The 55397-nt window shown below is 36.6% G+C and carries 67 protein-coding genes, 1 pseudogene, 1 riboswitch and 1 other annotated feature (2 of these 70 running past the window's edge); of the genes and pseudogenes, 45 read left to right on the forward strand and 23 right to left on the reverse strand.

Features of this window, described 5'->3' with window-relative positions:
- The 3 genes from MHH45_RS23010 to MHH45_RS23020 form a co-directional block, all read left to right on the forward strand.
- On the forward strand, positions 1 to 562 hold the 3' portion of the coding sequence (locus MHH45_RS23010; protein WP_016116233.1) for an aromatic acid exporter family protein. It extends 407 nt beyond the left edge of the window; the window shows 562 of its 969 coding nt (coding positions 408-969); its start codon lies beyond the left edge, outside the window; it ends in the stop codon at positions 560 to 562.
- Positions 563 to 768: 206 nt separating this feature from the next.
- Positions 769 to 1329 (forward strand): L,D-transpeptidase, encoded by a 561-nt coding sequence (locus MHH45_RS23015; RefSeq protein ID WP_006095921.1) that lies wholly within the window; start codon positions 769 to 771, stop codon positions 1327 to 1329.
- A gap of 63 nt (positions 1330 to 1392) precedes the next feature.
- Positions 1393 to 1632, forward strand: coding sequence for a DUF3894 domain-containing protein (locus MHH45_RS23020; RefSeq protein WP_016116232.1), 240 nt, complete (start codon positions 1393 to 1395; stop codon positions 1630 to 1632).
- A 112-nt stretch (positions 1633 to 1744) separates the two neighbouring features.
- Here the strand turns inward: MHH45_RS23020 and prli42 are convergent, their stop codons facing one another.
- Complete coding sequence (prli42, locus tag MHH45_RS23025; protein WP_016116231.1) at positions 1745 to 1837, reverse strand: stressosome-associated protein Prli42; 93 nt, start codon at positions 1835 to 1837, stop codon at positions 1745 to 1747.
- A 358-nt stretch (positions 1838 to 2195) separates the two neighbouring features.
- Between prli42 and MHH45_RS23030 the strand changes: the two genes are divergently transcribed.
- Together MHH45_RS23030 and MHH45_RS23035 are read left to right on the forward strand one after the other, a co-directional pair.
- Complete coding sequence (locus tag MHH45_RS23030; protein ID WP_016116230.1) at positions 2196 to 2738, forward strand: GNAT family N-acetyltransferase; 543 nt, start codon at positions 2196 to 2198, stop codon at positions 2736 to 2738.
- Between the two features lie 126 nt (positions 2739 to 2864).
- A complete protein-coding gene (locus tag MHH45_RS23035; protein WP_016116229.1) occupies positions 2865 to 3983 on the forward strand; it encodes a tripeptidase T in 1119 nt (372 codons plus the stop codon).
- A 48-nt stretch (positions 3984 to 4031) separates the two neighbouring features.
- Here the strand turns inward: MHH45_RS23035 and MHH45_RS23040 are convergent, their stop codons facing one another.
- A complete protein-coding gene (locus tag MHH45_RS23040; protein WP_077293880.1) occupies positions 4032 to 4232 on the reverse strand; it encodes a hypothetical protein in 201 nt (66 codons plus the stop codon).
- A gap of 160 nt (positions 4233 to 4392) precedes the next feature.
- On the opposite strand from MHH45_RS23040, the gene MHH45_RS23045 reads away from it, so the two are divergent.
- The gene (locus tag MHH45_RS23045) at positions 4393 to 5631 is read left to right on the forward strand and encodes a DNA polymerase IV (RefSeq protein WP_088093657.1); all 1239 of its coding nucleotides are present in this window, start codon (positions 4393 to 4395) and stop codon (positions 5629 to 5631) included.
- A gap of 43 nt (positions 5632 to 5674) precedes the next feature.
- Here MHH45_RS23045 and MHH45_RS23050 read toward each other — a convergent pair.
- From MHH45_RS23050 to MHH45_RS23060, 3 genes and pseudogenes are all read right to left on the reverse strand, one after another.
- A pseudogene (locus MHH45_RS23050) lies at positions 5675 to 5779 on the reverse strand (MgtC/SapB family protein); the annotation flags it as partial.
- Positions 5779 to 6303, reverse strand: a complete 525-nt coding sequence (locus MHH45_RS23055) for a YhcN/YlaJ family sporulation lipoprotein (protein WP_016116227.1) — start codon at positions 6301 to 6303, stop codon at positions 5779 to 5781. The pseudogene MHH45_RS23050 and the gene MHH45_RS23055, both read right to left, overlap by 1 nt.
- 289 nt (positions 6304 to 6592) lie before the next feature.
- Positions 6593 to 6844, reverse strand: a complete 252-nt coding sequence (locus MHH45_RS23060) for a DUF3932 family protein (protein ID WP_003200148.1) — start codon at positions 6842 to 6844, stop codon at positions 6593 to 6595.
- A 188-nt stretch (positions 6845 to 7032) separates the two neighbouring features.
- On the opposite strand from MHH45_RS23060, the gene rnz reads away from it, so the two are divergent.
- The 4 genes from rnz to sdaAA all read left to right on the forward strand — a co-directional run bounded on the left by rnz (position 7033) and on the right by sdaAA (position 10456).
- On the forward strand, positions 7033 to 7956 hold the full coding sequence (gene rnz / locus MHH45_RS23065; RefSeq protein WP_016116226.1) for a ribonuclease Z: 924 nt from the start codon (positions 7033 to 7035) through the stop codon (positions 7954 to 7956).
- A gap of 466 nt (positions 7957 to 8422) precedes the next feature.
- The gene (locus MHH45_RS23070; RefSeq protein WP_016116225.1) at positions 8423 to 8851 is read left to right on the forward strand and encodes a PTS sugar transporter subunit IIC; all 429 of its coding nucleotides are present in this window, start codon (positions 8423 to 8425) and stop codon (positions 8849 to 8851) included.
- A gap of 48 nt (positions 8852 to 8899) precedes the next feature.
- Positions 8900 to 9559, forward strand: a complete 660-nt coding sequence (sdaAB, locus tag MHH45_RS23075; protein WP_016116224.1) for an L-serine ammonia-lyase, iron-sulfur-dependent subunit beta — start codon at positions 8900 to 8902, stop codon at positions 9557 to 9559.
- Between the two features lie 18 nt (positions 9560 to 9577).
- Positions 9578 to 10456 carry an L-serine ammonia-lyase, iron-sulfur-dependent, subunit alpha gene (sdaAA, locus tag MHH45_RS23080; protein WP_016116223.1) on the forward strand — a complete coding sequence of 293 codons (879 nt, stop codon included), beginning with the start codon at positions 9578 to 9580 and terminating at the stop codon, positions 10454 to 10456.
- 57 nt (positions 10457 to 10513) lie between these two features.
- Here sdaAA and proI read toward each other — a convergent pair whose 3' ends face one another.
- Positions 10514 to 11353 (reverse strand): pyrroline-5-carboxylate reductase ProI, encoded by an 840-nt coding sequence (gene proI / locus MHH45_RS23085; RefSeq protein ID WP_016116222.1) that lies wholly within the window; start codon positions 11351 to 11353, stop codon positions 10514 to 10516.
- A gap of 166 nt (positions 11354 to 11519) precedes the next feature.
- Between proI and MHH45_RS23090 the strand changes: the two genes are divergently transcribed.
- Positions 11520 to 12473: an MBL fold metallo-hydrolase gene (locus MHH45_RS23090; RefSeq protein ID WP_016116221.1), complete on the forward strand. Its 954-nt coding sequence runs from the start codon at positions 11520 to 11522 to the stop codon at positions 12471 to 12473.
- 9 nt (positions 12474 to 12482) lie between these two features.
- Entirely contained in the window at positions 12483 to 13277 is a 795-nt protein-coding gene (locus MHH45_RS23095; RefSeq protein ID WP_016116220.1) for an SDR family NAD(P)-dependent oxidoreductase, read from the forward strand.
- A gap of 29 nt (positions 13278 to 13306) precedes the next feature.
- Here MHH45_RS23095 and MHH45_RS23100 read toward each other — a convergent pair whose 3' ends face one another.
- The gene (locus MHH45_RS23100) at positions 13307 to 13492 is read right to left on the reverse strand and encodes a YqzH family protein (protein WP_016116219.1); all 186 of its coding nucleotides are present in this window, start codon (positions 13490 to 13492) and stop codon (positions 13307 to 13309) included.
- Between the two features lie 225 nt (positions 13493 to 13717).
- On the opposite strand from MHH45_RS23100, the gene argC reads away from it, so the two are divergent.
- The 7 genes from argC to MHH45_RS23135 all read left to right on the forward strand — a co-directional run bounded on the left by argC (position 13718) and on the right by MHH45_RS23135 (position 19838).
- Positions 13718 to 14755, forward strand: a complete 1038-nt coding sequence (argC, locus tag MHH45_RS23105; protein WP_016116218.1) for an N-acetyl-gamma-glutamyl-phosphate reductase — start codon at positions 13718 to 13720, stop codon at positions 14753 to 14755.
- Between the two features lie 12 nt (positions 14756 to 14767).
- Positions 14768 to 15991: a bifunctional glutamate N-acetyltransferase/amino-acid acetyltransferase ArgJ gene (argJ, locus tag MHH45_RS23110; protein WP_016116217.1), complete on the forward strand. Its 1224-nt coding sequence runs from the start codon at positions 14768 to 14770 to the stop codon at positions 15989 to 15991.
- A gap of 11 nt (positions 15992 to 16002) precedes the next feature.
- Complete coding sequence (argB, locus tag MHH45_RS23115) at positions 16003 to 16770, forward strand: acetylglutamate kinase (protein ID WP_016116216.1); 768 nt, start codon at positions 16003 to 16005, stop codon at positions 16768 to 16770.
- Complete coding sequence (locus MHH45_RS23120; protein ID WP_033671447.1) at positions 16767 to 17927, forward strand: acetylornithine transaminase; 1161 nt, start codon at positions 16767 to 16769, stop codon at positions 17925 to 17927. The genes argB and MHH45_RS23120 overlap by 4 nt, the downstream gene beginning before the upstream one ends.
- A 12-nt stretch (positions 17928 to 17939) precedes the next feature.
- The gene (argF, locus tag MHH45_RS23125; RefSeq protein ID WP_003208404.1) at positions 17940 to 18890 is read left to right on the forward strand and encodes an ornithine carbamoyltransferase; all 951 of its coding nucleotides are present in this window, start codon (positions 17940 to 17942) and stop codon (positions 18888 to 18890) included.
- Between the two features lie 167 nt (positions 18891 to 19057).
- A complete protein-coding gene (locus MHH45_RS23130; protein WP_003200118.1) occupies positions 19058 to 19609 on the forward strand; it encodes a DUF2062 domain-containing protein in 552 nt (183 codons plus the stop codon).
- Positions 19610 to 19664: 55 nt separating this feature from the next.
- A complete protein-coding gene (locus MHH45_RS23135) occupies positions 19665 to 19838 on the forward strand; it encodes a hypothetical protein (protein ID WP_016116213.1) in 174 nt (57 codons plus the stop codon).
- 23 nt (positions 19839 to 19861) lie between these two features.
- Here MHH45_RS23135 and MHH45_RS23140 read toward each other — a convergent pair whose 3' ends face one another.
- Both MHH45_RS23140 and MHH45_RS23145 read right to left on the reverse strand, forming a co-directional pair.
- Complete coding sequence (locus MHH45_RS23140) at positions 19862 to 20308, reverse strand: MarR family winged helix-turn-helix transcriptional regulator (protein ID WP_016116212.1); 447 nt, start codon at positions 20306 to 20308, stop codon at positions 19862 to 19864.
- A 72-nt stretch (positions 20309 to 20380) separates the two neighbouring features.
- A complete protein-coding gene (locus MHH45_RS23145) occupies positions 20381 to 21151 on the reverse strand; it encodes a GDSL-type esterase/lipase family protein (protein ID WP_016116211.1) in 771 nt (256 codons plus the stop codon).
- Positions 21152 to 21447: 296 nt separating this feature from the next.
- On the opposite strand from MHH45_RS23145, the gene cpdB reads away from it, so the two are divergent.
- Entirely contained in the window at positions 21448 to 23736 is a 2289-nt protein-coding gene (cpdB, locus tag MHH45_RS23150; protein ID WP_088093656.1) for a bifunctional 2',3'-cyclic-nucleotide 2'-phosphodiesterase/3'-nucleotidase, read from the forward strand.
- A 71-nt stretch (positions 23737 to 23807) separates the two neighbouring features.
- Here the strand turns inward: cpdB and nhaC are convergent, their stop codons facing one another.
- Positions 23808 to 25181 carry a Na+/H+ antiporter NhaC gene (gene nhaC, locus MHH45_RS23155; protein ID WP_016116209.1) on the reverse strand — a complete coding sequence of 458 codons (1374 nt, stop codon included), beginning with the start codon at positions 25179 to 25181 and terminating at the stop codon, positions 23808 to 23810.
- A gap of 257 nt (positions 25182 to 25438) precedes the next feature.
- Positions 25439 to 25660: a binding site (T-box leader), on the reverse strand.
- Positions 25661 to 25804: 144 nt separating this feature from the next.
- Between nhaC and MHH45_RS23160 the strand changes: the two genes are divergently transcribed.
- The 8 genes from MHH45_RS23160 (at position 25805) to MHH45_RS23195 (ending at position 32686) form a co-directional block, all read left to right on the forward strand.
- Complete coding sequence (locus MHH45_RS23160) at positions 25805 to 26161, forward strand: hypothetical protein (RefSeq protein ID WP_016116208.1); 357 nt, start codon at positions 25805 to 25807, stop codon at positions 26159 to 26161.
- 113 nt (positions 26162 to 26274) lie between these two features.
- Positions 26275 to 27672, forward strand: a complete 1398-nt coding sequence (gene bioA, locus MHH45_RS23165; RefSeq protein ID WP_098116723.1) for an adenosylmethionine--8-amino-7-oxononanoate transaminase — start codon at positions 26275 to 26277, stop codon at positions 27670 to 27672.
- Positions 27672 to 28400 (forward strand): dethiobiotin synthase, encoded by a 729-nt coding sequence (gene bioD / locus MHH45_RS23170; RefSeq protein WP_088093655.1) that lies wholly within the window; start codon positions 27672 to 27674, stop codon positions 28398 to 28400. Before bioA ends, bioD begins: the two co-directional genes overlap by 1 nt.
- Positions 28366 to 29553, forward strand: a complete 1188-nt coding sequence (gene bioF / locus MHH45_RS23175; RefSeq protein WP_016116205.1) for an 8-amino-7-oxononanoate synthase — start codon at positions 28366 to 28368, stop codon at positions 29551 to 29553. Before bioD ends, bioF begins: the two co-directional genes overlap by 35 nt.
- A complete protein-coding gene (locus tag MHH45_RS23180; RefSeq protein WP_016116204.1) occupies positions 29550 to 30290 on the forward strand; it encodes an alpha/beta fold hydrolase in 741 nt (246 codons plus the stop codon). Before bioF ends, MHH45_RS23180 begins: the two co-directional genes overlap by 4 nt.
- Positions 30256 to 31116 (forward strand): malonyl-ACP O-methyltransferase BioC, encoded by an 861-nt coding sequence (gene bioC / locus MHH45_RS23185; protein ID WP_016116203.1) that lies wholly within the window; start codon positions 30256 to 30258, stop codon positions 31114 to 31116. Before MHH45_RS23180 ends, bioC begins: the two co-directional genes overlap by 35 nt.
- Complete coding sequence (gene bioB, locus MHH45_RS23190; RefSeq protein WP_016116202.1) at positions 31070 to 32068, forward strand: biotin synthase BioB; 999 nt, start codon at positions 31070 to 31072, stop codon at positions 32066 to 32068. Before bioC ends, bioB begins: the two co-directional genes overlap by 47 nt.
- 297 nt (positions 32069 to 32365) lie before the next feature.
- Positions 32366 to 32686 carry a hypothetical protein gene (locus tag MHH45_RS23195; RefSeq protein ID WP_016116201.1) on the forward strand — a complete coding sequence of 107 codons (321 nt, stop codon included), beginning with the start codon at positions 32366 to 32368 and terminating at the stop codon, positions 32684 to 32686.
- A gap of 32 nt (positions 32687 to 32718) precedes the next feature.
- Here the strand turns inward: MHH45_RS23195 and ribH are convergent, their stop codons facing one another.
- The 4 genes from ribH to ribD are packed head-to-tail and all read right to left on the reverse strand — an operon-like array spanning position 32719 to position 36157.
- Complete coding sequence (ribH, locus tag MHH45_RS23200; protein ID WP_016116200.1) at positions 32719 to 33180, reverse strand: 6,7-dimethyl-8-ribityllumazine synthase; 462 nt, start codon at positions 33178 to 33180, stop codon at positions 32719 to 32721.
- A gap of 32 nt (positions 33181 to 33212) precedes the next feature.
- Positions 33213 to 34406, reverse strand: a complete 1194-nt coding sequence (locus tag MHH45_RS23205; RefSeq protein WP_016116199.1) for a bifunctional 3,4-dihydroxy-2-butanone-4-phosphate synthase/GTP cyclohydrolase II — start codon at positions 34404 to 34406, stop codon at positions 33213 to 33215.
- 12 nt (positions 34407 to 34418) lie between these two features.
- Positions 34419 to 35063 carry a riboflavin synthase gene (ribE, locus tag MHH45_RS23210; RefSeq protein ID WP_016116198.1) on the reverse strand — a complete coding sequence of 215 codons (645 nt, stop codon included), beginning with the start codon at positions 35061 to 35063 and terminating at the stop codon, positions 34419 to 34421.
- Complete coding sequence (gene ribD / locus MHH45_RS23215) at positions 35045 to 36157, reverse strand: bifunctional diaminohydroxyphosphoribosylaminopyrimidine deaminase/5-amino-6-(5-phosphoribosylamino)uracil reductase RibD (RefSeq protein ID WP_016116197.1); 1113 nt, start codon at positions 36155 to 36157, stop codon at positions 35045 to 35047. Before ribD ends, ribE begins: the two co-directional genes overlap by 19 nt.
- A 308-nt stretch (positions 36158 to 36465) precedes the next feature.
- A riboswitch (FMN riboswitch) is annotated at positions 36466 to 36609 on the reverse strand.
- A 145-nt stretch (positions 36610 to 36754) separates the two neighbouring features.
- Here ribD and crcB (MHH45_RS23220) point away from each other — a divergent pair.
- Both crcB (MHH45_RS23220) and crcB (MHH45_RS23225) read left to right on the forward strand, forming a co-directional pair.
- The gene (gene crcB, locus MHH45_RS23220) at positions 36755 to 37153 is read left to right on the forward strand and encodes a fluoride efflux transporter CrcB (RefSeq protein ID WP_016116196.1); all 399 of its coding nucleotides are present in this window, start codon (positions 36755 to 36757) and stop codon (positions 37151 to 37153) included.
- A gap of 16 nt (positions 37154 to 37169) precedes the next feature.
- On the forward strand, positions 37170 to 37523 hold the full coding sequence (gene crcB, locus MHH45_RS23225; RefSeq protein WP_016116195.1) for a fluoride efflux transporter CrcB: 354 nt from the start codon (positions 37170 to 37172) through the stop codon (positions 37521 to 37523).
- Between the two features lie 38 nt (positions 37524 to 37561).
- Here crcB (MHH45_RS23225) and MHH45_RS23230 read toward each other — a convergent pair whose 3' ends face one another.
- Positions 37562 to 37768: a CDGSH iron-sulfur domain-containing protein gene (locus MHH45_RS23230; RefSeq protein ID WP_016116194.1), complete on the reverse strand. Its 207-nt coding sequence runs from the start codon at positions 37766 to 37768 to the stop codon at positions 37562 to 37564.
- A gap of 141 nt (positions 37769 to 37909) precedes the next feature.
- On the opposite strand from MHH45_RS23230, the gene MHH45_RS23235 reads away from it, so the two are divergent.
- Positions 37910 to 38155 (forward strand): DUF2552 family protein, encoded by a 246-nt coding sequence (locus MHH45_RS23235; protein ID WP_016116193.1) that lies wholly within the window; start codon positions 37910 to 37912, stop codon positions 38153 to 38155.
- Positions 38156 to 38170: 15 nt separating this feature from the next.
- Here the strand turns inward: MHH45_RS23235 and MHH45_RS23240 are convergent, their stop codons facing one another.
- Positions 38171 to 39094 carry an alpha/beta hydrolase gene (locus MHH45_RS23240; RefSeq protein ID WP_018780820.1) on the reverse strand — a complete coding sequence of 308 codons (924 nt, stop codon included), beginning with the start codon at positions 39092 to 39094 and terminating at the stop codon, positions 38171 to 38173.
- Between the two features lie 83 nt (positions 39095 to 39177).
- Between MHH45_RS23240 and MHH45_RS23245 the strand changes: the two genes are divergently transcribed.
- Entirely contained in the window at positions 39178 to 39657 is a 480-nt protein-coding gene (locus MHH45_RS23245; protein ID WP_016116191.1) for a GNAT family N-acetyltransferase, read from the forward strand.
- 147 nt (positions 39658 to 39804) lie between these two features.
- A complete protein-coding gene (locus MHH45_RS23250) occupies positions 39805 to 40743 on the forward strand; it encodes a LacI family DNA-binding transcriptional regulator (RefSeq protein ID WP_088093654.1) in 939 nt (312 codons plus the stop codon).
- Between the two features lie 27 nt (positions 40744 to 40770).
- Here the strand turns inward: MHH45_RS23250 and MHH45_RS23255 are convergent, their stop codons facing one another.
- On the reverse strand, positions 40771 to 42090 hold the full coding sequence (locus MHH45_RS23255) for a Na+/H+ antiporter family protein (RefSeq protein WP_016116189.1): 1320 nt from the start codon (positions 42088 to 42090) through the stop codon (positions 40771 to 40773).
- A 132-nt stretch (positions 42091 to 42222) separates the two neighbouring features.
- Positions 42223 to 43221 (reverse strand): alpha/beta fold hydrolase, encoded by a 999-nt coding sequence (locus MHH45_RS23260; RefSeq protein ID WP_088093653.1) that lies wholly within the window; start codon positions 43219 to 43221, stop codon positions 42223 to 42225.
- Positions 43222 to 43354: 133 nt separating this feature from the next.
- Here MHH45_RS23260 and MHH45_RS23265 point away from each other — a divergent pair, with 133 nt between their 5' ends.
- Positions 43355 to 43831, forward strand: a complete 477-nt coding sequence (locus MHH45_RS23265; RefSeq protein ID WP_016116187.1) for a ribbon-helix-helix domain-containing protein — start codon at positions 43355 to 43357, stop codon at positions 43829 to 43831.
- A gap of 154 nt (positions 43832 to 43985) precedes the next feature.
- On the opposite strand, the gene MHH45_RS23270 is transcribed toward MHH45_RS23265, so the two are convergent.
- A complete protein-coding gene (locus MHH45_RS23270; protein ID WP_016116186.1) occupies positions 43986 to 44429 on the reverse strand; it encodes a ferritin-like domain-containing protein in 444 nt (147 codons plus the stop codon).
- 242 nt (positions 44430 to 44671) lie between these two features.
- Positions 44672 to 46261, reverse strand: a complete 1590-nt coding sequence (locus MHH45_RS23275) for a bifunctional metallophosphatase/5'-nucleotidase (protein ID WP_088093652.1) — start codon at positions 46259 to 46261, stop codon at positions 44672 to 44674.
- A gap of 231 nt (positions 46262 to 46492) precedes the next feature.
- On the opposite strand from MHH45_RS23275, the gene MHH45_RS23280 reads away from it, so the two are divergent.
- The 4 genes from MHH45_RS23280 (at position 46493) to MHH45_RS23295 (ending at position 48869) form a co-directional block, all read left to right on the forward strand.
- A complete protein-coding gene (locus tag MHH45_RS23280) occupies positions 46493 to 46759 on the forward strand; it encodes a YqkE family protein (protein WP_016116184.1) in 267 nt (88 codons plus the stop codon).
- A 68-nt stretch (positions 46760 to 46827) separates the two neighbouring features.
- Positions 46828 to 47352 (forward strand): GrpB family protein, encoded by a 525-nt coding sequence (locus tag MHH45_RS23285; RefSeq protein ID WP_016116183.1) that lies wholly within the window; start codon positions 46828 to 46830, stop codon positions 47350 to 47352.
- A gap of 33 nt (positions 47353 to 47385) precedes the next feature.
- Positions 47386 to 47889: a DNA topology modulation protein gene (locus MHH45_RS23290; RefSeq protein WP_016116182.1), complete on the forward strand. Its 504-nt coding sequence runs from the start codon at positions 47386 to 47388 to the stop codon at positions 47887 to 47889.
- A gap of 152 nt (positions 47890 to 48041) precedes the next feature.
- A complete protein-coding gene (locus tag MHH45_RS23295) occupies positions 48042 to 48869 on the forward strand; it encodes an aldo/keto reductase (protein WP_016116181.1) in 828 nt (275 codons plus the stop codon).
- Positions 48870 to 48898: 29 nt separating this feature from the next.
- Here the strand turns inward: MHH45_RS23295 and MHH45_RS23300 are convergent, their stop codons facing one another.
- Together MHH45_RS23300 and mciZ are read right to left on the reverse strand one after the other, a co-directional pair.
- A complete protein-coding gene (locus MHH45_RS23300) occupies positions 48899 to 49813 on the reverse strand; it encodes an aldo/keto reductase (protein WP_088093651.1) in 915 nt (304 codons plus the stop codon).
- Between the two features lie 53 nt (positions 49814 to 49866).
- Positions 49867 to 49995, reverse strand: a complete 129-nt coding sequence (gene mciZ, locus MHH45_RS23305) for a Z-ring formation inhibitor MciZ (protein WP_003200060.1) — start codon at positions 49993 to 49995, stop codon at positions 49867 to 49869.
- Between the two features lie 74 nt (positions 49996 to 50069).
- Here mciZ and MHH45_RS23310 point away from each other — a divergent pair, with 74 nt between their 5' ends.
- Complete coding sequence (locus MHH45_RS23310; protein WP_016131947.1) at positions 50070 to 50609, forward strand: NUDIX hydrolase; 540 nt, start codon at positions 50070 to 50072, stop codon at positions 50607 to 50609.
- Between the two features lie 22 nt (positions 50610 to 50631).
- Here MHH45_RS23310 and MHH45_RS23315 read toward each other — a convergent pair whose 3' ends face one another.
- Positions 50632 to 51183 carry a GNAT family N-acetyltransferase gene (locus MHH45_RS23315; RefSeq protein WP_088093650.1) on the reverse strand — a complete coding sequence of 184 codons (552 nt, stop codon included), beginning with the start codon at positions 51181 to 51183 and terminating at the stop codon, positions 50632 to 50634.
- Between the two features lie 124 nt (positions 51184 to 51307).
- Between MHH45_RS23315 and spoIIM the strand changes: the two genes are divergently transcribed.
- From spoIIM to deoB, 6 genes are all read left to right on the forward strand, one after another.
- On the forward strand, positions 51308 to 51955 hold the full coding sequence (gene spoIIM, locus MHH45_RS23320; protein ID WP_088093649.1) for a stage II sporulation protein M: 648 nt from the start codon (positions 51308 to 51310) through the stop codon (positions 51953 to 51955).
- A gap of 107 nt (positions 51956 to 52062) precedes the next feature.
- The gene (fur, locus tag MHH45_RS23325) at positions 52063 to 52518 is read left to right on the forward strand and encodes a ferric iron uptake transcriptional regulator (RefSeq protein ID WP_000392653.1); all 456 of its coding nucleotides are present in this window, start codon (positions 52063 to 52065) and stop codon (positions 52516 to 52518) included.
- 105 nt (positions 52519 to 52623) lie between these two features.
- Positions 52624 to 52854 (forward strand): YqzK family protein, encoded by a 231-nt coding sequence (locus tag MHH45_RS23330; protein WP_016116176.1) that lies wholly within the window; start codon positions 52624 to 52626, stop codon positions 52852 to 52854.
- 6 nt (positions 52855 to 52860) lie between these two features.
- Positions 52861 to 53751 carry a site-specific tyrosine recombinase XerD gene (xerD, locus tag MHH45_RS23335; RefSeq protein WP_003208345.1) on the forward strand — a complete coding sequence of 297 codons (891 nt, stop codon included), beginning with the start codon at positions 52861 to 52863 and terminating at the stop codon, positions 53749 to 53751.
- 228 nt (positions 53752 to 53979) lie between these two features.
- The gene (locus MHH45_RS23340; protein ID WP_016116175.1) at positions 53980 to 54720 is read left to right on the forward strand and encodes a FixH family protein; all 741 of its coding nucleotides are present in this window, start codon (positions 53980 to 53982) and stop codon (positions 54718 to 54720) included.
- A gap of 365 nt (positions 54721 to 55085) precedes the next feature.
- A protein-coding gene (gene deoB / locus MHH45_RS23345; RefSeq protein WP_016116174.1) for a phosphopentomutase crosses the window boundary here: on the forward strand, positions 55086 to 55397 show its 5' end (the start). Its footprint extends 873 nt past the window's final position; only the first 312 of its 1185 coding nucleotides appear in the window; its start codon is at positions 55086 to 55088; its stop codon lies off the right edge, out of view.

The raw sequence follows: 55397 nt of genomic DNA on the forward strand, positions 1-55397 counted from the left end.
ATTGGTAAATATGTATATGCCAAGTGCGGAAAAGAAATTAAAAGGGTATCAAGAAAAAATAGAATGGAATTTTAAAACGATTTTATTTGAGATGGCTGTGTATTTACGAAATCGGGATAGTACATGGTCTGGAAAAGAATTAATTGAAACAGAAGAAATATTGAAACAAGCGAAAGATCTATCTTTTAAAAAACTTGAAAATCAATTTATGCGAGAAGATGATTATTATTATCGATATTTTGATATGCGCATGCAACAATTTGAAATTTTAGAGCGGATTATGCCGCTTGCAGCTTCCTTATCGTGGTCATATGAGCAATCAGATATGATTGCGGACGTAATTGAAAACGTTGGGAATTCTATTCGTCCTGAAAGTACGGGTCTTATTTCACTTAGACAATTACAAGAAATGCGAGAGATTTTTAGAGAAATGCCACTTCCTAAGACACGCGAAGAATTTGAAATGCGTGCGAAGCTTGTTCAACTTGTTTATGAAATGGAGCAATATTTACTTATTAAAAGTAGGTTTAAAGGGAAGGATAATGTGAAAGAACTTATATAAATCCAAATTAAAAACCAACACCAAACCATTCTTTTTAGGTAGGCAAGAGCATCCGGCCATGCATAGAAGCGGTCAGTGCCTTTTTTCAACCCATGCCGTGTGAAAATAAAAGAGGAAATAAGTGGAGATTAGTTTTTGTTTTCATAGCCGCAGCTAATATGTCGAAAAATCAAAATGGATTTATATATATAGGGAAGGAATGAATCATGTCGTATTTTCTGTCCTTACTATTATGTTTTTCTCTTTCACCGATATGGCCTCTTGGAGATAATCCGCGTGCTGGAGATCCATTTATTATTGTAAATAAGCAGACGAACAAGCTTGCTTATATTGATGATGGTAAAATACAAAAGGTCTTTCCTGTAGCGACGGGAAAAACAAACGAGTTAACGCCAGAGGGAAGTTTTGATATTGTAATGAAGGCAAAAAATCCTTATTATATTGCGAAGGATATCCCTGGTGGTTCACCAAAAAATCCACTTGGCTCTAGGTGGATGGGGTTTAATGCACGAGATACTGACGGGAGTAAATATGGTATTCACGGTACAAATCAGCCAAGCTCAATTGGAAAATATATTTCACAAGGATGCATTAGAATGAAAAAAAATGATGTGGAATATTTATTTGATCGCATTCCAATTGGAACAAAGGTATGGATTGTAAAATCGAAAAGAACATTTCAGCAGCTTGCAAAAGAAAAAGGAGCTCTGGTTTACGAAAAGGTCAACCGAACAAGTTGGCTTTTTCTTTCCACGAACTTGTCTTGACATGTGTACATATCCATGTATTAATGAGGATATACGAAGATTATTGGAAAAGGAGTTGCTCGTATGTATTTGAATCCAAGGCTTTCTTATATGCAGTTTTTTATTGGCTTTCTATTCATTGTGACTTTCATATTGGCAACTTTTAATGTATGTTCTTTTCTGGTGTCAATTGTATTCATGGCACTTTTAAATGTAACTTTTGTTATAGGAGCGTTTCAGCAAAAACATTATACGAGCTTTGTTATGGCCCTTGTGATGGCTTTTTCATTTAGTATTGTAGCGCTTGTACTAATAATAAAATAAAATATAAATCATTCATTAAAATGATTGTGATTGAACAGGCTGTTTATTTTCTATCCAGGAGAATAAACAGCCTATTTGTGCTAAAAAAGGACGACATTATATATCGTCCTCCTTACCAAAACATACTTGCTCCAGCGAGTAATGTTGTTACAAGCATTGAAATTAGCATAACGTATATCATAACTTTTTGTGCTTTCTTATTCATGTTAAACCTCCTTACAATCATTCCAACTTTCCCCCGCTATTTGCGGACAGTAACACTCCCACTTTAAAATTCAGCAAAAGCAAAGAAGTTAGGTGGGAGATGAACTGTCCGTAAAAGCCCGATTGGTGAGGGTTAATAATTATTGGGGGAATCGAGATCCCCCCAATAATTAAAGTTTCACTTTATTGTATCGAGAAATGGAAACATGGACAAGGGTATAGAGAAGACAAAATTCGAGAAGTGTATCTAAAATATAACAGGAAAACTTGAAATAAACAGAGAATATAAAAAGCATAGGACACAGTTTTTTCGGTGCCTTTTAAAAAAGTTTTGCAAGCTGAAGAATGGAGATACGATAATGAAAGTATATGAAACAGAACGTTTGCAATTAAGAGAAATCGATGAGTCGTATGCAGAGCAAGTTCTTCAATATTACGACAAAAATCGTGAGTTTTTAAAGGCGTGGGAAGAATATCGACCAGATGATTTTTTTACATTGGATTATCAAAGAAAACGGTTGCAAAAAGATGGGAAAGAATTTGTAGAAGGGAAAATTATTCGATTATGGATTTTTAAAAAAGGTGATGATACGAATATTATCGGTTGTATTTCTTTCAATTTAATTGTGCGTGGAATTTATCAGTCCTGTGTTCTTAGTTATAAACTAGATAAAGATGAATTAAATAAAGGTTATACGACAGAAGCGCTTAGAAAAGCAATTGAAGTGGCTTTTCAAGAATTCCAATTACATCGTATAGAAGCCCCGATTATGCCCCGTAACTTAGCATCTATTCAAGTTGTAACGAAGATTGGCTTTCAATATGAAGGGGTGTCCCGGAAGATGTTAATGGTAAATGGGATTTGGGAAGATCATATGCGGTGGGTCCTTTTAAATGAGTAGAAGAAAGCAGGTGGTTATCTAGATGTGTGAACCATCTGTTTTTTAGCTTGTCTTTCGAAACTTTTGCGAAATTCTGTTATAATTAACGATGTTACATACTTAATGCAATGCAGGAGGCGCATTCTCATGATTAATCAAGAACGTTTAGTAAATGAATTTATGGAACTTGTGCAAGTAGATTCTGAAACAAAATATGAAGCAGAAATTTGCAAAGTGTTAACAGAGAAATTTACTGCTTTAGGTATTGAAGTATTTGAAGATGACACGATGGGTGTAACTGGGCATGGTGCAGGTAACTTAATTTGTACTTTGCCAGCGACGAAAGAAGGAGTAGATACAATTTACTTCACTTCTCATATGGATACAGTAGTTCCTGGTAAAGGAATTAAGCCTTCTATTAAAGATGGTTATATTGTATCAGATGGTACTACAATTTTAGGGTCAGACGATAAAGCTGGATTAGCATCCATGTTTGAAGCAATCCGCGTTTTAAAAGAAGAAAATATTCCTCATGGAAAAATCGAGTTTATTATTACAGTTGGTGAAGAATCAGGTCTTGTTGGTGCGAAAGCATTAGATCGTGAACGTATTACAGCAAAATATGGCTATGCATTAGATAGCGATGGAAAAGTGGGCGAAATCGTAGTTGCAGCGCCAACGCAAGCAAAAGTAAATGCGATTATTCGCGGGAAAACAGCTCATGCTGGTGTAGCACCTGAAAAAGGTGTATCTGCAATTACAATCGCAGCAAAAGCAATTGCAAAAATGCCACTTGGTCGTATTGATTCTGAAACAACTGCAAATATCGGTCGTTTCGAAGGTGGCACACAAACAAACATCGTTTGTGACCATGTGCAAATTTTCGCAGAAGCTCGCTCTTTAGTAGATGAAAAAATGCAAGAGCAAGTTGCAAAAATGAAAGAAGCATTTGAAACAACTGCAAAAGAAATGGGCGGTCAAGCAGATGTTGAAGTAAAAGTTATGTACCCAGGATTTAAATTTGCTGATGGCGATCATGTTGTAGAAGTTGCAAAACGTGCTGCTGAAAAGATTGGTCGTACACCTTCTCTTCACCAAAGTGGTGGCGGAAGTGACGCAAACGTAATTGCAGGGCATGGTATCCCAACAGTAAACTTAGCAGTTGGTTATGAAGAGATTCATACAACAAACGAGAAAATTCCTGTTGAAGAATTAGCAAAAACAGCTGAATTAGTTGTGGCAATTATTGAAGAGGTAGCGAAATAATTGTTAGCAAAAAAGAACGTGTAGACCATAATAGGTTCACACGTTTTTTTATTTGGATTCAATTGCTTTTACAAGGCGAATGAGCCAATATAAAAAAATCCAGGGGAGTATATACGTTGTTGCGATGTGCACTACACGAGGGAGAAACGCGAAGGTATTAATATTGAAAATGGGAAGTAACAAGTAGCTAATTGCAATGACTAAAATAATAACGAGAAATATGTAATTGAGCTTATTATGATTGTTCATAACGATCACCTATTTTACAAAAATATCCATATTCAATGTAAGTATATCAAAAATATGATAGGAAAGAACGTGATTTTTGTCATTGAAAGGCTCCACTGTTTTCGTTGAATTTGATATAATGAAAACTAGGAACGAACGTTCTCTTTGAGGGGTGAGAAGTATGAGAGAAATGTATCCGAAAAATGGTCGTGTTATTTTGCACGTTGATATGAATTGTTTTTTCGCGTCAGTTGAAATTGCCCATGATCCATCATTAAAAGGAAAACCATTAGCGGTTGCAGGGAATGAAAAAGAACGAAAAGGAGTTATTGTAACATGTAGTTATGAAGCAAGGGAATACGGAGTACGTACAACAATGCTCCTTTGGGAAGCGAAGCGGTTATGTCCAGAGTTAGTTGTGAAGCACCCGAATTTTAAATTATATCGCGAGGCGTCGTTTGAGATGTTTCAAATTCTTTCACGCTTTACTGAAAAGATTCAGCCAGTTTCTATAGATGAAGGTTACTTAGATATAACAGATTGTTATGGATTAGGTTCACCTCTTGAGATTGCTAAGATGATTCAACAAACATTATTAACAGAATTACAGTTGCCATGCAGCATTGGAATAGCTCCAAATCTTTTTCTAGCGAAGACTGCGTCAGATATGAAAAAGCCGCTTGGTATTACTGTGTTTCGGAGACGAGATATTCAGGAATTACTTTGGCCACGTCCTGTTGAAGCAATGCATGGAATTGGTGAGAAAACAGCAGAAAGGCTAAAAGAAATCCATATACATACAATTGAACAGTTGGCAAAGGGAGAAGCGCATGTGATTCATGCGAAAATAGGAAAGCACGGCGTTGATTTACAAAAACGGGCAAAAGGTATGGATGATAGAGAAGTCGATCCAAATCAAATGGGACAACATAAAAGTATCGGAAATTCAACAACATTTTCGAAGGATATGGATGAAGAGAAGGAATTGCTTGATATGTTAGAGCGCTTATCGAAATCAGTTAGCAAAAGGCTACAAAAACGGACTCTTGTCAGCTATAACATTCAAATTATGATGAAATACTATGATCGGCGTACAGTAACGCGGAGTAAACAATTAAAAAATGCAATTTGGGAAGAACGTGATATTTTTCAAGCTGCTTCACGTTTATGGAAGCAACATTGGGATGGCGATCCGATTCGATTGCTTGGTGTCACAGCTACGGAATTAGAATGGAAAACAGAATCAATTAAACAACTGGATTTATTTTCATTTGAAGAAGATGCGAAAGAAGAGCCACTATTAGCTGTAATTGACCAGATTAATGATAAATATGGAACTCCTGTTTTACAAAGAGGGAGTCAGTTATTTCGAAAGCAGGAGAAATCTTTTCGGCAGAAATTGGAAAATAAATTTATGTAAAAAAAGTGTCATGGCAATTTAGTACTCATGACACTTTTTATATTTAACTCGCTTCTAAATCTAATGAAGTTTTCCAACCTGCAGTCGTTACTCCAGATTCCAAAAGCATTCGACTTACTACTTTCTCGATTAAGGCTGTTTGATTTGTTACCGAGAATTAGGAAATACTCTTCGAACGGTTTCGGTAAATTCTTCAAATAACCCTGTTACTGGTTTACCTTGGTTAATTTTGTCCGCATAGTCTCTCATTCGATCTACAAAATCAGGATTTGAAGATACAAATACATGACGAATATCTGGGTCGGTAGCTCTAACTTGATCTGCAACTTTCTTTTCTAATTGCTTTGTGATTTGTCCTTTTACATTTTCACGTAAAACAACTGCAACATAGGCATTTCTATTTGTGACGATTACATTTGCCTTGTCTATTTCTTCTAGTTCAATGATTCGATCTGCCGCTTTATTTGCTATGTGCAGTCGTGTTTCATTGTTCGTGACACCGTTCGTATTATTTTTTACTCTTTGAAGGTTAGTGTTGTTTCCTTCGTATGTAACATTTCGTACGCCATTGTTTTCGCGATTATCCAATGCTTTCTCCTTTTGCTTTCCTGCACATCCAAGCAATGAAATAATTGCCAAAAAAATGATTGAAAACATCTTTAATTTTTTCAATGATATCTCTCCTTTACAATACTATGTTTTTAAAATGACCAGTTGGCCATTTATTATTCATAGTAAAAAGGGGATGATATTTTGTATATTTTATAAAAACAAAAAAAGCATCGATTTTCGATGCTTTTTTATTTTTATCCCGTTATTTGCAGGCAGTAAGACCCCCATCTCAAATTTCAGTGAAAGCAAAAAAGCTAGATTGGGATCAACTGTCCGTAAAAGCCCGGTTGGTGAGGGCTAATAATCAGTGGGGGATGAAGCCACACTGATTAAAGTTTCACTTTATAGATTATGAGATGGAAGGATTTTCATAAATCACAATCTCTGAATTGTTTGTTGTTGAAATACGTTGTGCATAATATGTGATAGATGAAGAAATGTATTCCGGTAACGTTCGATTTGTATGCGATGTGGTGTATTCATGAATTAACTCTTTTAAAGTCGTCCATTCTAGTGGTGCTGGGTGATCAGACACGAAAGAACTTACCCAGCGATCAAATGAAGATGAAAAATCAGTTTGTAAACGAAATACTTCTTTCATAGTTAAACGCTCCCTTTATTTGTAATACAATTATTTTACTATAAAACACGAACGATTGCTATTTTTTGATCGTTAACGTTCGTTTAATATAGTTGTCTAGATGAATAGTTCATAGAAATTCATTTGCCATTTGAAATAACATTCCGTAAGATGAAAGATAGATTCTATAAAGAGCTGGAGGAAAGAAAGTGGAATTTGTATTTTTAGGAACTGGTGCAGGCGTCCCTTCAAAAGGAAGAAATGTTTCGGCAATCGCTTTGCAGTTGTTAGAAGAACGAGGTGAAACGTGGTTATTTGACTGTGGTGAAGCAACACAACATCAAATTTTACATACATCAGTGCGTCCACGTCGCATTGAAAAAATATTTATTACACATTTGCATGGAGATCATATTTTTGGGTTACCTGGTTTATTAGGAAGTCGTTCCTTTCAAGGAGGAACAACTCCATTAACAGTATACGGACCAAAAGGGATTAAGCAATTCATTGAAGTCGCATTATCGGTGAGTACAACACATGTTAAATATCCACTTAAAATTGTAGAAATTACTGAGGAGGGTATTGTTTTTGAAGACAAGCAATTTCATGTAGAAACGAAGAGGTTGTCACATGGAGTTGAATGTTTTGGATACCGAATCGTTGAGAAAGACATACAAGGGCATCTCCTTGTTGAGAAGCTGCTAGAAGCTGGCGTAAAACCAGGGCCAATCTTTAAACGTTTAAAAGACGGTGAAGTAGTTGAATTAGAGGATGGAAGGGTTTTACACGGAAAAGACTTTATTGGTCCACCTCAAAAAGGAAGAATCATTACGATTTTAGGAGATACACGTTATTGTGAAGCAAGTAGAATCCTTGCGCAAGATGCAGATATACTTGTACATGAGGCAACATTTGCAGCAGCAGATGAAATCCAGGCACATGATTATTTTCACTCAACAACAGAACAGGCAGCAAGTATTGCATTGCAAGCGAATGTGAAACGGTTAATATTGACTCACATTAGTTCGCGTTATCAAGCAGATACATATAAGGAATTGTTACAAGAAGCTCAGTTGTTGTTTGCAAATACAGAAATAGCTATGGATTTGAAATGTTTTCCAGTAGAACGATAACATTTTACAAACAATGGCAACATAAGTTTGCCATTGTTTTATTTTTTATAAAATTTTTTTCTCTACAAGATAGTTGGAACTGTTATCATTTGATATCTATATGAACTAATACAGGGATTTTAAGATTTTCAGATGGATATGAGAAAAACACAAAACATCGGTCATTTTGAAAAACTGTTATATAGGTAGTTTGTCTTATTGTTAATACAAGAGAAGTAAAAAATAATCAATTCAGAAATTTTAAAATTCAACAAAAGTAAGCGTTTCATAAAAAACAAGCTATAATGAAGGCAAATTACAATTCGTCGTGAGTTACAGCGTGCATTTTAGCCATTTTTCGTAACGAAACGAAATTGACTAAAAGAGAGAGGGCATCCTAGAGATTATTAAGGGAACCGTATTATTATTATTTGTACTCAGTCTTTTTTCACTCTTTAGTTTCAAAGCACCGAATGGTATAAAGGCAATGGGAGCTCTAGCAAATGCTGCAGTTGCAAGTTTCTTAGTTGAAGCATTTCAGCTATATGTTGGTGGGGATTTAATTGGAATACCGTTTTTAAAAGAAGTTGGAGAATCAGCAGGTAGTCTAGGCAGAGTAGCTGGTGCAACTCTTGTTGCGTTAGCAATGGGGGTATCACCTGTTTATGCTATGCTTGTAGGGGCTTCTGTGTTAAAATTTGGATTGCTACCAGGATTTATTGCTGGTGCGATTGCCGGACTTATGGTTATGTATGGTTTTAATGATCCGATGAAAGTAACGCTATGTTTCTTATGTATTATGGTGTCTGGTATTATTGCAGGATATATTGGCTCACTTCTATTCAAAAACTATCCAATTCGTACAGCGGAGCAAATTCGTGGTACGGGAGGAAAGGCAACAGAATCGGCAGCTTAATAGAATAGTAGTAAGCAATTTTTTATAAAAGATTTAGGGGGAATCATGATGAAATATCGCTCAGTATTTGATATTATCGGTCCAGTTATGATTGGGCCGTCCAGTTCACATACAGCAGGTGCAGCAAGAATGGGGCAAGTTGCTCGTCAACTTTTCCGTCATGAACCAAAAAGAGTTACGATTTCGTTATATGGCTCGTTTGCAAAAACATATCGTGGTCATGGAACAGATGTAGCATTGATTGGTGGTATACTAGGATTTGAAACAGATGATACACGTATCCCAAGTGCGCTAGAAATTGCAAAAGAGCGTGGGATTGAAGTGGACTTTATTGAAGAAGAAGCGAATGCACCACATCCGAATACAGCGAGAATTCGTTTGTATAAAGGAGAAGAGGAGATTGAAGTGGTCGCTTGTTCAATTGGTGGTGGAAAGATTGAAGTGGTGGAATTAAATGGGTTTGATTTACAACTATCAGGAACAAGTCCGGCACTTCTTATTGTAAATAATGATCGCTTTGGAGCGATTGCATCTGTAGCTTCTATACTTGCCAAACATGAAATTAATATTAGTACGATGAGTGTTTCACGTAAGGAAAAAGGAAGAAGAGCGCTTATGGTCATTGAAACAGATGAATTGTTGGCAGATGAAGTTATCGAAGAAATTAAAGGACAATCTAATATTTGTCAAGTAACTATTATGGATTAATTGCAGGGGGGACACACCATGTTTCGGAACGCAGCGGAACTAGTGGCGCAAGCTAAAGAACAGAATGTAAAAATTGCAGAAATAATGATTCAATGTGAAATGAAGACAAGAAGTATCTCTCGTGAAGAAGTACTTGCAGGCATGGAGAAAAACTTAGTCGTGATGGAACAAGCGGTAGAGCGTGGTATTAAAGGTGTGAAATCACCGACTGGTTTAACTGGCGGAGATGCGGTGAAAGTACAAGAGTATATGAAGAGCGGAAAAGGTTTATCTGGGCATACGATGTTGGATGCAGTGAGCAAAGCGGTTGCAACAAACGAAGTAAATGCAGCAATGGGAATCATTTGTGCAACACCAACAGCTGGATCAGCTGGGACTGTACCAGGCGTACTATTTGCGCTCAAAGAAAAATTACAGCCAACACGTGAAGAAATGATTGAATTTTTATTTACAGCAGGAGCATTTGGGATGGTTGTTGCCAATAATGCTTGCATTTCAGGTGCAGCTGGAGGTTGTCAAGCTGAGGTTGGTTCAGCAAGTGGAATGGCAGCAGCGGCAGCTGTTGAAATGGCTGGAGGAACACAAGAGCAAGCAGCTACAGCGATGGCGATTGCTTTAAAAAATATGCTAGGGTTAGTATGTGATCCAGTTGCTGGACTTGTAGAAGTACCTTGTGTAAAACGTAATGCAGCAGGTGCTTCAAATGCTATGATTGCAGCGGATTTATCACTAGCTGGTGTAACAAGCACAATTCCATGCGATGAAGTTATTGAAGCGATGTTTAGAATTGGGCAAACAATGCCAGTTGCACTTCGTGAGACAGCTGAAGGTGGACTAGCAGCAACACCAACAGGGCGTCGCCTTCAAGAAGAGATTTTTGGAAAGAGTAGCAAATAAGAGAAGACAATCGTGATAAAAGAACGGAGCTCAGATCTATTTTCTGAGCTCCGTTTATTATTTTTCGTTTGTTAATTGTTCTAATGTTTTTCCAAGTTCATGTGATCGTTTTGTAGCTTGTGTAATACATGCGACGAGTGCTTGTTGAAAATTAAAACTTTGAAGAACCTCGATCCCAGCTTCTGTCGTTCCACCAGGAGAGGTGATTTCTTTTCGTAAGATAGAAGGGTGCTTAGTATTAGCCTTAAGCATTTCAGCGGCACCAATCATTGTTTGCAAAATAAGTGATTTAGCCACAGACTCTTCTAAGCCGATCTGTTTTGCGGCTTCTTCCATTGCTTCAACTACGTAATACACGTACGCAGGGCCACTCCCAGATAGTGCAGTAACAGCATGCATATGTTCTTCTTCCACCACTGAAACAAGGCCAATTGTTTCAAATAAAGATTTAGCAATGTAAATGTGCTGCTCTGTTGCATGCAAGGATGGAGAAATAGCTGTGGCTGATTTTAAAATAGCGGCTGATGTATTTGGCATTGCTCGGATAATCGGAACATTTTTTTGAAGCAGGCTTGTAATAGAACTTGTAGAAACACCTGCTAATAATGAAATAACGAGTTGATTATTCGTTATATATTTTTTTATAGGTTGAAGTGCTTCTGCGACGTCTTTTGGCTTCATTGCAAGGAAAATAATATCTGCATGAGCAAGTAGTTCTTCTTTGTTATGTGTTCCTTTGACACCGTATTTTGTATGTAATTCCTGTAATCTTGTTTCATTTGAGCGGTTACTTACTGTAATTTGTTTACCCGTTACAACCTTCGCATCTAATAAACCGGCGATGATTGCTTCAGCTATAGATCCGGCACCTAGAAAGGAAATATTTTGAATAGACATGATGAAGCCTCCTTAATTTTTGTAAGAAAAACTTATAAATTTACATACATTCGTTTTATTATAGAAAACACCTTCTTTTTATCTGAAAATAATGACAAATTTTTAAAGAAGTTGTAAACTGAAGAGGGATTCATTTTTGAACCGGAGAGAGACGGGGGGCATAAACATGGTAACAATTCATCGAATGGAGATTCCTGTTCCATTTGCAGTTGAGACAGTTAATGTTTTTTTAGTAAAGGGAGAATCATTAACATTAATTGATACAGGGACAAATACAAAAGAGGCCAGGGCAGCATTAGAAAAACAATTAAGGACTTTAGGATATAGGATAGAAGACATTGAAACAGTAGTGATTACACATCATCATGCTGATCATTGTGGGCTTTTAAATACATTTTCTGAGAAGACAAATATTGTAGGCCATCCTTGGAATGAGCCGTGGATTACGCAGGATTCTCAATTTTTGAAACGTTATCAACAATTTTTTAAAGAAGCCGCATTACAGTTCGGAGTTCCAGAAGCATTTTTGAAGGATGAAGCATTACTTACGACGAAAACACTTAAATATTCTTGTAATAGATCGTTAACACATACTGTACGAGAGGGAGACAGTATTGAAGCGTTACCTGAGTTTACAGTTATTGAAACACCAGGGCATGCTTCGACTCATATTTCGTTATACAGGGAGCGTGATGGACTATTAATTGGTGGGGATGCTTTAATCAGTCATATTTCCTCCAATCCGATACTAGAACCGCCATATGAAGGACAGACAGAGCGAGCGCGACCTTTACTACAATATAATCAAACATTAAAACGTTTAAGTAACATGAAGATTTCACGCATTTTATCAGGTCATGGAGAAGACATTGTGAATGTGAAAGAGCTGATAGAGGGAAGGTTGCAAAAACAAGAAACACGTGCTTTCAAAGTGTTAGAATTATTAAAAGAAAAACCGATGACAGCCTTCGAAGTATGTGTGAAATTATTCCCTGTATTATATAAAGAGCAATTGCCACTTACGATTTCGGAAACAGTTGGACAATTGGACTTTTTAGCATATAATCAACAAGTGATGATTGATGAATCGTCGCCACAATTGATTTATTATGCAAAGTAGGTGACAGCGATGACGGGACGTTTACAAGAAAAAGTAATCGTCATTACAGGAGCTTCTAGTGGAATTGGAGAACAAGTTGCGATGCAAGTTGCAGCAGAGGGCGCGATTCCTGTATTAATAGCGCGGACAGAAGAAAAACTACGAGTATTAGCTGGAAAGATTAAAGCGACTTACAATACGCCTTGCTATTATTACGTATTAGATGTAAGTGAAGAAGTAGAGATTGATACTGTTTTTGCAAGAATATTAAAGGATGCAGGGCAGATTGATATATTGGTAAACAATGCTGGTTTTGGTATTTTCAAAACGTTTGAAGAAGCGTCCATGACTGAAGTGAAAGATATGTTTCAGGTCAATGTATTTGGATTAGTAGCTTGTACGAAAGCGGTATTACCTCATATGTTAGAGAGAAATAGTGGACAAATCATTAATATTGCTTCGTTAGCAGGGAAAATTGCAACGCCAAAATCTAGTGCGTATGCAGCAAGCAAACATGCAGTATTAGGATTTACGAATAGCTTACGCATGGAGCTCTCAAATACAAATATTCATGTAACAGCGATTAATCCAGGGCCAATTGACACAAACTTTTTTGATATTGCTGATCAATCAGGTACATATGTAAAAAATATGGGACGTTACATGTTAAAGCCAACATACGTAGCAGAGCAAATTGTAAAAGCGATGCAAACGAAAAAGCGTGAAGTGAATTTGCCAAAATGGATGAGTGTTGGACCAAAATTTTTTGCGTTATTTCCAGGTTTTTTTGAACGTATAGCAGGTAAATCATTAAGTAAAAAATAGGAGATTTCCATTTGGAAATCTCCTGTTTTTTATTTTCCCGTAATATATTCATAAACAATATCCTCAATTGCTTCATATACATCGATATCAGGTTCCGAACCAATGGTTGTTTGGACACTTTGAATTAAAGTTTCCTGATCCTCTTTTGAAATAGGTTTACATTGATATTGCCGAAAACTTTTTATCAACATCTTTTCAATTAATTTTTCATTCATGTTTTTCCTCGCTTGCATGTATAAATGTATTGTTTTTATTGTACTTGAAGTATAGAAAAAATACTAGCACACATCAAAGGTGTATAAAAATTCATTTATAATTATTGTTTTTCTAGAAAAATTACGTTTTTAAAAGTTTTAAAATTAATAAATATTTAATTGACTCTATAAATATACAATATTATAATCATATTTAATTTAAAGAATCGATATAAGGAGGAGCATATGAAAGTCGCGATTATTGGAGCAACTGGATATGGAGGAATTGAGTTAATAAGGTTGTTACATCATCATCCATATTTTTCGATTACATCTGTCCATTCTTTTTCACAAGTAGGGGAACGAATAACAAATGTATATCCGCACTTACAAAATTTTATTGTCCATACGTTACAAGAAATCGACGTGGATGTAATAGCGAAGGAGGCTAGTATTGTATTTTTAGCGACACCGGCAGGGGTTTCGGCACATATAACGCCACGCTTGCTAGCGTCTGGTTTAAAAGTTATTGATTTATCAGGTGATTTTCGTATGTTGAATCCTTGTACATATGAAACATGGTATAAAAGGCCCGCTGCAAAGGAAGAAATTCTTCAAAAGGCAGTGTATGGATTAAGTGAATGGAAAAAGTTGGCTATTAAGGAAACGGAATTGGTTGCAAATCCAGGATGTTTTGCAACAGCGGCACTACTAGCAGCTGCGCCATTAATGCGGGGCGGGATGATAGAGGAAGACTCACTTATTATCGATGCGAAATCAGGGGTGTCAGGAGCGGGAAAAACACCGACAACAATGACTCATTTTCCAGAGCTGTATGATAATTTCCATATTTATAAAGTGAATGAGCACCAGCATGTTCCAGAGATTGAACAAATGCTTGGTGAGTGGAATAAACAGGCGAAACCAATTACATTTAGTACACATTTAATTCCGATATCGAGAGGGATTATGGTTACTCTCTATGCAAAAGCAAAACGAGATATCCATGCACAGATATTAGAGAAGTTATATGAAGAAACGTATTGTCATGCTCCTTTTGTTCGTATCCGTTCTAAAGGAGAGTTTCCAAGTCCAAAAGAAGTAAGGGGTTCAAATTATTGTGACATTGGAGCGGCTTATGATGAACGAACAGGACGTATTACAGTTGTTTCCGTTATCGACAATATGATGAAAGGAGCAGCTGGGCAAGCAATTCAAAATGCAAACTTATTAGCAGGTCTGGAGGAAACGGCGGGATTACAATATATGCCGCTCTATCCATAAGGGGGAAGAATGATGATTGGAACAGATTCTATTATAAAAGTTGCAAGTGGATCAATTGTAACGCCACAAGGTTTTGCAGCGATTGGTACCCAGGTTGGGTTGAAAAAAGGGAAAAAAGATATGGGAGCAATTGTTTGTGATGTTCCTGCTAATTGCGGAGCTGTTTATACAACAAATCAATTTCAAGCTGCGCCAGTACAAGTTACAAAAGAAAGTATAGCTGTGGAAGGAAAGCTACAAGCAATTGTTGTAAATAGCGGAAATGCAAATGCATGTACAGGTGTACAGGGGTTACAAGATGCGTATGAAATGAAAACGTTGGCTGCGAAACAATTCCAGGTAAAAGAAAATCATGTGGCAGTTGCTTCAACAGGTGTCATTGGAGTTTCTTTACCAATGGAAGCAATTCGTACTGGTATTTCCTATCTCGTACCATCGAAAGAAAAAGAGAAGGCAGCTTCCTTTTATGAAGCGATATTAACAACGGATCTTGTTATAAAGCAATCATGCTATCAGTTTATGATTGAAGGAAAAGAAGTGATGATTGCAGGGGCAGCAAAAGGTTCTGGTATGATTCATCCGAATATGGCAACGATGCTTAGCTTTATTACAACAGATGTAAATATAGAACAAGAAGCACTCCAGCTAGCATTATCACAAGTTACGAATCATACATTTAATCAAATTACTGTGGACGGTGATACATCTACAAATGATATGGTCGTTGTAATGGCAAGTGGGTTATCAGGAACAACTGCTATTCATACGAATCATACGGAGTGGGAGAAGTTTATGTTTGCTTTGCAAAAGGTATGTGAGGACTTAGCGAAGCAAATTGCTAAAGATGGTGAAGGTGCTACTAAGTTAGTTGAAGTAAATGTATACGGAGCACGAACAGTAGAAGAAGGGAATAAGATTGCGAAACAAATTGTTGGCTCAAGTCTTGTGAAAACTGCAATGTATGGTGAAGATGCAAATTGGGGCCGCATTATTAGTGCGATTGGTCAAAGTGGAGTTGTTATTGATCCTATCGCTGTTGATATTGCTGTTCAGTCTATTTCTGTTTTACAAAGCAGCGAGCTACAAGCTTTTTCTCAAGAGGAAATGAAACAAAAATTAAAGGAATCTGAAATTGTTATTGATGCTCATTTGCACCTTGGAGGGGAGAAAGGAAGAGCTTGGGGCTGCGACTTAAGCTATGACTATGTGAAAATAAATGCTTGTTATCGTACGTAAGGAGAGAGAAGATGAGCGAGTATATCGTAGTAAAATGCGGTGGGAGTATGCTAGAACGTTTAGACCATGTGTTTTTTGAATGTATAGAGCAGCTGAAGAAAAAATATCAAGTTATTGTTGTTCATGGCGGTGGACCAGAAATTGATGCAAAGCTAAAGCGATTTAATATTCCAATTGAAAAGAAGAATGGGTTACGTGTGACAACAAAAGAAGTGATGAATGTTGTTCAAATGGTTTTATGCGGAAGCACGAATAAAAAAATGGTGATGAATTTTCAAAAGCATGGCTTGCATGCAATCGGAATCTCTGGTTGTGATGGGAAATTACTTCAAGTTCAGCCTCTTGATGAGGATATTGGATATGTTGGTGAAGTTAGTGGTGTAGAGGCTTCACTATTAAAAGGGTTACTAGATTTGAATTATATTCCGGTTATTGCTCCAATTGGGGTAAGAGGAAACCAGGTTTATAACATAAATGCAGATACAGCCGCAGCTGGAATTGCAGCTACGCTGGGGGCGAAAGAACTTATTTTTATTACGGATGTAGATGGGATATTGTTCGAAGGGAAGTTGTTAACGAAAGCGGATGAAGCTGAGATCCTACGTCTGATAGAAAAAGAAGTTATTACAGGGGGGATGATTCCGAAAGTACAGGCTGCTCTCACCTCAATACAGATGGGAGTCGAGCATGTCAGCATTGTAAATGGTACAAAACATTTTGTAGGAACATCAGGGGAGTGGGTTGGAACGACGGTAACAAAAGGGGTGAATATCGTATGAGTAGTCATATATTTCCGACATATGGGAGACGCAGTGTTGAAATTGTTCAAGGAACCGGAACAAAAGTGATAGATGAAAGTGGGGAAAAGTATTTAGATTTTACTTCTGGAATTGCTGTATGTAATTTAGGACATTGTCATCCTGTACTTGTAGAAGCAGTAAAAAAGCAATTACAGGAAATTTGGCATATATCAAATCTTTTTTCGCACAAGGTACAAGAAAAGGTAGCTGAATTGCTAACAGAGGGGCGTGAGTTAGATTACGTGTTTTTTTGTAATAGCGGGGCAGAAGCCAATGAAGCAGCGCTTAAATTAGCGCGGAAGCATACGGGGAAATCTCTTGTTTTAACATTCCAGCAATCTTTCCATGGAAGAACATTTGGAACGATGAGCGCAACGGGGCAAGAGAAAGTAAAAAAGGGATTTGGTCCACTTCTTCCATCTTTTTCACATATTCTCTTTAATGATATAGCCGCGCTCAGGGAGACAATGAATGAAGAAGTAGCTGCAGTTATGGTGGAAGTTGTTCAAGGTGAGGGTGGCGTCTTACCTGCTGATATTTCCTTTTTGCAAGAGATTGAGAAGTTATGTAGACAATATGGTGCTCTTTATATAATCGACGAGGTGCAAACAGGTATGGGAAGAACGGGAACGTTGTTTGCTTATGAACAGACCGGAACATCCCCAGATATCGTTACAGCGGCAAAGGCGCTTGGAAATGGGATCCCGGTTGGGGCAATGCTTGGAAAGAAAGAGCTTATGACTGCTTTTTCAGCGGGGACTCATGGTTCAACATTTGGCGGAAATTACATTGCAATGACAGCAGCAAAAGAAGTACTACAAATTATAAAACAACCTTCATTTTTACAAGAAGTAAAAGAAAAGGGAGAATACTTCCTGCAAAAATTAAAGAAAGAATTACTTGATGTTCAATGGATTACTGATATTCGAGGGAGAGGACTTATGATTGGAGTCGTTTGTAAGTGTGACGTCACATTCATTATAGAACAGTTAGAAAAAGAGGGGCTTCTTGTATTGCAAGCTGGAACGAATGTTTTGCGACTTTTACCACCACTCATTGTAACGAATGAAGAAATAGACGAAGCAGTAAATATGATAAAAAGAGTGATTTGTACACAAAAATCACCAATATTATAAGGGGGAAATTCTATGTCAACTATACAAGTACCGAAATTACAAACGAAAGATCTTTTAACATTAGAAGAACTGACGCAAGAGGAGATAATTGCGCTAATTGAATTTGCAATGTATTTAAAAAAAGAGAAGCATGAACCTTTATTAGAAGGGAAAATATTAGGGTTAATTTTTGATAAACATTCAACTCGTACGCGTGTTTCTTTCGAAGCAGGAATGGTACAACTCGGTGGACATGGAATGTTTCTAAGTGGAAAAGAAATGCAACTTGGCAGAGGAGAAAGTGTTTCAGACACAGCAAAAGTATTATCTCATTATATTGATGGAATTATGATTCGTACATTCTCGCACGCAGATGTAGAGGAGCTTGCGAAAGAAGCAAGTATTCCTGTTATTAATGGATTGACAGATGATCATCATCCGTGTCAGGCATTAGCTGATTTGATGACAATTTATGAAGAAGTTCATACATTTAAAGGGATTAAACTTGCTTACCTAGGGGATGGAAATAATGTATGTCACTCTTTACTGCTAGCAAGTGCAAAAGTCGGTATGCATATGACAGTGGCGACTCCCCCAGGGTATGAACCGAATGAACAAATTGTAAAGCGTGCGCTAGAAATTGCAAATGAGACGGGAGCAAATATTGAAGTTTTGAATGATCCGGAGTTGGCAGTGAAAGGTGCTGACTTTATCTATACCGATGTTTGGATGAGCATGGGGCAAGAAGATACGGAAGGGAAATACCAATTATTTCAACCGTTTCAAGTGAACGAAAAACTTGTTCAGCATGCGAAAGCAACGTATCGCTTCTTACATTGTTTACCCGCTCATCGTGAAGAGGAAGTAACAGGAGAAATTATAGATGGATCGCATTCTGTTGTCTTTGAGCAAGCAGGGAATCGATTGCACGCTCAAAAAGCATTATTGGTAAGTCTGCTTCAAAACATCAAAAAACCTTCCTAATCGGGAAGGTTTTTTTGTTACGAAATGTCTGATGTATATTTGGTGAATGTTCTTTGTATCATTTATAATAAGATGAAGTTAGTATAAGTGAAGTTAAATAGGGTTGTTTGTGTCGTAGTATTAAGTTCATACTACGAAGAGAAAAAACTATTAAAGAGATGATAATTGTGCAAACAGGTAAAAAAACATATTCATTTTTTCAACGTATTTGGAGAGTGCTGAAATTTCATTATTATAAGTTGCTCCGTTCGCCAGAAGGAGCGAAGAAAGTGTCACGTGGATTTGCGATTGGATTTGCTTTAGAAATGTTGGTGATTTATACAGCGTCACTTGTTTATCTTATTTTTTATCCAATTGTACGCTTAGCAAAGGGATCCTTTCCAGCAGCGGTTATTGGTAATATTATCGGAAAAATATCATTTCTTCCGGTAATTTTGTTTCCGTTTGCATATGCATTAGGGAAAACTTTATATCCATTTGAAATAAAGGTAATTCAGCATAAACCATATACAATATCTGATCTTTTCTCGAGTAATATTTTTATTATGTTAAAGAGCTTATTACAGAGTGAAGTATATGTATTAATTGGGATGACAATTTTCGGGGTTGTATTTGGAGTAATATCTTATTTTGTTGTGCATTATTTATATGAAAAGAACCGTAAGTTACGTTTGAAAAAAAGAAAAAAACGCGCGAGAGAACCACTTGTACAAATATAAAGAATGTCACATTCATTTTCCGCCTTGAATATGCTTAAAAAAGGAGGGAGAATGAATGTATTATTACTATGTACCTCAAGCATACTCATATGTGCATTATTATCCTGTTCCTTATACAAGGCAACAGTTTGAAGCATATCAGCAAGCGCAGCCTTCTCCGGAGCAAAAACCATACTTAACAACATGGCCGTATTCAAATGTATATTATGGAAACTATTATGAATCATAAAGCTGCTTCCTTTGGAAGCAGCTTTATACGTTTGTTTTCAAAATTAAATTTTGAATCGTTTGAAGCGAGTGAATGAGTTGTTCACGATCGCTTTCCGATAATGTTTGAAAGTTTTCTTTTAGTTTGTCTAAAATGAATTGTTGATATTGATTTACTAACGATTTCCCTTCTAGTGTTAGAGAAATTAAAATGACTCGTCGATCTTTTTCGCTGTAATGACGCTCTATAAGTTCTTCTTGAATCAATTTATTTAATAGAGGTGTCATGTTGGGCCTTGAAATCGCTAATCGCTTTCCGATTTCTGACACTGCTAATGTGCCACGTTCATGCAATAGCAGTAACACCTGTGTATGTGACGGTGGCATGTGCCTTTGTGAAGAAAACTCTCCAGGAAGCATAAATTTGCGATAAAAAAGAGGCACTAACGAAAGAAGATGATCAACAATACGTTCCCATTCGCGTGATTCCATATAAAGGCCCCCTTCCATTATCATTGTAACAAAAAAAGGTACCGTATAAAAATAGAATTGTTCGTTTTTGTTTTAATATTTGTAGGATAGAACTTGTTTAGTAAACGCGTTGGCAATAATTTCATAACCTTTATCATTTGGATGTACTTGATCGTACAGTAATTCTTTTTTATCATTTGGTATTAATTTTCGAATTGGTAAAACAATGGACGGTTGATTCGCTTTTGAAATTGAGTAAACCGCATCATTCCAGCCATCTAAAAACATATCTGCATAAGAAGCAATTGAATCATCGAGTTGTAGAGGGTTATAGAGCTCAGATAGAATGAGTAAAGCATTTGGGTTGAGAGTCCGAACTGTCTTTACAATGTTTTTTACGTCTTCTTCAAAATGAGTTTTTTCTTTATTTAACATTTTAATACCATCTATAACACCTACATCACGATTTAAACGGAATAAATTATTTCCTCCAATATTAATGGTAATTATATTTGCTTCTTTAATTTTTTGCTGCACTTCTTCTGCCTGAATTTTTTGAACGAGACGATCTGTTGTAAGTCCGTTCACTCCAAGGTTTTCTACTCTAATCGGTTTGTGAATTTGTTCCTCTATTTGCTTGGAAGCTAATTCGGCAAACCCTCCTTGTGTCGAGCCATATCCCTTTGCAAGCGAATCTCCTAACACAAGATGATAAAAAGAGTCATTTGTTTGTTTATCAATCCAATGAGAAGTAGATGATACTGATTTTTCTTTTTGTTTTGTTGTCTCATCGTTCTTTTCAAAATGCGAATAAGAAATGATTAGAAGGAGGAGACAAACAATAATTAAGATGACTTTTTTCATAAATTCATCCTCCTTGTAATTGGTAATTGTATCATATTCAACGGTATAAGCAATGGAAGGGCTTATTATATCTTTATGGAAATTTTACAATAGCTTTACAGAAAATTTGTAGAAGTATGTCAAAAAATATTGACGATATGAAAGTAAGTTAGATATGATAATGTCAGATAAATGAATATACGTCACTCTAATATGAGGAAAGAAGAGAATAAAGGTAGAGAGAATACCTTATTAGAGTTTGATGAAAAACTCATTTTATTGTTTTTTTAGGGACAATTTAATAAGGGGGATTTTTTGTGAAGAAATCAAAGAAAGCGCTAGCAGGAGCGACGCTTGCATTAGGTGTTATCGCACCACAAGTAATGCCAACTATTGCTCATGCAGAGGAACAAGCAGGAGAAAGCACAGTTAATTTACGAATATTGGAAACTTCGGATATTCATGTTAACTTAATGAACTACGACTATTATCAAACGAAAACAGATAATAAAGTTGGTTTAGTTCAAACTGCGACTCTTGTAAATGAGGAACGTGCAAAAGCGAAAAACTCTGTACTATTTGATGATGGGGATGCTCTACAAGGGACGCCGCTTGGGGATTATGTGGCGCAAAAAGGATTGGATGGAAACTATGTCCACCCGTTATATCGTTTAATGAATTTAATGAAGTATGACGTCATTTCTCTTGGAAACCATGAGTTTAACTATGGCTTGGATTACTTAAAGAAGGCGACTAGTAAAACGCAGTTCCCAGTTATTAACTCAAATGTGTATATAGACGATCATGATGATAATCCAGAGAACGATAAACACGCTTTTAAACCATATCATGTTTTTGAAAAAGAAGTAACAGATGAATCTGGCAAAACACAAACAGTGAAAATTGGTGTAATGGGCTTTGTACCACCACAAGTTATGGGCTGGGATAAAGCGAATTTAGAAGGAAAAGTAAAAGCAGAAGACATTGTACAAACAGCGAAAAAAATGGTACCGCAGATGAAAGCAGAAGGTGCAGATATTATTGTTGCATTAGCTCACTCTGGTGTCGATAAAAGTGATTATAAACCTGGTATGAAGAATGAGAATGCATCCTATTATTTAGCAACAGAAGTTCCTGGTGTCGATGCAGTGTTAATGGGACACTCACATACGGTAATAACGGACAATTTTAATGGTGTTCCAGTTGTGATGCCAGGTGTTTTCGGAAGTAATCTCGGTATTATTGATATGGAACTGAAAAAGGTAAATGGCAAGTGGGAAGTACAAAAAGATAAATCGGTTCCAAGTGTTCGTCCGATTTCTGATAGTAAAGGAAATGCATTAGTAGAATCTGATAAAAGACTAGTTGATGAAATAAAAGGTGATCATGAAGCAACGATAAAATACGTAAATACACCTGTAGGGGAAACAACAGCACCAATTAATAGTTATTTTTCACTTGTACAAGATGATCCATCTGTACAGCTTGTTACGAATGCCCAAAAATGGTATGTAGAAAAGCTATTTGCAGAAAATGGACAGTACAAGAAATATAAAGGAATCCCAGTCTTATCAGCAGGTGCACCTTTTAAAGCAGGCGGCCGAAATGGTGCAACTTATTATACTGATATTCCAGCAGGGACTTTAGCGATTAAAAACGTTGCTGATTTATATGTATATCCAAATACTCTATATGCTGTAAAAGTAAATGGTGCACAAGTAAAAGAATGGCTTGAAATGTCTGCAGGTCAGTTCAATCAAATTGATCCAGCTAAAGCAGAAGAACAGTCGTTAGTAAATGTAAACTACCCTACATATAACTTTGATATTTTAGATGGCGTAAAATACGAAATTGATGTGACACAACCAGCAAAATATGATAAAGATGGAAAAGTAGTAAATCCAAATGCGAATCGTATTGTGAACGTATCATATGATGGGAAACCGATAGCTGATAATCAAGAGTTTATTGTTGCTACAAATAACTATCGTGGCAGCAGTCAAACATTCCCTGGTGTAAGTAAAGGTGAAGTTGTATATCAATCTCAAGATGAAACGCGTCAAATCATTACGAAATATATGAAAGAAACACCAGTTATTAACCCGGCAGCAGATCAAAACTGGACATTTAAGTCAATTGTTGCTGAAAAATTAAATACTACATTTGACTCTTCACCAAATGCGCAAAAGTACATTACAAAGGATGGGAAAATCTCTTATGTTGGTCCATCTGAAAATGAGTTTGCGAAATATGCAATTGATTTAACGAAAAAGAACGATGGAGACAAACCAACCACGCCACCAACGACAGGTGAAGGGAATGATGGAGACAAACCAACCACACCGCCAACACCAGGTGAGGAGAACAACGGTGGTAACCCAACAACACCAGGCGGAGAAAACAATGGAGATCCCCAAACAAATCCTGACAATGGAAATAAAGATACGAAAGAACCTACAAATGTAAGTGAAGATAAAGAAACAAACGAAGTAGATCGTGATTTACCAAAAACGGGAGCGAGTGCCTTCTCTACAATTGGAGCGGGACTTGCGTTTGTTGGAGCAGGCGTGTTTATGTTATTTAGACGAAAAAAAGTAAACAGGTAATATCACAAATAGAGGAATAAAGAAAAAAGGGGGTTACTGATAGCGGTAACCCCTTTTTCTTTATACTTCATTTAAGAAACTGTAACAGGCTTTTCTTTCTGCCAGGAAAGACCAAATCCTGTAAATCCAACGATGATTGTAACAATCGGACAAGCTAAGCAGAAGATTGAGTATGGAACGTAATCAAATGTTGGAACACTTAGTACATTTGCTAAGAAGACACCACTTACACCCCACGGAACAAGAGGGTTAATAACTGTGCCCGCATCCTCTAATACTCGTGATAAGTTACGACGCTTTAAACCGACTTCATCGTATTTTTTAGCAAATGCTTGTCCTGTTAAAACGATAGATAAGTATTGCTCACCAAGCAAGAAGTTAACGCCAATTGCTGTTGAAGCAGTAGAAATAATTAAACGTGTACTTGTCTTAACAAAATTAGCAATAATGTTCATAAGCTGAGTAATAATGCCCATTCCTTGTAGTAACCCACCCATAGAAAGAGCAAGAAAAATAAGTGCAATTGACATAAGCATACTTTGTAATCCGCCGCGTGATAATAAGCTATCAATATCTTTTATACCCGTCTTAGCAACATAGCCATCTTGCATAATTTTCATTAAATCAGTAAGTGATGTACTTGGCTTGAAAATAAAGAGGATGATAATTCCAGCTACAATTCCAGCAAGTAAAGTTGGAACAGCTGGTACTTTTTTAAATGCGCATAAGAATAGTAATAGAATTGGAATAAGTGTGACAATTGAAATGATTGTATTCTTTTCTAATGCATTTGTAAAAGTAGAGAAATCAACATCTCCTGAAGACCCGCTTCCTAAAATGAAGAAAGCAATAAAGGCAATAATGAAAGCAGGAATTGTTGTCCAAAGCATGTTACGAATATGTTCAAATAGATCCACCCCTGTTACAGCAGGAGCTAAGTTTGTTGTATCAGATAAAGGAGACATCTTATCTCCAAAGAAAGCTCCAGAAACAATTGCACCGGCAATAAGTGCTGGATCGTATCCAAGAGCAGTTCCCATTCCCATAAAGGCAAGCCCTACTGTTGCTGCTGTTGTAAAGGCGCTGCCGATACTTGTTCCGACAATTGCACAAACAACAAAGACTGTCGGGATGAAAATCTTTGGTGATACAAGCCCGAATCCGTATACCATTAATGTTGGAATTGTCCCAGCAGCGATCCAAACGCTAATTAATACACCGACAAGTAAGAAAATGAAAATGGATGGAATACCAGCTGAAATACTACTTATCATTCCTTTTTCCATAGTAGACCAAGAGATTTTTTTAATAAAGCCAAATGCTAATAATACAATAATGCCAAATAAAATTGGAATGTGTGGTGATGTTCCTAATTGAATAACGCTAAAGCCAATACAGAAAAAGATGAAAAATGTTAAAAGAATAGATTCGATTTTTGAAACCATTGTTTGCCCCTCCTAATAATCTAAAATAGTTCTTTTTTATATAAAATTCGCCAATATTGTATATTCCCTTCTAAAATTTAGAATTTTGCGACAAATTACCGGTAATTGTTTAGCATCATAAAAAAACGTCCCTGCATATAAATATGCAGGGACGAAAAGAATCGCGGTACCACCCTAGCTTGTGAAATGAACGTAGCACAAAATAAAGGGTCGTATAATATGCACCAACAGAAAATAAAAAACGCCCCTGCAGTATATGCAGGGACGAAAAAAATCGCGGTACCACCCTAAATTGTGAAACAGTTTCATTTCACCACTCTGTAGAAATAACGGTCCATAACCGTCTTTCACTACTCCAAACGTTTCGTAAAAGAAGCTCCAGGGGGTAATTCATAATTCGCTCTGTACTGGTTCGCACCGACCACCAGCTCTCTGAAATCAGGAAACGAAATACTACTAAATCCTATCATCGCCGATTCATATGATGTTAGTTAAATTTTTATCATATATTTATCTAATATGTCAATACATATATTTATTATTTTTTTCAAGAAAATAACGAGAGAATGTTTTTTTAAGTTCTTATTTGTGCGTTATAATGAAAATAGAAAGGAGGGGAATGAATGAAGAAAAAATTATTTCTTTTGACAACCTTACTTGTTCTTGGTGGAGGTGCTGGAATTTATACAGTATTTGCGGCATCACCAGATCAACCGAAATTAAAGGTTGAGCAAAAAGTAGAAACAAAGGAATTAGAGAAAGTCAAAGAAGAAAAGAATAGAGAGAAAACAGCTGCTAAATTAGGTGTTTCTCTTGAAGGAAAAACAGAAAAAGAAATTCAAAAAGAGTTAAATACAGCAAGGTTTGAAAAGCGTCATGAGCTGCTTATAGAACATGCAAAACAACTTGGAATTGATACTGATGGGAAAAAAGACGAAGAGATTATTTTGGAAATCGGAAAGATTCAGCATGGAAAATAAAACGACTTATCTTATGATAAGTCGTTCTTTTTTAAGAACATTTACCTTTTAAAATAATTGACAGTATTTTAATTTTAATGTTAACTATATTTATATAAAAGTTAACATTAGGGGTGACAATTGTGACTGTTAGTAGCAATACAAGTAAAAGAACAACCTATACATATGAAGAGTTGGCTGAGAAAAATAAAGCATACGTATGGCATCCATTTACGCAAATGAAGGACTATTTAGCGGAAGATCCAGTTATTATTGAGCGAGGAGAAGGCCGTAAATTATATGACGTAAATGGAAATGGTTATTGGGATGGCGTTTCATCCATTTGGCTTAATGTTCATGGGCATCATGTTCCTGAATTAGATAATGCAATTCGTGAACAATTAAATAAAGTCGCGCATTCTACTATGCTAGGACTTGCCAATGTGCCATCGATTTTACTTGCAGAAAAGATCATTGAAGTTGTTCCGGAAGGTTTGAAAAAAGTATTCTATTCAGATTCTGGTTCTACAGCTGTTGAAATTGCAATTAAGATGGCTTTTCAATATTGGCAGCATAAAGGAAAATCTAAAAAACAAAAGTTTATTACATTAAAAGAAGCGTATCACGGAGATACAATTGGAGCTGTTTCAGTAGGAGCAATTGACTTGTTTCACCAAGTGTACAGTTCGCTCTTATTTGACGCGATAAAAATGCCATATCCATATACATATCGTTCTCCTTATGGGGATGACAAAGAACAAATTGTTCAAAAACATTTGGAAGAAATGGAAGAGTTGTTAAAAGAAAAACATGATGAGGTTGCAGCGATTATTGTAGAGCCGTTAATGCAAGGTGCAGGCGGTATGATTACAATGCCGAAAGGATATTTAAAAGGTCTTCGAGATCTTTGTACAACATATAATGTTTTATTTATTACAGATGAGGTGGCGACGGGGTTTGGTCGTACTGGAAAAATGTTTGCTTGTGAACATGAAAATGTTACACCGGATATTTTAACAGCTGGAAAAGGCTTAACCGGTGGGTATTTACCGTTGGCTATTACTGTGACAACAGATGAAATTTATGATGCTTTTTTAGGTAGCTATGAAGAGCAGAAAACATTTTTCCATGGTCATAGTTATACCGGCAATCCATTAGGTTGCGCAGTTGCAATTGCTAATTTAGAACTTTATGAAAAAACAAATCTAGTAAAAGATGTTGCATACAAAGCAGAATATGTAGGGAAACAATTGGAAGCACTTTATGAATACAAACGTGTTGGAGATATTCGTCAGTGTGGATTGATGGTAGGAATTGAACTTGTAAAAAATAAAGAAACGAAAGAGCCGTTTGAGTGGACGGAGCGAGTAGGCGTGGAAGTGTGTAAGCGATCAAGAGAACTAGGAATGATTTTACGCCCACTTGGTAACACTATTGTATTTATGCCACCGTTAGCATCTCAGATAGATGAGATTGATGAAATGCTGAACATCTTATATCAAGCAATTGCAGATGTTACGGAGGGAGAATAATGAGCGGCTTTTTTATAACTGCAACGGATACGGAAGTTGGAAAAACAGTTGTTACAGGTGCATTAGCAGGAGTGCTTAGAAATCGTGGATATAACATAGGGGTATATAAACCATTGCAAAGTGGTCATATCGATTCGAACCCAGAAGGTGATGCAGCTAGATTGAAAGTTGCATCAGGAGTAATAACAGAGACGAATAGAATTTGTCCTTATTCTATTGAAGAACCTCTTGCGCCAAGACTGGCAATGCAGCGGGCAGGAAGAAATGTGACACTAGCACAAATTACCGCTCATTATAATGAGTTAATGACAGAGTTTGATAGTTTGTTTGTAGAAGGTGCAGGTGGTCTTGCTGTTCCGTATACGGAAGATGCGTTAGTGGTTGATTTTGCAAAGGAATTAAAACTACCACTTATTATTGTCGCGCGTCCGGCGTTAGGTACTGTGAATCATACCGTTTTAACGATTTCGTATGCGAAAGCCCATGGTTTAACAGTTGCGGGTGTTATTTTATCCGGCTGTAAGGATTGTGAGAAGGAACGTGTGCAAGAGAATAAAGAAATGATTGAGGAGTTAAGTGGTATTCCGGTTTTGGGTTTACTACCAGAGCTTCAAGAAGGGTTTACGCGTGAAGAATTATTGAGAGCAGCAGAAGAGAATATTACGATTTCAAATTTAGAGGAGTTCGTCAAACATGGATCAAACGTGGAATCTACACTTTCACTCTAGTTTAAATCGTTTGAAAGAGAAATCACAATATCGACATGTAGTTATGACTGAGCAAGCTGAAGAACCATGGCTTATTAGGAATGGAAAACGTATGTTGAATTTAGCTTCGAATAACTATCTAGGCTTGGCGGGAGATAGACGATTAAAAGAAGCGTCTATTGTAGCGACAAAGGAATATGGAGTAGGAGCGACAGCATCACGACTTGTTGTAGGAAATTATGCACTATATGAAGAGGTCGAACAGAGTGTTTGTGATTGGAAAGAAACTGAAAAAGCAATCATTGTGAACAGTGGATATTCAGCAAATGTCGGGGCAATCTCTTCTTTAGTTGGGCGTCACGACATTGTTTTTAGCGATAAGTTAAATCATGCCAGCATTGTTGATGGGATTATGCTTAGCGGTGCAGAACATAAAAGATATCGACATAATAATTTGGAACATCTGGAAAAATTATTACAAATGACACCTGTCGCAAAGCGAAAGTTAATCGTAACAGACACGGTTTTCAGCATGGATGGAGATGTTGCTCATCTAAAAGAGTTGATTATGCTGAAAGAAAAATACGGAGCGTTATTGATGGTGGATGAAGCACATGCAGGTGGAATATATGGAAGGCATGGTGCTGGTTTAGCGCATGTAGAGCAGGGACTTTCTGAAGGAATCGACATTCATATGGGAACGTTTAGTAAAGCGCTAGGATGTTATGGTGCTTATTTAGCGGGCGATGCACCTTGCATTGATTATATGAAAAATACGATGAGGAGTTTCATTTTTACAACAGCATTACCGCCAGGGACACTTGGCGCAATGAAATGTGCAATTGAAATTGTGAAGAAAGATGAGGGAAGACGGCAGCGGCTCTTAGAAAATGGAGCTTATTTCCGCAATGCTTTAGAAGAAGTTGGTTTCAATATTGGTGATAGTTCAACACATATAGTACCAATTATTGTGGCGTCGAATGAAGCTACGCTACATTTTAGTGAAAAACTGCAGGAGGCAGGAATTGCTGCAATTGCTATCAGGCCACCAACTGTTCCATATAATAGTTCGCGAATTCGATTCGCAGTTACATCTGAACATACAAAAGCTGACTTACAATGGGCTATTGAGCAAATCATTCGAATTGGTAAAGAAGAGGGGGGAATGAGATGAAACAGCCCGAGCTTATTTTCATTCCTGGATGGGGGATGGAAAAACAAGTATGGGATCCATTACTTCCATATTTTCAGGAATATTCTGTCTGGCATGTTGAATGGCGTGGTGTAAAAGAACTTAGTGAGTTTGCAGAACGAGTAGCAGAAGCTGCAAGAGGGCAGGATGTGATTTTGATTGGATGGTCACTTGGTGCATTAGCTGCCCTTCGAGCATGTGATAGAGTGCGGGTAAAAGGGTTGATTTTAATAGGTGGTACAGCAAAATTTACAGTGGATGAAAATTACGAGAGTGGATGGAAACTTCCTTTTGTAGAGCGGATGAAAAGAAGTTTAGTGAAGCGAAAGGACGACACATTGGAGCGTTTCTATAAAAGTATGTTTACAAAACAAGAGATAAAAGATAGTGAACAATTTGAAGACATTGCAGAGCGTTTTCAAGGTGATTCCATTGAATCTTTACAGCTGGGACTTGATTATTTAATAGAGATGGATATGAGAAGTCAGTTAAAGTATGTAAAGATGCCGGTATTGCTTCTTCATGGAGAACAGGATGCGATATGTCCACTATCTGCTGCTCGCTATATACAAGAAAATACGAATGGGGCGCTTAAAGTAATAAATGGAGCTGGGCATGCACTTTGTGTAACAGATTCCGAATATTGCGCAAATGAAATCATCCAGTTTGTAGAGGTGATACAAAATGATCAACAAAACGTTATTACAAAAACGATTTAATGGGGCAGCTGTATCCTATGATCAATATGCAAGTGTACAAAAAAAGATGGCGCAACAATTACTTTCTATAATGAAAAGACACTATCACAAGATGTCGTCCATCCGTATTTTAGAACTCGGATGTGGCACAGGCTATTTGACTGAGCAATTAGCTGTTTCCTTTCCAAATGCAGCAATTACTGCAATTGATTTTGCTGAAAGTATGATTGCTGTTGCGAAAACGAGAAATCACGTGGAATCTGTGACATTTCGGTGTGAAGATATTGAATATCTTACATTAAGTGAGTCATTTGATGTCATTATTTCAAGTGCAACATTTCAATGGCTAAACGATTTGCAAACAACGGTGAAACGTTTATATCATCATCATTTATTTGAGGATGGCTTGTTGTTATTTTCAACATTTGGAGAGCAAACATTTCAAGAACTTCATACGGCATTTCAAAGTGCTAAAGAAGAAAGGAATATGCAAAATGATGCATCTGTTGGACAATATTTTTTAACGAGAGAACAGCTGCAAGATGTATGTGAAAGTGTAACAGGAGATGTACATGTTTCTGAAACATGTTACATAGAGAAGTTTGCTGCAGTTCGTGAGTTTCTGCAATCGATTCGGAAAGTAGGCGCGACGAATAGCAATGCGGAATCTTACTGTCAAAGCCCTTCTATCTTTCGAACTATGCTCCGCATATACGAAAAAGATTTCACGGAAGAAGGGGAAATTGTAGCAACGTACCATGCTTTATTTGCGTATATTGAAAAAGAGGGGAAGAGAAGAAATGAAACAAGTACAAACAAAAGTAGATTGGAAGCAAATTGCATCTGAAGTAGTAGAGGGCAGAAGTATAACGAAAGAAGAAGCGATAGCTATTTTAGAAGCAGATGATACAGAAGTATTAGACATTATGAATGCAGCTTATATCATACGTCATCATCATTTTGGTAAAAAAGTAAAATTAAATATGATTATTAATACGAAATCTGGATTATGCCCAGAAGATTGTGGGTATTGCTCACAGTCTATCGTTTCAGAGGCACCAATCGATAAGTATGCATGGTTAACACAGGAAAAAATTATTGAAGGTGCACACGAAGCAATTCGCCGTAAAGCGGGTACATACTGTATTGTTGCATCTGGTCGTCGTCCAACTGATAAAGAAGTAAATCATGTTATCGGTGCAGTGAAAGAAATCCGTGAAACAACGGATTTAAAAATTTGCTGCTGCTTAGGTTTTTTAAATGAGGATCAAGCAGGACGCTTAGCAGAAGCAGGTGTTCACCGTTATAACCATAACTTAAATACACATGCAAACAATTATGATAGCATTTGCTCAACACATACGTATGATGATCGTGTAGATACAGTAGAAAAAGCAAAGCAAGTGGGTATTTCCCCATGTTCTGGTGCGATTTTTGGAATGGGGGAAACGAAAGAGCAGCGCGTTGAAATTGCGCTTGAATTACACCGTATAGATGCGGATTCTATTCCATGTAACTTCCTTGTTGCTGTAAAAGGAACACCGCTTGAAGGACAGAAAGAATTAACACCAGTAGAATGTTTAAAAGTACTAGCGATGATGCGATTTGTCAATCCATCAAAAGAAATTCGAATTTCCGGTGGCCGCGAAATTAATTTGCGCTCTGTGCAGCCGCTTGGCTTATTCGCAGCGAATTCAATCTTTGTTGGTGATTATTTAACAACAGAGGGGCAAGAGCCAACAGCAGATTGGAATATGATTGAAGATTTAGGGTTTGAGATTGAGGAATGTGCGCTGTGAAAATGAGGGGGAAAGCTCCTTTGTAGATTAGAATAATCGAATAAAGTTTATACAAAACAGCCATTTTTTCATGCAAGTTTTGAACGATGTTACTTAATTAAGCGATGGATAAAAATTGATTGTAGCTTTATGAATGTAGTCTTTCGTGAAATTTTATTGTAAATAAAATGTAATAAAGTACCTTCAAGCCTTCGGATAAGCGGATTTTAGTGAAAAAAATTAATTGTGTGGACGAATTTTCCATCCTGTAATTGTACATAGTAAAGGTGTAATTTATCTCGGGTTGGAGGATTTCACATGCACAAATATATATTAGCTATTATGACTTTTCTTATTTTATTAAAGGCAATAAGTACTGACCCTGTTAAGGCAGCTGGAAATCCGGAACAGAAAGAAATGCAGCAAAGAATCGAACAGCATTTTCGAACAAAAGCTGAGCATTTTGGTATTGAAACTGAAGGGAAAGATCTAAAAGAAGTAAGAAAAGAGCTACATATTGTAGAGGAAGAAAAGAAGCGAGAAAATGTCTGGAAAACAGCTCAAAATCTTCGTATTAAGACAGAAGGAAAAACGATGGCTGAATTGATAAAAGATGTGCGGAAAAAAGTGGAAAAATAAATAGAAGAAAAAAGAGGCGAAAGCCTCTTTTTTTATGCCCATTGTTTTGATAAATGAGCCATTTCAATAGCAGCAACTGCGGATTCATATCCTTTGTTGCCAGCTTTTGTGCCAGCACGTTCAATTGCTTGTTCAATTGTTTCAGTCGTTAATACGCCGAAAATAACTGGAATGTCTGTTTGTAATGATAAAGAGGCAACACCTTTTGCAACTTCATTACAAACATAATCATAATGAGTTGTAGCACCGCGAATGACTGTACCTAGTGTAATGACAGCATCGTATTTGCCGCTGTTTGCCATTTTCTTTGCAATTAATGGGATTTCAAATGCGCCTGGAACCCATGCAACATCAATATCATTTTCTTGTACACCATGTCGTTTTAAACCGTCTAGTGCACCGCCTAGTAGTTTGCTCGTAATAAATTCATTGAAACGTCCAACAACAATCCCTACTTTTAATCCTGTACCAACTAAATGACCTTCGAATACCATAATATATCTCTCCTTTAATTATAATTAATAGATTATAAGTTTAATAGGTGACCTAATTTTTCTACCTTTGTTTGTAAATATGTTTTGTTTTCTTCTTTTGTTGGCATTTGCAATGGTACGCGTTCGACAACTTCTAAATCATAACCTTGCAAACCTGCGATTTTTCTTGGATTATTCGTTAATAAACGCAATTGCTGTAACCCTAGATCTTTTAAGATTTGGGCACCAATGCCGTAATCGCGAAGATCGGCAGGAAATCCTAGTTTTTCATTTGCCTCAACAGTATCTAATCCTTCTTCTTGTAATTTGTATGCACGGAGCTTATTCAGCAAGCCAATCCCGCGGCCTTCTTGGCGCATATAAAGAAGAACACCTTTTCCTTCTCGTTCAATTTGAGAAAGAGCAGCATGAAGCTGTGGACCACAGTCACAGCGGCATGAACCGAAAACATCGCCAGTTAAACATTCAGAATGCACACGAACGAGAACAGGTTCACCAGTAGAAATGTCTCCTTTTACGAGAGCGATATGTTCTTTCTGATCCAGTGAGTTGGAATAACCGATTGCATGAAATGTACCGAAATCTGTCGGTAATGTAATTTCAATCTCCCTTGTTACAAGTGTTTCATGATGGCGGCGATAGGCGATTAAATCTTCAATTGTAATCATTTTTATATTAAATTGTTTTGCAACTTGTACTAAATCAGGAACACGTGCCATCGTGCCGTCTTCTTTTATAATTTCACAAATAACTCCAGCTGGTTCTGCGCCACATAATTTTGCTAAATCAACAGCTGCCTCTGTATGCCCAGCGCGGCGCAGGACTCCACCTTCTTTGGCGATTAAAGGAAAGATATGACCCGGACGATTAAAATCTGTTCCTTTTGAATCCGGATTTAATAATTCGCGCACAGTCGTTGCACGTTCGTAAGCACTAATACCTGTTGTTGTAGAAATATGGTCAACGCTTACTGTAAACGCAGTATGATGAGAATCTGTATTATGAGAAACCATAGGCTCTAACTGTAAGCGTTCCGCATATTGTTCTGTAATCGGTACACAGACAAGGCCACGGCCATGTGTAATCATAAAATTAATTGTTTCTGGTGTAATGTTCTCTGCTAAAGCGATGAAATCTCCTTCGTTTTCACGGCTTTCATCATCACATACGATGACGACTTTTCCTTGTTTTAAATCTTCTAGTGCTTCTTCAATACGATGAAACATTGTGCTTCCTCCTTATAGAAATCCGTTTTCTTGTAAAAAGCTTTCTGTAACTGAAGTGCTTCGCTTTGTTGGCTTTGAAATAAAACGTTCGATATATTTTCCAATCATGTCACATTCAATATTCACAATATCCCCCGCCGCTTTTTTACCAATGATGGATTCGCTTACTGTATGTGGAATGAGCGAGATTGTAATGGAAGATTCATCTATATCAAATATTGTTAAACTTGTGCCATCAACAGCAATGGACCCTTTTTGTAAACAATAACGGAGTAAATCATCTGGAATTCCAATTTTGTAATATATAGCATTGTAGTGCTGTTTTTTATTTAAAATGGTTCCAATTCCATCGATATGCCCTGTGACGAAATGTCCACCAAAGCGTCCGTTTGCAGCCATTGCTCGTTCTAAATTTACTTTAGAACTGGTGCCGAGCATACGTAGTGATGTCGCTCGCACCGTTTCAGGCATCGCATCAACAGTAAAAGAAGACGCTGTAAAAGAAGTGACGGTTAAACAGATCCCATTTACAGCAATACTGTCTCCTAGTTTTACGTCTGACAAGATTGTGTTTGCTGCAATTGTTAGCTTCATCGCTTCTCCGCTTTGCCTGATATTCGAAACAGTTCCAAGTTCTTCTACAATTCCTGTAAACATGCAGGCACCTCATTTCGCACACTAGCAACGATTTTTATATCATCACCAATTTGTTTCATCTCTTGAATTTGCAAGGAAATTGCATCTTGTAATTTTATAAAGCCGGTGCCACCAAACATAGTTGGAGCATCTTTTCCGCCGATTAATTTTGGACTTATATAGGTCACAATTTCATTGAAACACTTTGTTTCTAAAAAGCTCGCGTGTACCGATTGTCCACCTTCAACAAAGAGTGAAAGGATTTGTTTCTGACCGAGAAGGAGGAGAAGGTCGCGTATTTCAATTTGGCTCGTCTTCATTTGAAGTACAGATACCGCCTGAGATTCGTAGCCCGCTATTTTTTCTTTATTTACATCTTTTCCAACAATAATCCATGTTGGTGCCATCTCGTCTGTAATGACACGAGAGGATAGCGGAGTTCGTAAATGTGTATCTAAAATAATACGAATCGGATGCTTGCCGCCGTTTGGAAGGCGTGTTGTTAAAGATGGATTATCAGCTATGACAGTATTCACTCCGATAAGGATGGCATCGTGCGTATGACGATATTGATGGACATCTGTGCGAGCAACTTCACCTGTAATCCATTTGCTTTCCCCGGTAGTAGTTGCTATTTTTCCATCTAAACTCATCGCTGTTTTTATTGTTACAAACGGCAGTTTCGTTTTCATATAGTGGAAAAAGTACCGGTTTAATGCGGTGGCTTCTTCTTCGAGAACACCAGTAGTTACGCTAATACCAGCTTTTTGCAAACGTTTTGCACCGTTACCTGAAACGAGCGGATTGCAATCAAGTGTGGCAATTACAACACGTTTCACCTTTTTTTCAATAAGTAGATCGCAGCACGGTGGAGTTTTCCCAAAGTGACTACACGGCTCTAACGTTACATATACAGTGGAGCCGTTTGCTTTATCACCGGCTATGCGAAGAGCGTGAACTTCAGCGTGTTCTTCGCCTGCGCGCAGATGAGCTCCCATTCCAACGATGTTTCCATCTTTTACAACAACAGCACCGACCATTGGATTTGGACTTGTTTGACCTGCAGTATTTTGTGCTAATTGCAAGGCAATCCTCATATATTCTTGGTCTGTCATTCTTTTCACCTCTCCTAAGAAAAATCAAAAAACCCCAAGGATAATAGTATCCTTGGGGTTTGGGAGACGTGATTTCTAGAAATATAGTTCGAATACGAGAGTATAGGAAAGAAGCCTAACGATAATTGATATTTTTGCACGAGAAAAAAGCCTAGCAAACTATCAATTTTTTATACGCTAGTCGTATCTTTTTATTTCAGCATAGAAAAATAGGTATATGAAATAAAACATATACAGTGATTCAAAACGAATCAGTAAAAATGTGTACGCCAAAATAAAAGTGTATTCGCTATATAAGCACTAGAAAACATATCCTTCTCCCATCCAGACTATACTGTCGGCCCTAGATTTTCACTAGATCCACCGTTTCCGAGTTGGAAACGGGTCACGGACTTAGAAGTGTGCACTTCATCACCGCCGGTTGGGAATTTCACCCGACCCCGAAGGATGCTGTTTGCTCACATTATAGCACAAAAAAGAAAAAAGGATAGTAAAAAATATTTGAATGTGAAGAATTGTATGAAAATGAAGGGTGAAATAAACTTTGTTATACTAGTATGGGAAAGACTTCAATACATACATAAATGAGGTGGAAATATGAAATATATTGCAGTAGGAATCGGTGGTATTGTTGGAGCTTTAGCACGGTACGAATTAGGACAATGGGTTGGTATTCATTCAGTCGATTCTTTTCCGCTGGCAACATGGTCAGCGAATATGATTGGTAGTTTTTTATTGGCATTTTTAACGATGTATTTGTTTCGTATGAAACATGTTTCACAAGTGATAATGAGTAGCATTGGAACAGGAATGATTGGTTCTTTTACCACTTTTTCAACATTTAACGTAGAGACGTTGAAATTCATGCAGCATGAAGCGTTTCTTATGGCATTTTATTATGTGAGTACAAGTGTAGTTGGAGGATTGCTCTTTTCTTTATTTGGGTTTTATCTTGGAAATGCATTATATGAAAAAAGCATGAAGAAAGAAGCATGAAGAAAGAAGGAGCACTATGAATATTTTGCTTGTAGGAATCGGTGGTTTTTTCGGAGCAATTGCTAGATTTTCTATTAGTAATGCAATGAAAGAAAAGTACGGAAGCTTGTTTCCATATGGAACACTATTTGTAAATATATTAGGCTCATTTTTACTAGGTTTATTGTATGGAGCCGAGGTGAGTAGTACATGGCTATTATTATGCGGAACAGGATTTATGGGAGCATTTACTACTTTTTCAACATTTAAGCTTGAAATTGTTCAATTGATACATAAGCGAGAAGGACAAAAGGCTGTATTGTATTTAATAATGAGTTATATGCTAGGCATTTTTTCGGCATTTTTAGGTTTTTATATAGGGCATATATAAGAAGCGCGCGCAAGTCATTGCGCGTGCTTCTTATATCATTATTCTCCCTTTGGTGCTCGAACAACAGATTCAAATTTTCCTTTATGCGAAGCGTCGCAATAAGGCATATTTTTTGATAAGCCACAGCGACATAAAGAAAATGCAGGTTTTGCCGGGAAAGCATTCCCTTGTGAGTCGATTAATTCCACATCCCCTGTAATGCGAAATGAACCATTATCATTTACTTTAATTTGAACTTTTACCAACGTTATTCCCCTCCTCTCAAACGCTTATGTTCATCATATAATTGTAGGAAGCACTTGACAATAAGAAAACAGTTCTTTGTGTGTAGGGGCAGAGAATGTTATAATAACGTTTATAACTGAAATACAGTAAGGTGACGAAACATGAATAAACAATTACGTACATTACAAATTATTGCAAATGAGCGCACTTGGGCATCATTTTTAAATGATAATCATCCATATAGCTTACTTCATTGGTCGATTGCAGGTGTGGGACAAGAAGCAAAAGATGTGTGGCTTTTGCAAGATGAGGTAACATTTCAAACGACAGAATTTCAAACGCTTGATGAAGCGGTAAAATGGATTTCTGAAAATATGGAACAAGTTACAGATGTTTTAGCGCAGTAACATGAAAAAACAGGCTTATGCAAGCCTGTTTTTTGTTTCTTTTACATATGTTTCTAAGAATTGATCAACGGCATCCTCATACTCTTGTTTATTTTCGTTATAAGAGCAAGCGTGTGCACCGTGTTCTGCAATAAAGAGCTGTTTATTATTTTCTTTTGCTTCATAAAGGGCTTTTGTCATATCACATAAAATATAGTCATCGTCTTTACTATGAATAAAAAGGACTGGATTATTTATGTTTTTTACACAATCGATAGGAGAAACTTCACGTATTGTATAACCGTCTCGTACTTTTAAAACGGCATTTGCCAATGGTAGTAGTGGCCATTTTGGTAAATGAAACTCGACTTTTAAGCGATGGTGTAATTGTTCGTAGAAGTCAGAAAATGGACAATCTGCAATGTAAAAATCAGCACCGTCTTCCACCATACCTGCGTATTGTAGCAATGTCGCTGCTCCCATTGATTCTCCATGAACACCAAGTATAATATTTGTACCAAAACGGTCTTTGAGCCAGTCAACTACCGTCTTTAAATCATATTTTTCGTAATAGCCATAACTTGTCGTTTTACCACCTGTTTTACCATGGCGACGATGATCATAAATAAATACATTGTAGCCTCTGTTTAAAAATAAATTTGCATATTTGACAGAGTTTATTTTATTTACGGTTACACCGTGGCAAAAAATCATAAATTTATTAGAATTGCCTGCAGAAATGTAGTAGCCGTGAAGATCGTATTTAAATTGAGACGGGATACGAACCTCTTCTTTTGGAATGGCGTTAAAATCCTCTAAGCGAAAGTGTTTTTTTGTTTCACGTTCTAAAATTTCTTCCTCTGTTTTTTTCTTTAAATACATTACTTTATTGGTAAAGAAAATACCGATACCAATTAATGCTCCTATTATGGTTAGCAATGCTGTGAAAAAACGTTTCATATCTTACCTCATCCTCCAAATATCTCTGCATATGATACACTTATATTGTATCATAATGATGTAAAAAGGGGAGAGAGTGGGACATGATTCGAATACAAAAAATCACAGTGGAAATGAGAGAAACAATTGCACTTTTTATGCATGAAAATTGGGGAAGCACGTTGATGGTTTCACGTGAAAGAGCACATCAGTTAGATCAATTGCCTGGTTTTATTGCAATTGAGGATAACAGAATAATAGGAATTATTACATATGAAATAAAAGAAAATGATTGTGAGATTGTTTCTTTAGATAGCTTTAAGAAGAACAAGGGAATTGGAACTAAGCTTGTAGAGTACGTAATTGATATTGCAAAAAAACAATGTTGTAAAAAGGTGTGGCTTATTACAACAAACGATAATACAAACGCACTTCGTTTTTATCAGAAACGTGGTTTTGTGATGACGAATTTATATATTGATGCGGTCAAGGAAGCGAGGAAGATAAAGCGAGAAATTCCGCTTATTGGCTATGATAACATCGCGATTTTACATGAAATTCAACTAGAAAAAATGAATTTATAAAATCCATCTTTATATATGTTGAAGATGGAAAATGTAAGAAGTATTTTGTGTAACAATTTTCAGAAATATAAAATAATACTCTTGACGAATGCCCTACTTTGTTTTAGGTTTAAATTGTAAGCTATTACCATATTAAGGGGTGACGATGTGGCAACCATACGTGATGTTGCAAAATTGGCCGGTGTTTCAGTCGCAACCGTTTCACGAGTCATTAATGAAAAAGGGTATGTTCATGAGGATACAGTAAAACAAGTAAAACAAGCAATTGAAGAACTACAGTATAAACCAAATGCTGTAGCGAAGGCATTATTTAAAAAATCTTCGACAATGATTGCTATATTAGTATCAAATTTAGAAGATCCATCCTATATAACATTACTTCGTTCAGTAGAAGAGGCTGCATATAAAGAAGGATATCAAATTGTTATTTGTAATGCAGAAAATAAAATAGGATATATAGATATATTAATGCAAAATAATATTGCTGGCGTTATTATGACGAAAGATGTATTTGAGCATATGAAGCAACTTTCCCTTCCATTTGTTGTACTTGAGGGCGGAACAGAGGCAGCATCTATTTCTACATATTATGAAAGTGGTAGAAAGGCCGTTACTGTATTGAAAGAAAAAGGTTGTCATTTTCTTGCTTATATTGGGGACAAGATAGAAGACGAAGCAATGGAAGGGCACACTGCTGGTTTTTTAGATGCTGTTTGGGATGAAGGAATTGCTTATCGAGAAGAAAAAATAAAGGGACAAGATGAGGAAAGTCAAATTGCTGAATTATTACGGAAGCATCCTTATATAGATGGTATAGTAGCTGCTAGCGATGCGATTGCAATTGCTACAATTCGCGCGGCGAATGCTCTTGATCTCCATATACCGAATCATTTACAAGTCATTGGTTTTAAGGGAAGTTTACAAGGTGAATGGGTTACACCATCTTTGACAACAATTGGAAGTTCTTTTGAAAAGCAAGGAGTATTAGCTGTACAAAGATTGGTAGGAAAAATGAAAAAGGAACAAGTAAAACTTGAGGAAGTGAAGCAAGAGTTTATATTAATCGAACGAGAATCTACAAAGTAAAAGGTGCGTCTAGTAAACGCACCTTTTTTATAATGTTATAGCAGCAATAAAGCCGAATATAAGTAACGGAATATTGTAGTGAAGAAAAGTTGGGACACACGTATCCCATATATGATGATGCCTGCCATCAGCATTTAAACCTGAGGTAGGTCCTAGTGTACTATCAGATGCTGGAGAACCAGCATCACCTAATGCACCAGCTGTACCGATAATAGCGATGGTTGCCATCGGGCTAAACCCAAGTTGGATACATAGCGGGACGAAGATGGTTGTTAAAATCGGAATGGTAGAAAAGGAAGAACCGATTCCCATCGTAACGAGCAGACCGATAACAAGCATAAGAAAGGCAGCGAGGGGTTTGTTGTTTCCAATTAAATTGACGCTTGTCTGAACAAGTGATTCAACATGCCCTGTTTTCCGAAGAACTGCTCCGAATCCAGCGGCAGAAATCATGACGAAACCGATAAATGACATCATTCGCATACCACTTGTTAAAATAGCATCAGCTTCTTTTAAAGGAAGGCTACCACTAACGGATAATACAATGATTCCAGCTAGTGCGCCAAAAATCATGGATTCTGTTGCTAGCTGCACACTTAGTGTTGCGATAATAGACAATAACCCAAAGGAAATGCTTCTTTTTGTATAAGGAGCGGCTTCATCAGATGCGGCATGAATAGGTTCGGTGTGATAAGTACGCGGTTTACGATATGTAATGAAAACAGCGATACATAGGCCGATAATCATTCCTATTGCTGGAATTGTCATTGCTTTTGGGATGAGCGCTACATCAAATGTAAGTCCGCTTTGCTGTGCATTTGTTTGTAGTACATCGTGATAAATTTTTCCAAATCCAGCTGGAACCCACATGTAAGGAGTGATTAATCCGAATGTAATAATACATGTAACAAGCCGGCGGTCCACTTTCAGTTCATTTAGTACTTTTAAAAGCGCTGGAATTAGAATAGGGATAAAAGCAATATGAACCGGAATAACATTTTGTGAAAAACAAGCCATTGCCAAAATAATAAACAAAATGAGTATTTTTGAATATGTTTGCTTTTGTGTGTCTTTTTCGTTACCAACTAAGTTCAGTGCAGTATGAATCATAGCGTCGGGCAGACCTGTTTTGGAAAGAGAAATAGCAAAACCTCCGAGCATGGCGTAACTTAAAGCGATTGGAGCACTGTTTCCAAGACCCGTAGTAAAAGTATGAATTGTTTCTGAAATTCCAAGTCCACCAATTAGTCCACCTGTTAAGGCACCGATGATAATAGCGACAATGACTTGGACACGTAATAAACTAAGCAGTAGCATCACTGCTACTGCGATGAGTACAGCGTTCATAATAAATGTAATCTCCCTGATCTTTTTCTGTTTGTGCAGCTTATTCTGGATAGAAATGCTTACTAACTTGAGTAAAGTTGCGACATGTAATTATAAAATGTTTTCTGTGAAATGTAAAAGGTATAACGATTACTAGTGTGGAAAAGATAGCTCTTGTTTAATAGAGCATAAAGACTTTGCAAACAGTTTAGGTTCTTCTAAATTTGGTGAATGAGCAGAGTTTGGGAACCAAATCATTTTTTTGATGGGTGCTTGAATTGTATCGCAATATTGTTGAACGAGTGCATAAGGTGTTTGATAGTCGAAACGACCAGAACAAAAATAAACAGGTACGGAAAGTTTTGAGATTGAAGAAAAGAAATCTACTGTCAGCATTTCTTCCCATAATGCCCCAGATTTCATATTTCCTGCGAGAAATCTCACCCAATCTAGCGATGTATATTCTGAAGAAAATATCCCTTTACGAATGAAAGAAAACGAAGTCCCGTTTTGAACTGCTCCTCCAAATGTACCGAGCCACTTCCTTTGAATGATAAGACGCCGCATATCTAGAAAAGGAGGTTTTCCTAGTTTTGTTAGAGAGGTCAATGCCCGCTCGTGTCCATGTTTTTTTGCAGAATGAATTAAATGCTGATAGAGCAATTCTTCGTTTTGCTTCATATGCACAATCTGACCGATGCCAATGTAGGCTTCGATGTATTCTGGATATTGATTTGCGATTTGTAGACCGATAATACTTCCCCAAGAATGTCCAGCGAGAAATAGTTTTTGTTTTTTGAAGCAAGAAAGAAGATATTTTATTACTTCAAGTGCATCTAAAACAAATTGTTCAATTGTGAAAGGTGCTTTTATATCCCGCCAAGAAAAGGATTTTCCAGCTCCGCGTTGATCCCAATTGACAACAATAAAGTGCTTTTCTAAGTCTTCTTGAAAATGGCGAATGAACCCAATTTGCGCTATACCAGGACCGCCATGACAGCATAATAAAATAGGCTGATTTACGTCTTGACCACGAATGAGTAGAGATTGCTGATGATTGTTAATCGTCACGCTTTCTATCGTAGCGACGCTATTTGGAGTTGGATTCTTAAATTCGTTGTAAAACTGTGGAGTGTGGCTACGAAACAGCATATAAAAAACCTCCTTTTCTCTAATGGTATGTATCGCAAGGGTGTACGATTTTGCATATACTATTAAGAAATTATTGTATCATAACATGCCGACTGTATTTCAACTATGAGAGCTCAGGGAGAGGGGGAAGGAAGTGACGGTTGGAGAAATTATAGATTGCTTAAACAAACGTGAACCACTTGCTATTATTGCGAAACGCCTCGACATGAGCCCATATGCATTGTCGAAAAAGTTAAGAGTGCTTGGATATGAATATGATGGTGAACAGCAGAAACGAATATTCATTGGAGAGGGAGAAGAGCCCCGCCATTTATATCTTCAAGAAGCTACTGCGCTTCAATATGTAAAAACAGATTATCAGGTTTTGATTTATGAACAATTGCAAAAAATTTATGAATTACTGCGAAAACGAGAGGAACTTATTATCCCCAAAATAGTCAAAAGTAATGAGAAGAAAAAACGTACTTTTTCTATATGTACGGAAATTTTAGAGAAACTAGACGTTGTATCGGATGCAACAGGTATTCATAAATCTAGAATTGTAGAAGAAGCGTTGATAGAATTTTTGCGGAAATATGAAGAAGCTGATGAAATGTATCAGGATAAATGAAAGAAAGGATACTATGTTCAATGTAAGAGCATGTATCCTCTGTATTTTTATCTAGCTATTTGTGGATAGTTAGAGTTTTTAGTGAAAGTAAAGGAGTTAGGTGGGGATGAGAAAATCTTCATGGATTAGGCATTTGCTTTGTATAAAACAATTATTATTTTTTAGCTTTTAAAAAATAATATAGGAACCAAACGGCGTGATTTTGTTCATCTGCTGCTGTTCTACGAAATGTCTCTTTAATATATTGATCTGTAGTATCATCTGCAATTTTTAAGTAAAAATCGACTGTTCGTTGCTCATCTTGTAGCGCGTATTCTAATCCATTCACATAAGAATCTGGACATTGTTCAATAATTTTTGGCTGAGGTTGTTTACCGGTTAAATGAATATAAATTTGTACAAATTGCTGGAAATGTTTTATTTCGTCTTGTCGGATTTCGAGTATTTGATTGCGTTCATTATCTTGTGGAGCTAAATTAGCTAATTTAGCATAGCAATTTATTGCACTATACTCTCCGTTAATTGCATTTTCAATGTCATGAATTAGCTTGTCGTTTTGTCTGTATATCAAATTGTAATCATTTGAATAAGAATACATACGTTCGCCTCCCAGTTTCTGCTCATATATCCTACGAGAAATCAATATACTGAGTGCATATCCTTTAAAAGGTTATTTAGGGGAAAGTGAATTTTTATTGCATGTCCTTTCTCCATAGAGATCAATAAAAAGCCCTGTATTCTAATGGAATACAGGGTTCTTATCATAAAGATTAATTTTTGGAAAATCATAATTTAATAATATAGTTTCTCTCTTTTTTATAAATTTATTTAAAAGAAAAGTTAATTAACTTTTTGAATTCTCCCATCAATAATAGGTTGAATCGGTTCTTTTACTTGTTTTACATAATCCACTAACGCTTCGAAATCAGTTGGTCCTGTTTCGGCATCTTTTCCATTTTTAAAGGATACAAATCCATCACCGCCTGAAGCTAGAAAGGCATTTGCAACGACGCTGTAAGTTTTAGAGGCAACTAACTCTTCTCCGTTTGTTAAGTGGATATTTGTAACTTTTTCACCATTTGGTTTATTCGCATCCCAAGTGTACTGAATACCTGAAATTTGAAGCATTCTTGTTATGTCTTTTTGCCATTGTTGATTTAAAATATCTCGAATGTCTTGACCAGTTAAATTAACTTTTATCAATTGATTCCCAAATGGTTGAATGCCATATAATTCTCCCCATGTAATATCGCCAGCATCTAGATCATTGCGAATACCACCAGGATTCATGAGGGCAATTTGAGTATTCATGGTCGAGCGCTGAACATCAGCAATTAAATTTCCAAGAGTGGATTCACCCGCGGCATTTTGTTTACGATCCATTGGAGCGGTAGATTTTCCAACAACCTGATTTACAAGAGGAGCAATTTTTTCTTGATACTGATCCATTTTCTTTTTCACTTGTTGGTCAGGTTTTATTCCTTCATGGTAGGTTGTAACAACTTCTGCTTTTTTCTCAATAATATCTTTTGTTTTACGATCAATTTTTACATCGACATCAGCGAAAGCCATTCCATAAGAATTTGCTTGTACGACAAGTTTGTTATTAACGGTTCCATTTACATAAGTGTGACTATGACCGCCGAAAATGACATCGACTTCTGGAGCAGTCTCATTTGCTAAGCGAACGATATCGCCATTTGTTACGCCGTTATCATCCGTTGTACCTCCATTATGTGCAAGAACAACGATCGATTTAACACCTAGTTTTTTCAGTTGTTTTACGGATGTGTTAATTGCTTCAACTTCATCTGTAATTTGTACATTTTTTAGCATAGTAGGCATAACAACGTTAGGAACATCAGTTGTTACAACCCCGATAAAGCCGACAGGAACTCCTTGTACCATTTTTACAGTAAATGGTGGTAGAAATAAGCGTCCAGTTGATTTATTGTAGAAATTTGCAGCAACATAAGGGAAGTTTGCTCCTTTAAAATTCCCTGTTTTTTCGTGATACCCACCGTAAATAAGGCGATTCATTTCGTTAATACCTTCGTCAAATTCATGATTTCCAATAGTTCCAACATCAAAACCTAGATCATTTAAAAATTCAATTGTAGGTTCATCTTGCAATAATGCAGAAACTGGAGGACTTGCTCCGACAATATCGCCAGCATGAACCATAAGTGTATTTGGGTTTTGTTTTTCACGATCACGTAAATAAGCAGCTAAGTATTCAGCTCCCCCTGCTTCTTTGTTGTTAATTTTCTTTACAGTGTCTAGTTGACCGTGAAGGTCGTTAATACCAAGCATTTGTACGTCTATGTAGCGATTTTGTTCTGCTGGTACTTGAGATGGAGGTGCAGCAAATACACTTGAAAAAGTAATTGTACTTAATACTAAAGCTGCAGGAATGACTTTTTTCCACATGAGTTTTCTCTCCCTTTTTTATAATCTGACATCATACGACATAATTTTAATAGATTAAGAGAGTTATTGCTATAAAAATTCTTTTTATTATAAAAATTAATAAATTTTTATTTTGCTCTTTACATCTTTACAAAATAAAAATAATAGGGAAATCGAAAGTGAATGGTCTTTTTTATTGTCGAGAGTAAGGTATTTCCCCTATAATGGAGAAAAAAGTAAAAGGTGAGCAGTATGAAGAAAAAGAAACAGAGACAAATGCAAAGACAAACGCAAATGAATCAGCCAGAGAAGAAGGATTCCATTACACTTGGTGATCAATTGAATGAATCGTTAATGAATCAATTGAAAAGTAAGAAGAAAGAATTACAAGTAAGAGCGGAGCAAAAAGAACTAGAAGAACAAGAAAGAAAGCGTAAAGAGAAAAAGGAACGTGAAAAGAATAAATCGTTTGAAGAACTGTTAAGTGAAAGTAATCTCACTTGGAAAGACTTTAAATAATATAAAAAATCATCAGTGCAATTGTCCTGATGATTTTTTAACGATTTGATAAGAAAAGGAGAATTGGGATGAGAAAGATTGTAGTCGTTCCTTATGAAAACCATTGGGGTGAGAAATTTCAAATAGAATCACAGAGGTTAAAAGCAGCGATGCCAGAACATGTGAAATTACATCACATTGGTAGCACATCAGTACCGGGACTCGCAGCAAAGCCAATTGTTGATATGATTATGGAAGTAGAGAACATTGAGAGCGTAGATCATTGGAATGAATGTTTTCAACAACTTGGCTACATTGTAAAAGGTGAGAATGGTATCCCGGGTCGTCGCTTTTTTATTCATGGAACAGAAGGAAAACGATCGTATCATTTACATGTTTTCGAAACAGGAAATCCGGAAATTACACGTCATTTAGCATTTCGCGATTATATGATGGCACACTGTGAAGAGGCAGAGGTATATGCGGCATTGAAAAAAGATTTAGCAGAAAAGTTTACATATGATGGAGATCAATATACAGAAGGAAAGAATGACTTCGTGCATAATATTGATGAGAAAGCACTTGAGTGGAGAAAAAATAACGGAAGCGAGTAAGCTTGCGTTATTTTTTGTAAGGGGAGAGAAGAGATGAGAAAGATTATGATTATTGGTTCTGGGGGAGCTGGAAAATCAACTTTTGCACGGCGATTAGGGGAGATACTACAACTTCCAGTATCTCATCTTGATGCACTCTATTGGAAAAAAGATTGGGTGCTAGCAAGTCGCGAAGAACAAATACAGGTACAAAAAGAATTAGTAACGCAGGAAGCTTGGATTATCGATGGAAACTATGGATTTACAATGGATATACGATTAGAGGCAGCTGATACCATTATCTTTATTGATTTACCAAGAATACAATGTTTATATCGCGTAATAAAAAGAAGGATACAATATCATAATAAAACGCGCCCTGATATGGGAGAAGGGTGTGAAGAACAATTAGATTTTGAGTTCTTGAAGTGGGTATGGACGTATCCAAAAGTGAAACGACCTGCTATTTTGGGGAAAATACAAGCTGTATCTGCTGAGAAAAATATTGTTATTTTCAAATCTTCAGCTGAAATAGAGGAGTTTTTACAAAAGCTATAAGATAACAGTCTTATTTAATAAAATTATTATGTTAACTGTATATATTTTTTGACTTTTTTCAAGAATCTTGTTCAAATAAAGTGACGGTTATAAAATTTAGCGGCACCCTGTCTATAGAATTCGCAGGAGAGAAGAAGGAGGAACAGCCTATCATGTATATTCCAACAACTACACTTCATAATGGCGTGAAAATGCCGATGCTTGGTTTAGGTGTATATAAAGCAAAAGAGGGAGAAGAGGTAAAGCAAGCGGTAAAAACAGCTTTAGAAGTTGGATATCGCTCTATTGATACAGCGACTGTATATGAAAATGAAAGCGGTGTCGGAGAAGCGGTTCGTGAATCAGGGATCGCACGTGAAGAATTGTTTATTACGACAAAAGTATGGAATGACGATCAAGGCTATGAAGCAACACTTCAAGCATTTGACAAAAGTTTGAAGGAATTACAAATGGATTATGTGGATTTATATTTGATTCACTGGCCAATAAGAGGGAAATACATAGATACATATCGTGCTCTTGAGAAATTATATGAAGAAGGAAAAGCACGTGCAATTGGTGTTTCAAATTTTCATCAGCACCATTTAGAACAGTTGTTGCCAAATTGTAATGTGAAGCCGATGGTGAACCAAGTAGAGCTCCATCCGATGCTTGCACAGTTTGAATTACGGGATTTTTGTCAAAATGAACAAATTCAAATGGAAGCATGGAGCCCGTTAATGAGAGGCGGCGAAGTATTTCAGCATCCGATTATTCAAGAAATTGCTAAAAAGTATGAAAAAACGCCTGCTCAAATTATTTTACGCTGGGATATTCAAAGTGGCATTGTAACAATCCCTAAATCTGTTACACCATCGCGTATTCAAGAGAACTTTACTATTTTTGATTTTTCATTAACAGAAGAAGAAATCAAACAAATTGATACGCTTGATCGCAATTTACATGTTGGAACAAATCCTGATAAATACGATACGATGTAAAAAAATGCTACCGATTACGGTAGCATTTTTTATCGGTGTAATGTGTATGTATCGCATTTAACAGCTGCTTGAATTTGTTTATATTCTTCAGTTGTTAATGGAGATTGATTGTTAGCTTGTACATTTTCTTGTAGTTGCTGGATGGAGCTAGCGCCAGGAATAACAGCTGCCACAATCGGGTCATGTAAACAATATTGAAGAGCTGTTTCAGTTAACGAACGTTCCTTTGTAATTTCTTTTACAGTAGTTAATGTTTTTATTAACTCATCATAAGAATAAGAAAGATAATCTTTTTCTTTTACTTTTTCTATCTTTCTTTCATTGTTATCAGTTAACAATCCTTTCGCAAGTGGTCCTCGTGCAATGATGCTAATTTGATGTTCCTGAAGTAGTGGAAACCATTCTTCAGGCTGGCGATTTAAAAGACTATATTCCATCAATACACTAACGATATTAGAACGTTTTGCATATTCACGAATGACATTTGGACGGATAGAAGAAATTCCGTAATGACGAATCACACCTTCTTGTTTTAATTCTTCAAATGCTTCGATTGTTTCATCGATAGGATCTTCGATTGTCCCGCCGTGAAGTTGATATAAATCAATATAATCCGTTCGCAGGCGGCGTAAACTTTCTTTTACCTCTGCTTTTATATAAGCTTTAGAAGGGTCCCAAGACCAGCCGTTTTTCTCCTCGACCCAGCGGTTTCCTACTTTCGTTGTAAGAACAATTTGATCGCGTTTTCCCTTAAGAGCTTTTCCAACAAATTCTTCATTTAATCCATAATTGTATAAGTCTGCTGTATCAAAAAAATTAATTCCTAAATCCATTGCTTCATGGATGATGTGGATCGCTTCATGTTCGTTGGTGCCAAGGGACATACAACCGAGTCCCATTTCAGTAACATATAAATCTGAGTTTCCTAATTGACGTTTTTTCATAGGCCAACCTCCTTACTTGTATTGTACGAGAGCAGAAGAAGGTTGACAAATGTTTACTTTTTGTTTGCGGTAATCCATTCTTTTACAGTTTTATATTCTTTTCCGTACTGCTTTAGCTGATGCCGAATTTGCCAAGCCTTTCCGACCAACGTGATACGATTTGGTAAAATATATACTTTCATTTTTATCACGCTCCTTTCAGTGTGGTAAAATGTATGAAGAACAATTAGGAAATAGAATAGGGAGATGAAATATTGTGAGTAATCTTGCAGAGAGAACGATTGCAACCGAACCGATTTTTGATGGGAAAGTTATTAAAGTTCGTGTTGATGATGTAGTATTGCCAAATGGAGAAGTGAGTAAACGTGAGATTGTCAATCATCCTGGTGCGGTTGCTATAATTGCTGTGACAGATGAAAAGAAAATCGTGCTTGTTGAGCAGTACCGTAAAGCATTAGAAAAAGAGATTGTAGAAATTCCTGCTGGAAAATTAGAGCCTGGAGAAAAGCCAGAGGTAACAGCGGTTCGTGAATTAGAAGAAGAGACAGGGTATGTATGTGACAAAATGGAATTTGTTACATCTTTCTATACATCACCTGGTTTTGCGGATGAAATTCTATATGTATACAAAGCAATTGGATTGAAGAAAAAGGAAAATAAAGCAGCTTTAGATGAAGATGAGTTTGTGGAATTAATGGAAGTTTCATTAGAAGAAGCAGTTGAACTTATGAAAAATCAACGTATCCATGATGCAAAGACTATGTTCGCTGTGCAATACTTGCAATTACAAAAATAAACACTCGCCCAAGGCGAGTGTTTTAATTAATTTTGGCGTATACGCGTGTGTCACGTAAGCTACCGTCTGGAGCAAGAAAGTCGTTTTCTAGTGTACCTTCTAAAATAAATTCAAGACGTTCTGCTAAGGTACATGCATTTACATTTGTAGCATCACAGCGAATTTCAAGTCGTCTCGCACCAAGTTTATCAAAAGCAAACTGGACAGCGCCTTTTACTGCTTCTGTCATATAACCTTGTTTTGTATAAGTGCTATGTAACCAGAAACGAAGTGAAAATTTCGGAATATCCCAGTTTTCTGGATGAAGGGTAAGAGCTCCAATAAACGTACCAGATACTTTATCATATAAGTGAAAAGCTAATGTTTCACGAAGTAAAAATTGTCCGTGAGCTTCTCGAACTATTTCCTCAGCACTTTCTTCTGTTTCAGATGTAATGGACATCCAAGGTTGTAAGTCTTCTACAGAAGTTTGAATTGCTTCATACACCTCTGTTCCATCACCTGGAAATGGTTTGCGTACTTGCAGGCGCTCAGTTTGAAATAATGTTGGAAAATCTAATAATAATGGTTTCAAGCAAAATCCCTCCTATTCTCTACTTTTAAGTTTAGCAAAGTAGAGCGGAATTTCAATGTTAATTCGTCATACTTTTTTCTTTCTTTCATACATTTTAGTAAGAGTGTGAACGGAGGGAAGAAAAATGTTACAAAAAACTTGGCAAAATCGTGTAATTTCTCATATCCAAGAGAATTCTTCGCTTTACATATTTGTTTCCGTTTTATTATTGATGGGAGTAGTATTTGGGGCAATTCTTGTAAATAGTTTGCAGGTGAATCAAAAGCAAGATTTATCTTTTTATTTGAACCGATTTTTTGGACAAGTTTCCAAAGGGGAATTTGCAATTGCGAGTGAAATGTTTCGAGAAAGTTACTTTTCACAATTAAAATATATTGGATTTATTTGGTTGTTAGGTATTTCAATTATTGGATTACCACTAATCTTTATTTTATTATTTTTAAAAGGGGTAGTTGTTGGGTTTACAGTAGGTTTTTTAGTGAGTCAGCACGGTTGGGATGGATTGTTATTAGCATTTGTATCCGTGTTGCCACAAAATTTAATTATCATTCCAGCGTTTCTTGTAATGACGACAGTTGCTGCAAGTTTTTCTTTACGTATGATTAGGCATCAATTTATTCGGAAAATCAGCGAGCCGCTATTGCCGATGTTAATACGTTACACTTGCTTTTTTCTAATCATTGGAGTGGTATTAGCAATTGCCTCTAGTATTGAAGCATATGCTTCACCAGTTTTAATGAAAGAAGTCGTGGAGTCTATTAATAAAAAATAAATACTACTTGAGAATAATTATCAAGTTATTTTGATTGTTTTTTCTTTTGACAGAAGCCCTTCTTCTGATATAATGGTGTAAGAGTGGCGAGGAGGGAGTAGTACCGAATGGAAGAGAGAATTGAACGAATTAAGAAGCAATTGCATGCAGCGAGCTATAAGTTAACACCACAACGTGAAGCAACGGTTCGTGTGCTGCTAGAAAATGAAGAAGATCATTTAAGCGCAGAAGATGTTTACCTCCTTGTAAAAGAAAAGTCGCCAGAGATCGGACTAGCAACCGTCTATCGAACTTTAGAGTTATTATCTGAGTTAAAAGTTGTTGATAAAATTAACTTCGGAGACGGTGTTTCACGCTATGACTTACGTCAAGAAGGTGCACAGCGTTTCCATCATCATTTAATTTGTACACAATGCGGTGCTGTACAAGAAATTCAAGAGGATTTACTTGGTGAAGTGGAGAAAAAAGTAGAACGAGACTGGAGCTTTAAGGTAAAAGACCATCGTTTAACTTTCCATGGGATTTGTAAAAATTGTCAAGAAAATGAAACGGATGAAAAATAACCTTTTCCTATCTAGCTAGGAAGAGGTTTTTTTATTTGAATTTAGGTATAAATCGCAGAAAGCTTGGCATATGTTGTAATAACATATATTTTGGAGGAGTTTACAATGCGCCGAGCTTTAAAATTAACTTTTGATGGGATGAAAGTATTTTTATTATTTACAGGTTGTACGATTTTGTTTTATTTCGCTATACTATGGATAAATGAAGAATATGAAAGTTATCATCGTTATGAAAAACCAAAAGAAGAGACAGTAGAAAAAGTATCAGGGAATGAGGAACCAGCAAAAGATGCTTTCGTAAATAGAATGATTTTTTTCTATGAAAATGGGGAGTAGTGTAGATTGGAAGATCAATTAAAAGATTTTATTCATTATATGATTGTTGAAAAAGGGTTAGCTAAAAATACAGTTGTATCCTATGAGCGTGATTTGAAAAGTTATGTGAAGTATTTACAACATGTCGAGCAAATCAAAACATTTCACGAAGTGACAAGGATACACATTGTGAATTTTTTGCAGTATTTAAAAGAGAACGGAAAATCATCAAAAACGTTGGCACGCCACATTGCCTCTATTCGTTCGTTTCATCAGTTTTTACTTCGTGAACGAGTGGTAGAACATGATCCATCTGTACATATTGAAACACCTCAAGGTGAGCGGAAATTACCGAAAGTATTGTCAGTGAGTGAAGTAGAGGCATTGCTTCAAACGCCAAAAGAGACAAGTGCATTCGGTATTCGCGATAAGGCTATGTTAGAGTTATTGTATGCAACAGGACTACGTGTTTCCGAATTAATTGCACTAAATTTAGAGGATGTTCATTTGACAATGGGATTTGTTCGCTGCGTCGGAAAAGGGAATAAAGAAAGAATCATTCCGCTTGGAAGCTTAGCAACGGAAGCAATTCAGCGCTATATTGAAAAGGGAAGAAAAGAATTGATGGGCAAAAAAACAGTAGATGCACTCTTTTTGAACCATCATGGCAACCGCTTATCACGCCAAGGTTTTTGGAAAATTTTAAAACGACTAGCAAAAGAAGCGAATATAGAAAAAGAGCTTACGCCGCATACTTTGCGTCATTCGTTTGCGACACACTTATTGGAAAATGGAGCGGATTTGCGTGCTGTACAAGAAATGCTGGGACATGCAGATATTTCAACAACACAAATTTATACGCATGTTTCAAAAGCTAGATTAAAAGATGTATATAAACAGTTTCACCCGAGAGCATAATGATTATGCTCTTTTTTTATTGTAATATAGGGCGGGAGTGTAAGAGGGAGGTAGTTTTGACGATTCGTATTCTAGTAATTATAGAATGCATTTTGAAAATGGAAAATAAGTAGAAAAAAGAACTTCACAAAAACTTCACAAACATTTCTTATATTGTTTTCAGCAGGAGGCTAGAATACGACTAGTCTTTTCCTCTATACTATGTAGAGTATGAAGGAGGAAATGATAATGAAAAAACTGATAATTACGTTGTTTATTGCGATGCTAGCATTAGCTGGTTGTAATACAAAGAAAGAAGAAGCGCCGAAAAAAGAGAAACTTGAAGAAGTTAAAGTAGCAGTTCAAACAAACCCGAAAGAAATTAAGCCAAATGAAAAAACAGAAGTACAGGCACTTGTTACACAAGGAAAAGAAAAAGTAACGGATGCTGACGATGTGAAGTTTGAAATTTGGAAAGATGGCGAAGAAAAACATGAAATGTTAAACGGTAAGCATAAAGGGAAAGGTGTTTATGCAGTAGAGAAAACATTCCCATCTGACGGTGTGTATCATGTTATTGCACATACAAATGCACGTGAAATGCATGTTATGCCAGAAGTGAAAATTGCTGTAGGAAATGCAAAAGTTGAGGATACGAAGAAAGAAAATGGTGGTCATGAAGCAGGTCATGGCGATCATAAGAGTGATACGATGATTCACCTTATGGCTGGCGATGTAAAAGCAAATGCTGAATCAACAATGAAAGTTCATTTGAAACAAAAAGAAGAAGCATTAACTGGAGCAGAAGTACAGCTTGAGATTTGGAAAGATGGCGTTGAAAAGCATGAGTTTATTCCCGCAAAAGAAGGGAATAAAGGAGAGTATGTAAGCAAACATACGTTTAAAGAAAATGGTGCTTATAAAGTAAAAGTTCATGTGAGAAAAGGTGAACTTCACGAACATAAGGAAGAAACAGTAGAAGTAAAATAAGAAGCTGCTCTTTAGAGCTGCTTTTTTATTTTGAGATTACGAAATAAGTCATAATTTCATTAGCACTTATTTGCAGAATGGATTACAATAGAAAGTGTGAAGAAAATAAGAACTTCTACGAAAATGTATTAAAAAGAAAGCGTAAACATGTTATGATATCAATATCAGATGTCTGACATCTGACTTAGAAAAAACAGGAAGCTTGTTACTTCATGTGAAAGTGCCGCGAAGTAGGTTGGAGAATGACCAATAAGAAGTGCTTTTTGTTAGTGTGATACAGAGAATTCTCACTGATAGCAGTTTCACTTTACAACGTTTTGAACATACTACAAGAAGTAGAACTCAACATATAGGAGGTTGCAGTTATGAATAAATATAAACGTATTTTCCTAGTCGTAATGGACTCAGTAGGAATCGGGGAAGCACCGGATGCTGAAAAATTTGGTGATGTAGGTTCTGATACAATCGGTCATATTGCTGAACATATGAATGGACTACAAATGCCAAATATGGTGAAATTAGGTCTTGGCAATATCCGTGAAATGAAAGGGATTTCAAAAGTAGAGAAACCACTTGGTTACTATACAAAAATGCAAGAGAAATCTACTGGTAAAGATACAATGACAGGTCACTGGGAAATTATGGGTCTGTATATTGATACGCCATTCCAAGTCTTC

Source organism: Bacillus sp. FSL K6-0042, assembly GCF_038006685.1.
Classification (GTDB): domain Bacteria; phylum Bacillota; class Bacilli; order Bacillales; family Bacillaceae_G; genus Bacillus_A; species Bacillus_A pseudomycoides.

What these genes read in the sequence shown, in the direction of transcription:
- MHH45_RS23035 (WP_016116229.1), top strand. Translation starts at nt 2,865, where the DNA reads ATGATTAATCAAGAACGTTTAGTAAATGAATTTATGGAACTTGTGCAA.
- MHH45_RS23330 (WP_016116176.1), top strand. Translation starts at nt 52,624, where the DNA reads ATGCGCCGAGCTTTAAAATTAACTTTTGATGGGATGAAAGTATTTTTA.
- argB (WP_016116216.1), top strand. Translation starts at nt 16,003, where the DNA reads ATGAGCGAGTATATCGTAGTAAAATGCGGTGGGAGTATGCTAGAACGT.
- crcB (WP_016116195.1), top strand. Translation starts at nt 37,170, where the DNA reads ATGAATATTTTGCTTGTAGGAATCGGTGGTTTTTTCGGAGCAATTGCT.
- MHH45_RS23100 (WP_016116219.1), bottom strand. Translation starts at nt 13,492, where the DNA reads ATGAATGAAAAATTAATTGAAAAGATGTTGATAAAAAGTTTTCGGCAA.
- ribH (WP_016116200.1), bottom strand. Translation starts at nt 33,180, where the DNA reads ATGGTATTCGAAGGTCATTTAGTTGGTACAGGATTAAAAGTAGGGATT.
- MHH45_RS23295 (WP_016116181.1), top strand. Translation starts at nt 48,042, where the DNA reads ATGTATATTCCAACAACTACACTTCATAATGGCGTGAAAATGCCGATG.
- MHH45_RS23160 (WP_016116208.1), top strand. Translation starts at nt 25,805, where the DNA reads ATGAAGAAAAAATTATTTCTTTTGACAACCTTACTTGTTCTTGGTGGA.
- bioC (WP_016116203.1), top strand. Translation starts at nt 30,256, where the DNA reads ATGATCAACAAAACGTTATTACAAAAACGATTTAATGGGGCAGCTGTA.
- sdaAA (WP_016116223.1), top strand. Translation starts at nt 9,578, where the DNA reads ATGTTTCGGAACGCAGCGGAACTAGTGGCGCAAGCTAAAGAACAGAAT.
- MHH45_RS23290 (WP_016116182.1), top strand. Translation starts at nt 47,386, where the DNA reads ATGAGAAAGATTATGATTATTGGTTCTGGGGGAGCTGGAAAATCAACT.
- ribE (WP_016116198.1), bottom strand. Translation starts at nt 35,063, where the DNA reads ATGTTTACAGGAATTGTAGAAGAACTTGGAACTGTTTCGAATATCAGG.
- MHH45_RS23205 (WP_016116199.1), bottom strand. Translation starts at nt 34,406, where the DNA reads ATGTTTCATCGTATTGAAGAAGCACTAGAAGATTTAAAACAAGGAAAA.
- MHH45_RS23275 (WP_088093652.1), bottom strand. Translation starts at nt 46,261, where the DNA reads ATGTGGAAAAAAGTCATTCCTGCAGCTTTAGTATTAAGTACAATTACT.
- MHH45_RS23245 (WP_016116191.1), top strand. Translation starts at nt 39,178, where the DNA reads ATGATTCGAATACAAAAAATCACAGTGGAAATGAGAGAAACAATTGCA.
- MHH45_RS23060 (WP_003200148.1), bottom strand. Translation starts at nt 6,844, where the DNA reads ATGAAAGAAGTATTTCGTTTACAAACTGATTTTTCATCTTCATTTGAT.
- bioD (WP_088093655.1), top strand. Translation starts at nt 27,672, where the DNA reads ATGAGCGGCTTTTTTATAACTGCAACGGATACGGAAGTTGGAAAAACA.
- MHH45_RS23020 (WP_016116232.1), top strand. Translation starts at nt 1,393, where the DNA reads ATGTATTTGAATCCAAGGCTTTCTTATATGCAGTTTTTTATTGGCTTT.
- mciZ (WP_003200060.1), bottom strand. Translation starts at nt 49,995, where the DNA reads ATGAAAGTATATATTTTACCAAATCGTATCACGTTGGTCGGAAAGGCT.
- MHH45_RS23095 (WP_016116220.1), top strand. Translation starts at nt 12,483, where the DNA reads ATGACGGGACGTTTACAAGAAAAAGTAATCGTCATTACAGGAGCTTCT.
- MHH45_RS23140 (WP_016116212.1), bottom strand. Translation starts at nt 20,308, where the DNA reads ATGGAATCACGCGAATGGGAACGTATTGTTGATCATCTTCTTTCGTTA.
- MHH45_RS23045 (WP_088093657.1), top strand. Translation starts at nt 4,393, where the DNA reads ATGAGAGAAATGTATCCGAAAAATGGTCGTGTTATTTTGCACGTTGAT.
- fur (WP_000392653.1), top strand. Translation starts at nt 52,063, where the DNA reads ATGGAAGAGAGAATTGAACGAATTAAGAAGCAATTGCATGCAGCGAGC.
- spoIIM (WP_088093649.1), top strand. Translation starts at nt 51,308, where the DNA reads ATGTTACAAAAAACTTGGCAAAATCGTGTAATTTCTCATATCCAAGAG.
- MHH45_RS23015 (WP_006095921.1), top strand. Translation starts at nt 769, where the DNA reads ATGTCGTATTTTCTGTCCTTACTATTATGTTTTTCTCTTTCACCGATA.
- ribD (WP_016116197.1), bottom strand. Translation starts at nt 36,157, where the DNA reads ATGACAGACCAAGAATATATGAGGATTGCCTTGCAATTAGCACAAAAT.
- argC (WP_016116218.1), top strand. Translation starts at nt 13,718, where the DNA reads ATGAAAGTCGCGATTATTGGAGCAACTGGATATGGAGGAATTGAGTTA.
- MHH45_RS23090 (WP_016116221.1), top strand. Translation starts at nt 11,520, where the DNA reads ATGGTAACAATTCATCGAATGGAGATTCCTGTTCCATTTGCAGTTGAG.
- MHH45_RS23135 (WP_016116213.1), top strand. Translation starts at nt 19,665, where the DNA reads ATGTATTATTACTATGTACCTCAAGCATACTCATATGTGCATTATTAT.
- bioB (WP_016116202.1), top strand. Translation starts at nt 31,070, where the DNA reads ATGAAACAAGTACAAACAAAAGTAGATTGGAAGCAAATTGCATCTGAA.
- bioF (WP_016116205.1), top strand. Translation starts at nt 28,366, where the DNA reads ATGGATCAAACGTGGAATCTACACTTTCACTCTAGTTTAAATCGTTTG.
- MHH45_RS23070 (WP_016116225.1), top strand. Translation starts at nt 8,423, where the DNA reads ATGGGAGCTCTAGCAAATGCTGCAGTTGCAAGTTTCTTAGTTGAAGCA.
- proI (WP_016116222.1), bottom strand. Translation starts at nt 11,353, where the DNA reads ATGTCTATTCAAAATATTTCCTTTCTAGGTGCCGGATCTATAGCTGAA.
- nhaC (WP_016116209.1), bottom strand. Translation starts at nt 25,181, where the DNA reads ATGGTTTCAAAAATCGAATCTATTCTTTTAACATTTTTCATCTTTTTC.
- prli42 (WP_016116231.1), bottom strand. Translation starts at nt 1,837, where the DNA reads ATGAATAAGAAAGCACAAAAAGTTATGATATACGTTATGCTAATTTCA.
- MHH45_RS23255 (WP_016116189.1), bottom strand. Translation starts at nt 42,090, where the DNA reads ATGAACGCTGTACTCATCGCAGTAGCAGTGATGCTACTGCTTAGTTTA.
- MHH45_RS23270 (WP_016116186.1), bottom strand. Translation starts at nt 44,429, where the DNA reads ATGTATTCTTATTCAAATGATTACAATTTGATATACAGACAAAACGAC.
- MHH45_RS23240 (WP_018780820.1), bottom strand. Translation starts at nt 39,094, where the DNA reads ATGAAACGTTTTTTCACAGCATTGCTAACCATAATAGGAGCATTAATT.
- crcB (WP_016116196.1), top strand. Translation starts at nt 36,755, where the DNA reads ATGAAATATATTGCAGTAGGAATCGGTGGTATTGTTGGAGCTTTAGCA.
- MHH45_RS23260 (WP_088093653.1), bottom strand. Translation starts at nt 43,221, where the DNA reads ATGCTGTTTCGTAGCCACACTCCACAGTTTTACAACGAATTTAAGAAT.
- MHH45_RS23180 (WP_016116204.1), top strand. Translation starts at nt 29,550, where the DNA reads ATGAAACAGCCCGAGCTTATTTTCATTCCTGGATGGGGGATGGAAAAA.
- MHH45_RS23145 (WP_016116211.1), bottom strand. Translation starts at nt 21,151, where the DNA reads ATGAAAAAAGTCATCTTAATTATTGTTTGTCTCCTCCTTCTAATCATT.
- MHH45_RS23285 (WP_016116183.1), top strand. Translation starts at nt 46,828, where the DNA reads ATGAGAAAGATTGTAGTCGTTCCTTATGAAAACCATTGGGGTGAGAAA.
- MHH45_RS23040 (WP_077293880.1), bottom strand. Translation starts at nt 4,232, where the DNA reads ATGAACAATCATAATAAGCTCAATTACATATTTCTCGTTATTATTTTA.
- MHH45_RS23300 (WP_088093651.1), bottom strand. Translation starts at nt 49,813, where the DNA reads ATGAAAAAACGTCAATTAGGAAACTCAGATTTATATGTTACTGAAATG.
- MHH45_RS23235 (WP_016116193.1), top strand. Translation starts at nt 37,910, where the DNA reads ATGAATAAACAATTACGTACATTACAAATTATTGCAAATGAGCGCACT.
- MHH45_RS23195 (WP_016116201.1), top strand. Translation starts at nt 32,366, where the DNA reads ATGCACAAATATATATTAGCTATTATGACTTTTCTTATTTTATTAAAG.
- MHH45_RS23120 (WP_033671447.1), top strand. Translation starts at nt 16,767, where the DNA reads ATGAGTAGTCATATATTTCCGACATATGGGAGACGCAGTGTTGAAATT.
- MHH45_RS23280 (WP_016116184.1), top strand. Translation starts at nt 46,493, where the DNA reads ATGAAGAAAAAGAAACAGAGACAAATGCAAAGACAAACGCAAATGAAT.
- MHH45_RS23340 (WP_016116175.1), top strand. Translation starts at nt 53,980, where the DNA reads ATGAAAAAACTGATAATTACGTTGTTTATTGCGATGCTAGCATTAGCT.
- argF (WP_003208404.1), top strand. Translation starts at nt 17,940, where the DNA reads ATGTCAACTATACAAGTACCGAAATTACAAACGAAAGATCTTTTAACA.
- MHH45_RS23030 (WP_016116230.1), top strand. Translation starts at nt 2,196, where the DNA reads ATGAAAGTATATGAAACAGAACGTTTGCAATTAAGAGAAATCGATGAG.
- sdaAB (WP_016116224.1), top strand. Translation starts at nt 8,900, where the DNA reads ATGAAATATCGCTCAGTATTTGATATTATCGGTCCAGTTATGATTGGG.
- argJ (WP_016116217.1), top strand. Translation starts at nt 14,768, where the DNA reads ATGATTGGAACAGATTCTATTATAAAAGTTGCAAGTGGATCAATTGTA.